The organism is Brevundimonas sp. (assembly GCF_046299535.1).
GTDB lineage: Bacteria > Pseudomonadota > Alphaproteobacteria > Caulobacterales > Caulobacteraceae > Brevundimonas.
In genome coordinates this window covers 1-54,117 of the sequence record NZ_JBKBIB010000001.1, presented here as the reverse complement: position 1 = coordinate 54,117, position 54,117 = coordinate 1, and the positions used below count along the sequence as shown (strand labels likewise).

Here is a 54,117-nt window from a genome sequence, read left to right as displayed (position 1 = left end):
TGGAGGATGCCCAAATCCCCACGGTGGACACCTACTGGCTGTTCACCATCGCCGAGGAGGTGGGCTCCGGGGCCTCGTCGGTGCTGGTGCCCGACGTGGCCTCCATGATCACCGTGGACAACGGCACCACCGCGCCGGGCCAGAACTCCGACGAGTTCGGCGTCACCATCGCCATGGCCGACCAGACCGGTCCCTTCGACTTCCATCTGACCCGCAAGCTGGTGAAGCTGGCGCGGGAGGAGGACATCCGTTTCCAGAAGGACGTGTTCCGCTACTACCGCTCGGATTCCGCCTCGGCGCTTGAGGCGGGCGCCGACATCCGCACCGCCCTGGTCACCTTCGGCGTCGACGCCAGCCACGGCTACGAGCGCATCCATGTGCACGCCCTGCGCTCGCTGGCCGAGCTGCTGACCGCCTATGTGCTCAGCCCGGTGGAGATCGAGCGGGACGCCAGCCCCATGGCCGGGGTCGAGGGTTTCACCCATCAGGACCACAAGGAAGCGCACGAACGGGCGGGCCGCGAAAAGCCGGCGCCCGCGCGGGATGATCTCAAACCCCGTTGACGGAACAGGGGCTTGCGCCGTCCGTTGCCCTTTCAGACCCTGAAAGGAGACCGACATGCTGGCATGGGAACTGATCTATCCGCTGGGCGCCCTGGCGCTGGGCGTCCTACTGGCCGTGATGCTGTGGCGAAACCATAACCGCAACAAGCGGGTGGACCCCGTCACCGAGGCTGCGACGAAGGAAGAATACGACCACCCGGATCGCTACGACAACAAGACTCACGATCAGTTCGAGGCCGAGGCCGAGCGTCGCAAATAGGTCCCGCCCTGCTATAGGGCGCGGATGAAGACGGAAGAATTCGATGTCCTGATCGTCGGCGCCGGCGCCGCGGGCATGATGTGCGCCATAGAGGCGGGCAAGCGCGGCCGTCGTGTGCTCGTGGCGGATCACGCCGCCGCACCAGGTGAGAAGATCCGCATCTCCGGCGGCGGGCGCTGCAACTTCACCAACCTGGGGACCGGTCCGGCCAATTTCCTGTCGGAGAACCCCCGCTTCGCCACCTCGGCCTTGCGGCGCTACACCCAGCACGACTTCATCGCCCTGATGAACCGTCACGGGATTGCGTGGCACGAGAAGACGCTGGGCCAGCTGTTCTGCGACGACAGCGCGAAACAGATCATCGCCATGCTGACGGCGGAGATGCGCCAGGCGGACGCGGTCCTGCGCCTGAACACCGGCGTTGAGACCGTGGAAGGCGGCGAAGACGGTTTCCTTTGCCGCCTGTCTGACGGCCGCACCGTGCGGGCCACATCTCTGGTGGCGGCGACGGGCGGCAAGTCGATCCCGAAGATGGGCGCCACCGGCTGGGCCTATGATCTGGCGGCGCAGTTCGGGGTTCGGGTGGTCCCGACGCGGCCTGCGCTGGTCCCGTTGACCTTCGAACCGGGCCTGCTGGAACAATTGAAACCTCTGGCGGGCATCTCCGTGGATGCGGTGGTGGCCCACGGCCGTACCCGTTTCGCCGAAGGGCTGCTGTTCACCCACCGGGGCCTGTCCGGCCCCTCCATCCTTCAGATCAGTTCGTACTGGCGCGAAGGCGACGCCATCACCATCGATATGGCTCCGGGGTCCTCGGTGTTCGAGGCGCTCAAGGCGTCGCGCGCCGAAAACGGGCGCCAGGCGGTCCATACCGCACTGGGGCGCCATATCCCCGCCCGCCTGGCCGAAAGCATCGCCCTGCGGGCAGGCGTCGCGGGCAATCTGGCTGACCAGTCCGACAGGACGCTGAAGCAGCTGGACGAGGCGGTCAACGCCTGGTCCGTCAAGCCGGTGGGCTCCGAGGGCTATCGCACCGCCGAGGTCACCCTGGGCGGGATCGACACCGCCGCCCTGGATCAGCGCACCATGGCGGTGAAGGCCGTGCCGGGCCTCTATTTCATCGGCGAGGCGGTGGACGTCACCGGCTGGCTGGGCGGCTATAATTTCCAGTGGGCCTGGTCGTCGGGCTGGTGCGCGGGGCAGGCCTGCTGACAGGGCCCGACTTGATCACGCGGCCAGCCCGGCCGCCTTCATCAGGGGATGCAACGGCGCCAGGGCGCCCGGCTCGGCTGACAGCGCCGCCCGCACGTCCGGGGCCTTGAACAGGCGTATGGCCTCGGCCCGGGCTCTTTCGGCGACAGGGCCCGGCGGCGCCGTGTCCCCGCTGGCCAGTCTGAGAAGCACGGACAGCTTCCGCACGGGCGACGCCGGGGAACGGACGAGTTGTGCGATCAGCCGGGCGTCCCTCTCCACCCGGTCGGCCGTCAGGCCGATCCGCTGACTGATCTCACGCTCGTCGGGCTCCCCCAGGGCCGCCGCGCAGACCTCTTTATGAAGGGCGGCCAGGGCCGCCAGACGCGAGGCCGCCTGGCTGGCCGGACCGCCTGACAGCTCGGTTTCGAACCTGAGAGCGCCGACGCATGCCGACAGCCAGCGGGCCGCCGCCCGCTTGTTCGCGGCCCCGGTCACATTCTCGCACAGCCTCACCAGGGCCGCCGCCTCATCCAGCGGCGAGGGCGCGCCCGCGGTGTAGGCCCCCACAAAATCCGCCGTGACGAGGGTTCTGGAGCGCTGCACGAAGGCGTCCTGAACCTCTTCCAGCGAGAGCAGGCGGCCGGTGGTGGCCGTCAGGGCCATGGCCAAGGTCCTGAGGATGTCGATCTCGCCGGCGGCGTCGCCCGGCCGCAACCGCCGCGACCCCTTCAGCTCGCGGATCACCTCGCGGGCCATGGCTGCGGCCAGCAGTCGGAACTCGCCCGCCGCCAGTCGTTCCGCCAGCCGCCGGGCCGGGCCGTCGACGGGGGGAACATCGGCTGCCAGACGCGGCTCTATCCGGATCAGCGCCTCCATCTCGTTCGGCGCCACCATGCGCACGATGGCGGCGAGATTGCCGCCCAGGTCCAGCGAGGGCCCCAGAATTTCCGCGCGCCGCGCCGTGGCGGCGAACAGTTCGCACAGGATCTGCTCCACGGCGACCAGCACCATGGCGCGGGGCGGGCCTTCGGCGGGCGCGGCGTCCAGCAGATCCATCATGCGGTCCAGCCGCGCGCGGCCGCCTCTGGCCCCCTTCAGCGCGCCGCAGACCGCGCCGCCCATGAGGAAGCCCCGGTCAGGGTCGCCCTGCAGCGTCTCGGCCAGGGCGCATACGCCGGCGCCGTCGGGGCCCAGATCGGCGAAGCGCCCTTTCCGTCCCGCGTCGATGACGCGTTCCGTCGCCGCCTGCGCCAGCTTCTGATAGTGCCGGATCAGGTCGTGTACCGACAGGCCGGTGGCCTGGCTCTCGGGAACCGAAACCTTCTGCACCGCGTGCAGAAGCTCGACCCCGGAGGCTTCGAGCACCTCGGCCAGATCCGGCCTGTGCAGCAATTCGAAGGGGGTCGCCTGATGACGCGCCAGCCAGTCCTCCAGAACCCGGCCGATCACCTCCCTGGCGTGAGGCGCATAGAGATCCTGCGGCGTCAGACAACTGGAGGTCTGCTCGTCCTGCCTCACGATGCGCCTCTGTTTCACCTCGGGGGCGCCCAGGGACAGGATCGTGATGCTCTGGAACTCCATGGTTTCCGGGTCCAGGGTCTCCTTGGTCACGCGCACGGCGACGGCGCGCTTGTCCGCGATCGTGTCTTCGGCCGTCTCCACCGCCTGCTTCCGGTTCTCCGTCGCCTGCAACAGCGCCCAGGAGTCCTGGAGCGACTTGCGGGTATAAATCTCGTAGTGGACGGGTCCGGCCATTCCAGCCTCGAAAAATGCGTTTCATCGCCATCATGCCGCCCAGCCTTTAAGGTGGCGTGAAACGGCGACGATGAAACAGGGAAATCTGCTCGAGAACGGTTACGCTTGTCGGGCGTTCAGGGGTGTCAAGTTTCGCCGCGCCGCACTATCTGTGATTATGTACGCGGACTTCGGGCCGCATGAGGAGACATCATGGCCAACATCACCCTGGTCGATGACGACGAGAACATCGTCGCGTCCGTTTCGATGGCGCTGGAAAGCCACGGCCACAAGGTGACCGCCTATCACGACGGCGCCTCGGGCCTCGAGGCCCTCGAATCCAGCCCGCCCGATCTGGCCATCCTGGATGTGAAGATGCCCCGCATGGACGGCATGGAGGTGCTGCGTCGTCTGCGCCAGACCTCCGCCCTGCCGGTCATCATCCTGACCTCCAAGGACGAGGAGATCGACGAGATCCTGGGTTTCAACCTGGGCGCCGACGATTACATCCACAAGCCGTTCAGCCAGCGCCTGCTGATCGAACGGGTGAAGGCTCTGCTGCGACGCTCCGGCGCCGAGAGTCTGGAGGCGGACAGCCCCGGCGACGTGGCCGGACGCGCCATAAAGCGCGGCAAGCTGAGCATGGACCCGGCCCGTCACGAGTGCACCTGGGAAGGTCGGCCGGTGAAGCTGACGGTGACCGAGTTCCTCCTGCTTCAGGCCCTGGCCCAGCGGCCGGGCTTCGTGAAGAGCCGGGACAACCTCATGGACGCCGCCTACGACGATCAGGTCTATGTGGATGACCGCACCATCGACAGCCACGTGAAGCGGATGCGAAAGAAGTTCCGCGTGGTCGATCCCGAGTTCGACGCAATCGAGACCCTGTATGGCGTCGGATATCGATACAGAGAAAGCTAGGGCCCCGGACAATCGGTCGAGGGGCTGGGCGCCGCGCTTCAGCGCCCTGCGTCGAAAGCTGGCGGGATCGCGCCTCGGCGGATTGATTCTGGCCCTCAATCTGCTGAGCCTGCTCATCCTGTTCGTGGGCGCCCTGCTCCTGAACGAATGGCGGCGCAATCTGGTCGATGCGCGGCTCGACTCCCTGACGTCCCAGGCGGAACTGCTGGCCAATGTGCTGGGCGAACTGGGCATCACCCAGGGCGAACCCAGCCCCTATCTGGACGCGCTCGCCGCATCCCAGTGGCTGCGGGACAACTTCATCCCCCAGGGGCAGCGGGTCCGTCTCTACGACCAGAACGGCCTGCTGATCATCGACAGCTACACGGTCACGGAACAGATTCCGGGAGAGGCCCTGCAACCCGCCCTGCCCGCGGACGTGCCCCCCCCGGCCCCGGCCGACCCCGAGCGGGAGGGCGTGCGGATCGAGGAGGCCCGCCAGGCCCTGAGCCGCGAAGTGGATCGCGCCCTGGGCGGCGAGCCCCAGACCAGCATCCGGCGCGCCGAGACCGGGGAGCGGGTGGTGTCGGTGTCCCTGCCTGTGCGCCATGTGCGCGACGTGCTCGGCGTTCTGACCCTCGAGGCCGGGGACGTGGACGAGACCCTGGCGGCCCAGAGGCGGGCCCTCATGCCTTTCGCCTTTGTGGCCCTGGCGGTGTCCCTGCTGACCGCCCTGTTGATTCACCTGTTCGTCGCCCGGCCGATCCTTCGCCTGTCGGCGGCCGCCGATCAGGTCCGGCTTCAGCGCGCCCGGGCCATCTCCCTGCCCGATCTTGAGGAACGCAAGGACGAGATCGGGGATCTGGCGCGGTCTCTGGAAACCATGACGGCGACCCTGTCCGATCGCATGGACGCCATCGAACGCTTCGCCGCCGATGTCAGCCACGAAATCAAGAACCCGCTGACCTCCATCCGCTCCGCGCTGGAGACGCTGGAACTGGTCAAGGCGCCGCAGGACAAGGCGCGGCTTACCGTCCTGCTGCAACAGGACGTCAGCCGCCTGGACCGCCTGATCACGGATATTTCCAACGCCTCCCGCCTGGATGCGGAACTGTCCAGAGACCGGCCGCGGCCGGTCAATCTGTCCAGATTGCTGGGCGACATCGTCAGCGTCTACGAAACCACGGCCAGACCTGACGACGTGGCGGTGCGCTATATCGATGGCGCCGAGGACTCCGGCCTGGTCCTGGGCCGGGAGGGGCCGCTGGGCCAGGTTTTCCGCAATCTCGTGGACAATGCCCGCTCCTTCAGCCCGGCGGGCGGCTGTGTGCGTGTTTCCCTGACCGGCGAAGGCGACAGGGTGCGGGTGGTGGTTGACGATGACGGGCCCGGCATACCCGGCGAGAATCTCGAAACCGTGTTCCAGAGATTCTACACCTCGCGGCCCAGGGGGGCGGCCTTCGGGGGGAATTCGGGCCTGGGGCTGTCCATCGCCCGACAGATCATCGAGGCCCATGGCGGCGCCATTCACGCCGAGAACCGCCTGGATTCCCGGGGCGCGGTCACGGGCGCCCGCTTTGTGGTCAGCCTGCCGCGGGTGCGGGCGGGCGCGCCCGCCAGGCCGGTGAAACCGGCCCGGACAAAGACCGATGACGCCGCCGGCTGAGTTGATCCACGCCAACGCCGTCGCCGTCAGGACAACCGGACCGGAGGGCGGCTGGAGGGGCGCCTTGCTGACCGGGCCGTCGGGGGCCGGCAAGAGCGATTTGTCCCTGCGGCTCATTCAGGCCGGCTGGCGGCTGGTCGCCGACGACTATGTGCGGGTGTGGGGCGTGGGCGGCCGTCTCTACGCCAGGCCGCCCGAAACCCTGGCCGGACGCATGGAGGTCCGGGGGCTGGGCGTCATGGGCGCCCCTCATCTGGAGATGGCGCGGATGGTTCTGGTGGCGCGCTGTGTCGGCCATCCTCCGGAGCGCCTGCCCGAGCCGGCTTTCGAGACCTTCGCCGGCGTCCGGCTGCCGCAGGTCGAGATCGAGGCGTTGCAGCCCGCGGCTCCCGCGCGGCTCGCCGCCGCGTTGAGGAGTCTTGGACAGGCCGGTCCTTTGGCCTATTGAAGCCGCTCTGGTCGATGGGCGCCGAGAACCCCGCGCCAGCGACAGCGGGCCCTGGGGCCCGACGGGGGCGTGGAGTCACATGAGGCGTTTCATGGCCAGGTCTGGCATCTCATCATCGGTCGCGGACGGATTCGCATGATCGGACTGGTGATCGTCACCCACGGGGGGCTGGCGACAGAGTTTCTTTCGGCCATGGAGCATGTGGTCGGGCCCCAGCGGGCAACCGCGGCCATCTGCATCGGCCCGGACGACGACATGGAGCGTCGGCGTCAGGACATTGTCGACGCCGCCGCCGCCGTGAACGAAGGCCAGGGGGTCATCCTGCTGACCGACATGTTCGGCGGAACCCCGTCGAATCTCGCCATTTCGGTGATGGAGCAGACCGGGGCGGAGGTGATCGCCGGCCTCAACCTGCCCATGCTCATAAAGCTGGCCGGCGTCCGCCAGCGCGAAGACCTTGAGGCCTGCGTGGCCCACGCCCAGGATGCGGGCCGCAAATACATCGCCGTGGCGTCCTGGGTTCTGGCGGGCGAGAAATGAGCGAGACGGCCAGCGTCACTGTCGACATCTGCAATGCGCGGGGCCTGCACGCCCGCGCCTCGGCCAAATTCGTCAAGCTGGCCTCCGGCTTCCAGTCCGAGGTCAGGGTGACCCGCGAGGGCGTCACCGTGGATGCGCGCTCCATCATGGGCCTTCTGATGCTGGGCGCGGGTCAGGGCTGCCCTATCGACATAACCGCCGAGGGCCCCGACGCCGTCGAGGCCGTCGCCGCCCTCAGCGATCTTGTCGGCTGCCGCTTCGAGGAAGAGCAGTAGCGATCAGTCGTCCAGATCGCGCCGCACGATCTCAAGCGTGCCCGGGCGCAGCTTCAGGTCATATTCGCGGCCGTCGCGGGTGACGGCGTCGTCCACTTCCCAAAGTCCGTCGTCGAGCTCGATGTCTTCCCAGCGCACGAACCCTTCGGCGCGCAGCTTCGCCTCGATGGCGGTGCGTTCTTCCGCCGTCGGCGGTCGGTCGTCATCGGCCATGGCGGGCGTGGCGAGGGCGGCGGTGAGGGAGAGGGCGGCGAGGAGCCTCAGGGCGGACATGGTCATCTCCGTAACGGTGAATGTTACGAAACCAACGCCGGCCCGGGCCGATCGTTTCCTTTAACGGAAGCCCTGACGTTTTCGGGAATGCGCCTGGTGGAGCCGAGGGGAGTCGAACCCCTGACCCAAAATCCAGCAATATCAACAACGGCTTGGACCAACCGGAGCAGCTACGCGATCCTATGCGTAGCAGGAGCGCGTAGCAACTCCGGGGCGGTGGTCAGCGTAGAATAGCGAGCGCGTCCCCTGCGATGCGCACCTTGCCATCGAGCGTTGCCTGGACGAGCTTCTGTTGACCACGTCGTCGTTCATGGTGCTGGTCCAGTTGCGCCATGAGGTCGTCCAGGCCGGTGTTGACGAACCACTCTTTCGCGTCCTCGAAGAAGTGACTGCGGAAGGGTTCATCCCAACTCGTCACCTCTTCCTCTTGGTCGAGGATGAGTTGGATCGGATCAGCTCCCAGCAGCTTGCAGGCCGACGCAATGGCTGCTGGGCTCACATGGGGCTCTTCGACGTAGCTTTCCGCATGGGCGATCAAGCGACGCTTCAGGAACTCACCAACTGGTTCTTTCTCACCCTTTTGGTGCGGGGCTTGGAAGGCAATCAGATCGTTGAGGGTGGCGGGGGTTTTCAAGTTGGATCTCCGTAATCGCGTCGAACGCCGCCGGAGATCATTCTGCCGGTCGACTGACGCGGCTATCCATATATATGGCTTTTTGTGAGCTGGTTCTGGCAAATGCACTCGGCACAACCCCATGGATAGGAAACAGAAAATGAAAACTATCCACAGGGCTGCAACCTTGACGGGCGCAAATGAGGGGTATTCGCGCAGCTCCCGGCCCTAGTTCCCTTCGCCCGTCGGCTGCCAGAGCAGCTTCGTCCCACCGTCATGCTCGACGATGTGCCAAGTGCCGACGGTTGTTCCCGTCCCGACCGTCAGCTCCTCCAGTGAACGATGGCCGTGGTCGATGACGTATCGGACGCCCAGCTTGGCGAGGAAGTTGGTTTCGCCCTTGGTCCGCTCCGCCAGCAACCCTTGGACGAAGGCGACGGCTTCGCCAGTGGTGGGGGCGGTTATGGGTTCATACGCGACGAGCCGCTCGCCCGACCATGTCGTCAAACTATATTTTTGCATCTGGTATTCTCCTTGTCGCTCATTGCGATATTGAAGAATACCAGCTTGAAAACGCTGAGGTTTCGGCTTTTGTCGCGGGAGTTCCGGGAAAGCGTCAGTCCGTCCTGAGACGGGTGACCAAGGCGTAACCGTCGTCACCGATCCGGCATTGTCCGGTAGACCTAAGCCCGCTGAAGTCGTCGCTGCTGGCTTCCCATGTCAGCCGCACGCTCCAGGACGTGTCGTTTCGATCCGCCGTTGCGGACACGGTCGTCAAAGTCGCTGGCCGGATGTCCTCGTTGAAGCGCCGTTCTAGAACCTGTCGACAAAGATCCTGGGCTGCCGCTTGGTCGGTGACCTCCCCCGGAGACGCCATCTGCCAACCGAAAAGGCACCGCTCCATCGGGCTCGATAGCCCAGTTGCACCTCTACATTCGCGATAGTCCGTGTCGAAGGCGCACTGCTCCACCTCCTGAATATATTGCATGGATGCGGGGATGCTGTTTCCAGCGGGGTCCAGGCTGACGATGCCCACTACGGATACGAACTTGATCGGTTCGCCATAACCCCCAAAGCCGTTCCTGCCCCGGACAATGCCGCATACCTTTTCGTTACGCACCTCGACATCCGAGAACTGTGCGGACGACGGGTCGCGCAGTTCTTGGGCCACGCTCGCCTGGGCCACCTCGATCATCGCGGCTTGATCCCGCCGCGCCTGCTCGGCTTCGCTCACACAACCACCGGCCCCGATCAGCACGGCCATCGGCACACAACGCAACGCTTTCACTAAGCACCCCATGAACCCGTTATGGGTTATCCCGAAACGGGTTCTAACCGGGTTGTCGCCTTTCGCAAGCGGCTTCCCGATGACTTCGACCCTCCATGATCCAGACTACCGGGTGTTCGTCTCGCACCTGATCGCCCTGCGTCGGGAAAAGGGGATCACTCAGGCGACGCTGGCGGCAAGGCTAGGAAGGCCACAGTCGTTCGTTTCGAAGAACGAGCGGTTCGAGCGGCGGATCGACCCGGCGGAGTTCCGGCAGATAACCGTGGCCCTCGGCTGCGATCCCGTCGAGCAGTTCGCCGCCATTGTGCGCAAGCTCGCATGAGTGTTTGCACCCTTCTCGCGTGACGCCATCCACACGATGTTCCTGCTATGTTCTTGTCAGCCCGCTGCGCCCGTCATAGGGGTCAAACGTCGGCTGGCGCAGGAGATGGAACATGAAGACGGACTGCGGGGACATCGAATTGGTGCGGCTGGTCGCCGGACTAGCCGTGGAAGGCGCTGACGGCAGGGCAGGACTGCGCACGCTGCTGCGAGAGGTCGAGGCCAAGTATCCTGGAGAGATCGAGCGCATGGCCGCCGCGCTCCAGCTCGACAAGTCCGGAGCCCGTTGTCCGCGACGCGCCTGATGGGTCGACGTAATCCAGATCGCTACAGCGATGAGGACTGGAGGCTTGCGGGTCCAACGGTGGGGGTGATCCTCTCCAATCGCTGGCCGGTCTACACCGAGTGCGACCTGTGTGAGCTACGGATCGAGGCGGATCTCAAGCGGGTCGCTCGGGAGCGTGGCCCCAATTACGTGCTTTGGGGTCGAACGGCTCGATGTCGCCGGATGGGCTGCCCAGGCAGGGTGACCTTCTGGTGCAGGCCGCACGGCGCACTCTCCGATGTCTGTATGACGGCCCGACGTTGAGGTGGATGGCAGGACTGGCGATGCCATCTGCACGATGCCTGGGGTGACAGGTGACGCCCCCGGTGTAGTCTCTCTCCATGTGCGGACGCTTCGACACCAGCCACCTGACCTGGCGTGACATCCATGATCAGCTGTCGAGGTTCGCGAATGTCTCGACCCCGCCCCTGAACATCGAGCCAAATGACGACGTTCGTCCCACCACCCGGCAGCTGACTGCTCGCCTCGTCGAAGGCAGCTGGGTGATCGAGAAGATGCGCTGGGGTCTGGTGCCCTTCTGGCGGTCAGGGAAGCCCCTCAAGGACACCGAGAAGGGCAAGGGCGACGGGTTCAAGCTGACCACCTTCAACGGTCGCTGCGAGACAGTTTCAACCTCAGCGGTATTCAAGAGGGCGTTCGCTGGACGCCGGTGCGTCGTCCCCGCGTCGGCCTGGTATGAGTGGACCGGGGAGAAGGGCGCGAAGGAAAAATGGCGCTTCAGTCGGACGGATGGAGCACCGGTATTCTTCGCCGGGATCTGGGATCAGGCTGAGACCACCGACGATGGCAAGGTGGACAGCTTCACTATCCTCACCATGCCCTCTGGAGGCCCGCTGGAGCGCTTTCACGACCGCGCCCCAGTCATTCTCGATCCGGAAGAGATCATGCCCTGGGTGACTCTCTCTGGGGCTCCTGAGGGGTTCTACGATCCAGATCGATGCGGACGGTTCCAGGTGGCGCGTGCGGCTTGAGCTTGTATGAGCCCGAGGATCGGTAAGGCCACGCTTGCCGGGCTGCCGTTCAGCTGTGCTATTCGAGGCTGCTTGGGGAGCAGCGCATGAACCACCAGTCCTTGTCGGCCTTCATCTGGTCGGTCGCCGACCTTCTGCGGGGAGACTACAAGCAGTCCGACTACGGCAAGGTGATCCTGCCGTTCACGGTGCTGCGGCGGCTGGATTGCGTGCTGGCGGCGACGAAACCGGCGGTGTTGGCGGAGTTCGAGAAGCGGTCGGGTGAGGGCCTGAACCCCGAGCCCTTCCTGCTGCGGGCGGCTGGGCATAGCTTCTACAACACGTCCAAAATGGACATGGGCAAGCTGATCGGGGACGCCGATCACATCGCCCAGAATTTGTATGCCTACATCCAGGCGTTCTCGCCCGCCGTGCGCGACATCTTCGAGCGGTTCGAGTTCATCGCCCAGGTGGACCGGCTGGCGAAGGCTGGCCTGCTGTATCAGGTGACCGAGAAGTTCGCCCGGATCGATCTGCACCCCGGCGAGGTGGACAACCACCAGATGGGACTGGCGTTCGAGGAGCTGATCCGCCGCTTCGCCGAACTGTCGAACGAGACGGCGGGGGAGCACTTCACCCCGCGCGAGGTCATCAAGCTGATGGTGTCGCTGCTGTTCGTCGAGGACGACGATCTGCTGTCGAAGCCCAGCGTGGTGCGGACCATTTATGACCCCACGGCGGGAACCGGTGGGATGTTGTCGGTCGCTGAGGATTATCTCGCCGGCCTCAACCCGACAGCGAGGCTCACCATGTTCGGTCAGGAACTGAACGACGAGTCCTATGCGATCTGCAAGGCGGACATGCTGATCAAGGGGCAGGATGTCGGCAACATCGTCGGCGGGAACACCCTGTCAGACGACGGCCATCCAGGCCAAAAGTTCGACTACATGCTCTCAAACCCGCCGTTCGGTGTGGAGTGGAAAAAGGTCGAGAAGGTCGTCCGCCAAGAGCATGAGCAACAGGGCTTCAACGGGCGGTTCGGGCCGGGGCTGCCCCGGGTATCCGACGGGTCCCTGCTGTTCCTGATGCACCTGTTGTCCAAAATGCGCCCGGCGTCAGAAGGCGGCTGCCGGTTCGGTATCGTTCTGAACGGCTCGCCGTTGTTCACCGGCGGAGCGGGGTCGGGGGAGAGCGAGATCAGGCGCTATCTGCTGGAGAGCGATCTGGTCGAGGCCATCGTCGCCCTGCCGACCGACATGTTCTACAACACCGGCATCTCGACCTATGTCTGGGTTGTATCGAACCGGAAGCCCGCGCATCGCAGGGGCAAGCTCCAGCTCATCGACGGCAGCGTATTCTGCCGGAAGATGCGCAAGAGTCTGGGGTCGAAGCGGCGCGAGATGTCGGACGACGACATCGGCACGGTGACGCGGCTTTTCGGAGCGTTCCAGGCGGCACAACTGGTGACCGTCACCGGGGCGGACGGCAAGGAGGTCGCCCGCGAGGTGGTCCTCGAAGGCGAGACGCCACCGGCTGCCCCGGAGGGAGGCAAGGTTCGGCGGCAGCCCCTGTCCCGCCTATTCGACAATGCCGACTTCGGCTACCACACGATCACTGTTGAACGTCCCCTGCTGGACGACGATGGGCGGCCCGTGATGGGTCAGAAAGGTAAGGCCAAGGGCAAGCCCATGGCCGACAGTGCTCTGCGCGACACCGAGAACGTGCCGCTGGTCGAGGATGTCGAGACCTACTTCAGGCGGGAGGTCCTGCCATACGCGCCGGACGCCTGGATTGACGAAACAAAGACGAAGGTCGGCTACGAAATCCCGTTCAACCGCCACTTTTATGTGTTCGAGCCGCCCCGTGATTTGGCCGAGATCGACGGGGATCTGCTGGCCGTCACCAACCGGATCAAGGCCATCATCGAAAGGCTGGCGGCGTGAAGGAAAGCGCCTACGACAGCTATCGAGAAAGTGGCGTGCAATGGTTGGGCGAGATCCCGACCCACTGGCATGTGACGCGCCTGAAGCACGTCGGTGAGGCAATCACTGGGCTGACCTATTCTCCGGAAGACGTGGTAGCGAACGATGTCCAAGGAACCCTGGTTCTCCGATCCTCAAATGTCCAAGGCGGTAGGATCGCCTTAGATGACTGCGTCTACGTCAAGTGCGACATACCGGACAAGCTCCGCACCCGCGCAGAGGATATTCTGATTTGCTCGCGAAACGGCAGTCGAGCTCTGATCGGCAAGAATGCCCTCGTTGGCCCGTCACTGACGGGGCAGACCTGGGGAGCCTTTATGACAGTCTTCCGAACCCCGGATGCACCGTTCCTTTATTGGATAATGAACTCGCCGATTTTCGCTTACCAAGCGGCGACGTTTCTGACGTCCACAATCAATCAACTTACTATCGGCGATTTAAATAACTTCGAAGTTCCCGCTCCTCCAGCCTCGGAACGCTCCGCCATCGCCGCCTTCCTCAATCGCGAGACCAGCAAGATCGATGCGCTAATTGAGGCGCAGCTGAGGCTAATCGATCTACTGAAGGAGAAGCGGCAGGCCGTTATTTCCCACGCCGTCACCAAGGGCCTCGACCCGACCACCCCGATGAAGGACTCGGGCGTCGAATGGCTGGGCGAGCTGCCTGCGCATTGGAAGGTGCTTCCCTTGAAGCGCGACCTGGCATTTCTGACCAGCGGTTCGCGAGGTTGGGCGGAGCACTATGCGGATGAGGGTGCGCTGTTCATCCGCATCGGCAATCTCACTCGAGACACTGTGGATTTGAACCTGGCAGACATCCAGCGAGTCGCGGTCCCGCCCGGGGCCGAAGGCGAGCGAACTCGAGTGAAACCTGGCGACGTGTTGTTTTCGATTACCGCATTTCTTGGATCAGTGGCGGTTGTCCCGAACGATGTGGAGGACGCATTCGTGAGCCAACATGTCGCTCTCGCCCGCCCAGCACAGGTCAGCCTTCTTCCACGTTGGATTGGCTACGTCACGCTGTCGCGGGTGGGAAAAACCCAACTCGAGATGGGCGGCTATGGTGGCACGAAGGTTCAACTGGCGCTGGGTGATGTGGGTGACCTCCTGATGACTGCCCCGCCACTTGAAGAGCAGGCGCTGATCCTCCGCGCGCTGGAGCATCAGCTGACGCTCTTCTCGGATCTGATGAGCGAGGCAGAGTCGGCAGTTAGGCTTCTGCATGAGCGCCGCAGCGCGCTAATTTCAGCCGCTGTCACCGGCAAGATCGATGTGCGCGGCCATGTTCCCGAACAGGTGGAGGCGGCATGACCGACATCGGTATAGGCAAGCTGGAGCGCGTTGCTCTGCGCGAGGTTTGGCGGCACGAAGCCTACGATTTCACCCGCTGGCTTCAGGAAAATATCGACGTCCTGAACAGCACCCTCAACCTCTCCCTGGTCAACGTCGAGCGCGAGCAGGCTGCCGGAGCCTTCAGCATCGATCTCGTCGCTGAGGTTGAAGGCGGCGGCAAGGTCATCATCGAAAATCAGCTGGAAAGGTCGAACCACGATCACTTGGGCAAGGTCCTAACCTATATGGTCGCGATGGAGGCTCAGACCTCCGTTTGGATCGTATCGGAGCCGCGCCCTGAGCATGTCTCGGTCATCGCCTGGCTGAACGAGTCCAGCAGTTCGGACTTTTACCTCGTCAAGGTCGAGGCTGTGCGGATCGGGGGGTCGCCGCCAGCGCCGCTGCTGACCCTGATCGTCGGTCCATCCGCCGAGACCGCAGCCGTTTCCCGAAGCAAGCGCGAATATGCGGAACGGCACGATTTGCGGCGCGGTTGGTGGACGCGCCTGATCGCCCGACCAGATGCAAGATCTCACAGCCACATCACCCCTGGCGAGGCGCTCTACATCGGCGTGAACACCGGGTGGCGTGGCCTGAGCTGGAACTACGTCATCACCCAGCATGACTGTGGGGCCGAACTCTACATCGACCGGGGCAAGGGGGCGGAAGAGGAAAACAAGGCCATCTTCGACCGGCTGTCGGAGAAGCGCAGCGAGATCGAGAGCGTCTTCGGTGGCACCTTATCTTGGGAGCGGCTCGATGACCGCCGGGCGTGCCGCGTGAAAGCGCGCGTGAACACGGGCGGCTATCGTGCGGCGGACGATCAGTGGGACGCCATCCAGTCAGTCCAGGTCAATGCCATGAACCGCCTGCGGCGGGCTTTGGAGCCGCATGTAAAGGCGTTGAAGCTCTCGTCGGAGGCGTCGCAGTGAACATCAAAAAACTGATCGCAAGTCTTCCGGCGCGGTCGGAGGCAGAGCGCAGCGACATGCGACTGAAGGCCGAGGCTTGGCTGGCGTCCGGAGACGTGGAAAAGGCGGCGCAAGCAGCTGAACTTCTCTCGGCGCTGAATGATATCGAGGCTGCCGCCATTGAGGTATTCGAGCGGACGCCGCTATCGAAGCGCGTTTATGAAGCCTTCCGGAGACGTCCCTGGTCTGACAATGAGCGCAAGCTGATCCAGTCGCTGCTCGATCATCCGGGCAGCACGACGACCGAGTTGAACAGACTGTCGGGATTGGGCGACAACATGGTCTGGCAGATGCACTTCGGAAACATGTGCAAGGCCCGGACAGATCTTCTCGGGCCGCCGCCGCTCGCAGAGAAGCGTGGAGCACCGTTCTGGAGCGGCCTCCTCGCCGATGCTGAGATGCCGAGCAACCGCTTCACCATGAAGCCAGAGGCCACCGAGGCGTTTGCGCGCCTCGGGCTGAAGGCCACCAAATGAGCGTCCACAAGGAGCTCAGTTTCGAAGACGAGATCTGCGAGCACTTGAGCGCCAATGGGTGGCTCTATGCGGTCGGTGACCACGCGGGACACGACCGGAGCCGGGCGCTGTTCTCCGCCGACCTAACGGCATGGATCCAGGACAGCCAGCCCGCCGCATGGGCCTCCCTTGAGAAAACCCATGGGGCCAGCGCCGGGACCATCCTCGCTGACAAGCTGAGGAAGGCGCTGGACGAACGCGGAACGCTATTTGTGCTGCGAAATGGTCTGGACGTCGTCGGGCTGAAGACAACACTAGCAATGGCACAGTTCAAGCCCGCCATGGGCATGAACCCCGACATCGCCGCCCGCTATGCGGCAAACCGGCTGAGGGTCGTGCGGCAGGTGCGCTACTCGACCTCGAACGAGAACGCCATTGATCTGGTCCTGTATCTGAACGGTCTGCCGGTCGCGACGTCGGAGCTGAAGACCGACTTCACCCAGAACATCCGCGATGCGGTCGATCAGTATCGCTTTGACCGTCACCCCAAGCCCAAGGGGCAACCGGCGGAGCCGCTGCTGACCTTCCCGGGCGGTGCGCTCGTCCATTTCGCGGTCAGCAACAGCGAGGTCGAAATGACGACCCGGCTGGACGGACCGGCGACGCGGTTCTTGCCCTTTAATCAGGGCGACCACGGGGGCAAGGGCAACCCCCTGAACCCATCGGGGCACCGCACGGCCTATCTGTGGGAGCAGGTGTGGCAGCGAGACAGCTGGCTGGAAATCCTGGGTCGTTATCTGGTCACCAAGCGGGACACCAAGAAGGCGATCACAGGCGTGATCTTCCCGCGCTATCACCAGTTGGACGCGACCAGGAAGCTGACGGCGAAGGTTCTGGAGGAAGGTCCTGGCGGACGTTTTCTGATCCAGCACTCGGCGGGGTCCGGCAAGACAAACTCCATCGCCTGGTCGGCGCACTTCCTGTCCGAGCTGCACGACCCCGCCGACAACAAGCTCTTCTCGAGCGTAATTGTCGTCTCCGACCGGAACGTCATCGACAGCCAGCTTCAGGACGCCCTGTTCGACTTTCAGCGGACCACCGGCGTGGTCGAGACCATCAAGAGCGACGGCGGTTCCAAGAGCGGCCAGTTGGCAAAGGCGCTGGCCGACGGCAAGAAGGTCATCGTCTGCACGATCCAGACCTTCCCGTTCGCCCTGGAGGCCGTGCAGGAGCTGGCCGCGACCGAGGGCAAGGCGTTCGCGGTCATCGCCGACGAAGCTCACAGCAGTCAGACCGGCGAGGCCGCGTCCAAGCTGAAGGAACTGCTGTCAGCCGCAGAGGTCGCCGAACTGGCGGACGGCGGCGAAGTGTCGAACGAGGACATTCTGGCAGCGAAGATGGCGGGGCGGGCCGACGACAAGGGCATTACCTACGTCGCCTTCACCGCGACGCCGAAGGCCAAGACGATGGAGCTGTTCGGTCGCAAGGGTGACGACGGCCTGCCCGCGCCGTTCCACGTCTATTCTATGCGGCAGGCCATCGAAGAGGAGTTCATCCTCGATGTCTTGAAAAACTACACCCCCTACAAGCTGGCCTTCCGTCTCGCCCACGACGGACGGGACTGGGAGGACGCTGAGGTCGAGAAATCGGCAGCCAATAAGGCGATCATGAAGTGGGTGCAGTTGCACCCCTGGAACATCAGCCAGAAGGTCCAGATCGTCGTCGAACACTACCGCGAAAACGTTCAGCCGCTGCTCGAAGGCAAGGGCAAGGCCATGGTGGTTCTGGGCAGCCGAGTCGAGGCGGTCCGGTGGCAGCTGGCGATCCAGAAATACATCGCCGACAAGGGCTACACGCTCGGGACGCTCGTCGCCTTTTCCGGTGAGGTGAATGACAAGGCGTCGGGCGAGGACCCGTTCACCGAGACCAGCGCGACGATGAACCCCGGCCTGAAGGGGCGGGACATCCGCGACGCCTTCGCGGGACCGGACTACCAGCTGCTGCTGGTCGCCAACAAGTTCCAGACCGGGTTCGACCAGCCGCTGCTGTGCGGCATGTATGTGGACCGCCGACTGGCGGGGATCCAAGCCGTTCAGACCCTGTCCAGATTGAACCGGGCGCATCCCGGCAAGGACACGACCTATATCCTGGACTTCGTGAACAGCTCTGAGGAGGTGCTGACCGCCTTCAAGATGTATTTCGAGACGGCAGAGCTGGAGGCGGCGACCGATCCCGACCTGATCTTCGCCCTGCGCTCCAAGCTCGACTCCGCCGGACACTACGATGACTTCGACGTGGACCGGGTGGCGCGGGTCGAGCTGGACCCGAAGGCAACCCAGGGCCAGTTGATCTCCGCCTTGGAGCCGGTGGCGGACCGGGTGCTGAAGGCGTTCAGCGGGGCGAAGCAAGCGCTGACGACTGCACTGGCGACCGGCAATGAGAAGGCCGCGTCGGACGCCCGCGACCACATGTCGGCGCTGGACCTCTTCAAAGGGGACATGGGCGCATACCTGCGCCTCTACAGCTTCCTGAGCCAGATCATCGACTACGGGAACACCGACATCGAGAAGCGGGCGATCTTTTACCGGCGGTTGCTGCCGCTGCTGGAGTTCGGGCGGGAGCGGGAAGGCGTTGACCTGACCGGCATCAAGCTGACCCACCACACTCTGAAGAACGAAGGCAAGCGCGACCTCGTCTACGGTGTTGGCGAGACGCCGAAACTGCCCGGCGTGTCAGAGGTTGGGTCAGGGGGCATCCACGAGAAGGAGAAGGCCCTCCTCGACGAGATCATCGCCCGCGTGAACGACCTGTTCGGAGCCGACACCACCGACGGCGATCAGCTCGTCTATGTGAACCAGGTGTTGAAGGGGAAGCTGCTGGAGTCCGACGAGCTGGCCCAGCAGGCGGCGAACAACACCAAGGCCCAGTTCGCCAGTTCGCCCACCCTCGGCAAGGAACTGCTGGACGCCATCATGGACGCCCTCGTCGCCCACAACAGCCTCAGCAAACAGGCGCTGGAGTCCTCGAAGATCCAGGAGGGGCTGAAGGACGCCCTTCTAGGGCCGGGTCAGTTGTATGAGGCGCTGCGAGCTCGGGGCGGCAAGTCGATCCTCGATTAACAAGGAGCCGTCGCACGCCTTACGCAGACCGGCCCCCCTATAAGGGCTCGGCAATATCTATCGTCGGCGGCAGGAGGCCGGACCGGTGTTTTGGGCGTTTCCGATGTGCACCCCGAACATCTTATACCCATGGGCCAACTCTCTCCGATCCTATCGTGGCCTGCACTGGCTCCTGGATCGCCCTTACATAAGACCCGGTTCCGGGCCGTTTGCCCTGGGTATCGCGAAAAGTGGTGCCCAGGTGTTGCATTGAAATGGTCAGCTGGGCCCATCCTTATAGAGGCCCTTTCAAGACGCCGGGATATAAGGGTTAGCCCAAGGCACGGTCGGCACTGAAGGGACCCTCATGGCGGAGGGCGAGCGGCTGGTAGGACTTCGTCTTTCCCCCCAGCCCCACGCATCACCCGACGCCCAGTCGCTGCTCCTGCTGCATGATCAGGCCCTGCAAACTCTCTACGAGGCCCTCCGGACAGCGGAGATAATGACGCGACCGGTCCCTGGGCAGCGCCAGCTCAATCAGGCCCCAACAACCCTTTTCGTGGAAGAGCCGCTCGATCTCGGCCTTGAGCCGCAGGCGGGTCATGGGGGCCACCTCCACTCCTGCCCGCTGCTCCCGGACATGCTCGTCGACAAGGACCTCGATGCACCGAGCGACCAGGCTGCGCGCCCGGGTTTGCTCGTCGAGTGTGCTGCGTAGCGCTCGAACCTGTTCGAACCTCCAGTCCGGTGTCAGCACCGTCCGGTCGTTCTCCTCGGTCAGATACCAATACGACCGGGAGAAGATGAACCGGATTGCCTTGCGACAGGCGTCCACCGACACGGGCTGGTCCAGGCCCACATATCGACGGGCGTGCCAGCGGGTATCCGGATCATCAAGCCCGGCGATCTCGACCTGGATCTTCCGCTCCCACTCGGGGATGGAGTCCTCGAAATGCGCGACGAGGTCATCAAGGACTGTGTCCCGGATCCGGCGTTCCAGGTTGCTGAGCAGGGCTTCGGCGACAGCGTCCTCGGGGGTGTCCGGAAGCTGGAGGGAAAAGCGGCGGATCGAGGTTTTATCCATCGACGCGGCCAACTGGACCACGCGCCCGCAAATCCATGCGCGGGCTTGGTCCCGGGCCTTCCAACTCTCTGCGGCGGCAAGGCTTTCAGAGAAGTCGTCGTCTTGCTCCACCGAGAGGGTGACCGGCGATAGCGCGACCAGCTTCAGACGCCAGTCCATCCCGCTGAAAACGTCATCGAACGCGCGCCAGGCCATCGTCGACGAAACGGTTTGAGGGAGCGTTTGCCAAGGACCTGGAGGTGTGGGACGGACTGGTCCCCCTGCGGACGCCGGAAGAGTATCGACAGGCATAATCATGCCTCCTCCACCCCGATCCGCCGTTCCTGTTGACGGACCAGATCCCAGATTTCCGAGGGCAATGCCGTTGGCAGCGTGAGACCTTCCATCACCCGATCACGCTGGATAACGGCGTCGATCAGGCCCCAGCTTCCATCCTTCACGACCCGTTCGCGCAGGTTGGCTTCCAGTGTCGACAGGAGGTTGTTCACGTCGCCTGTCGGACAAGAAGCCAGACTGGCCTCCAACGCGCGGAGGACGAGGTTCCTAGCCCGGGCCTTCAGATTGGGGTCGTTGCGGGCGGCCCTGGCCTCACGCATCTTCCTCTCCTGACCGACGAGGATCAGTCTCTCCTTATCGCGAACGATCTGTGGCTCAAGGGTCTGGAACACGTAGTTCAGCCCGGCCCTGATCTCCTTGGGATCGCGTTCCTGGTCGAGGCCGGAATATCGCGCAACCTGATTGCCCTGCTCCGACGGCAGCGTCGCGATTAGCGTCCTCAGTCGCTCTGCCCAGACGGTGGGACGAGCGTCGAACAACTTGGTCAGTTCCGAGCGTAGTCGCCCGACGACCGCATCCCGGATAACCTGCAACGTCTTCGCCCGAGTTGTGGCGCAGGAGCGAACCTCTTCGGTGGAATGACCGAGGACCCGGAGACGGTTTTCATCCAATGACGCCGCGATCTCCAGCACGCGCATCGCCATGTAGCCGCGCGCCTGCTTCTGGAAGTCAGAAGTGCCTGCGCCGTCCAGGCAGAGCTGAAAGCCGACGTCGTGGTCGACGTCCAGCGTCAGTGGATCGAAAGTTTCGAACCGGAGGGTCCAGGGCAGCTTCTGGACATGATCAAAGGCCGCCCAAGCGGCACCGTCGTTGATGGAGGCCGGAAGCGAGGCTCCGGTCGTTTCTTGTGACATGAAAATGGGAAAAGTTCGGAGGGAACTTGGGGCCGGGAGCAGCGAAGTGCAGCATCCTGGGTGAGGTGCTCGTGGGTCCGGAAGGACATCCGAAGAGCAAAGGAACTATAGCCGATCAATCAACCAATGTCGACCTCCGGCCCCCGAATGGGATGACCAGCGTCGGGGCGCTCGGAGCGCGCCGCAGGCGCAGCGGAGGCGTCTCGATGCTGGTCGCTGCCGTTGCCGAAGGCGACGGCTGACGCGGCGCTGTCTAAATATTATCGATTATCGTCTATGTAGATGAGTATTTTATAGTTCTTAAGAACGTGCGCCTGAGCCTGCGGGCGTGTGCGCGTTATTATAGACGAAATCGTCTAATAAGCAAGCCTGCCGGTGTAGGCATTTTGTTGCTGATCAGCAGATAACGACGATGCGCGAAAAACGCTCCAGGAGCGCCGGTTCGGGTCGGCTGGGGCCAGTGTGCCGAGAAGGTCAACCCTCCGACTCAGCGGTCCTCCTTGGGGCCTCGGGGGGCATATAGTCCTCGCCGGTAGGCCCGCAAGTTTCCGGCTGTGCTGTGACGCTTAGACCCGACGCATGACCCGCTCTGACCGGGAGGCGAGATACCTGCGCGGGTGACCACTCTCCGCCTCGTGGCGCAGCGATGCATCGGGCGTTCAACTCCCGGGCGATGCCGCGCCAGCTCGTGACTCCCGCGCGCCTGATGTCGTCAACAATAGCGAGGCACTCGACGGCACGAGCCGCAGCGCGGCCTCGACGAACCTCAAGAGAGCGGGTGCGTCCGCCCTCCGAGTGCCCCTCGATACGGAATGTCCCCCGCCGACCACCAAGGGTGACGCCACGTTCGCGGGCGGCGGCAAGCGCAACCTTCGTTCTCTGGGAGATCATCTCCCGTTCCTGTTCCGCCATGGCTGCCATGATGTGAAGCGTGAAGCGGTTGGCGGATGGCATGTCCACAGCGACAAAATCCGCTCCCTCCTCCATCAGCCGGGATATGAAGGACACGCTCCTGGAAAGGCGATCGAGCTTCGCGATCACCAGCGTCGCCCCCCGCAGTCGGCACTCTCGGAGCGCGGCGTCCAGTGCGGGGCGATCAGCACGGGTTCCGCTCTCCACCTCTTCGAACTCGGCGATCAGCGCGTTGTCCCCGATGAAGCGCTTCACGGCCTCCCGTTGCGCATCCAACCCCAAGCCGGACTGACCCTGCTTGCGGGTGCTGCACCGATAATATGCGACGTAGCGCTTGGACATTCGTTACATTTGCTTCAACGGTCGTTGAACCAAACGTAACCGGATGCGCAGCGGGTGCAACTGACGAGTCGTCGGCGTTTGTGCGACCGTGACGACACCGTGGCAGTGTATTTTTAGGGTTAGACCTGCAGCTGGGTCAGCTCACGACGCCTCGATCCAGGGCTGTGGGCTTCCGATGCGTCAGCTACCTCAACGTTGACTCGCGGTCTGCCGCTCCAAGTCACAGCTATTCGACCTCGTCGCCGTCTATCAGCTGTAGCCCCGCGCCAGACGACATCATCCGTTCGAAGCGTCTTATGCGGCGACTGATCTCCGGATCGCCCAGCCTCACCTCTGCGGCTTTCAACTCCTTTAGTGCAGTCTGCAGAACTTCGATCTCGCCGGTGAGCTTGTAATAGGCAACTCCAACATCGCAGTTCGCTGAGAGCACATTCTTGTTGTTTCGATACCGGCTAACTGCTGAGGCGGCGTAAGACCGAGCTTGCTCGATCATTACCACCCTATCTTCCGGGAGAACGCCCTTGGTGTGTAGCGCACGTTCGATCATCAGCGAGATCTTGTATCGGGCCATCGGTCCATCAGACCGGAAGTCGGACTCGAAGATCTTAATCTCCGTATCGGCTTTTTCGTATTCGCCCATGTCGATGAGGTTCCTCACGAGGCGGTGTCGGGGGACCCTCTCACTCGGAGCTACGGACATCATTCGCCTGAGCAGCCGATTTTGAACTCGTTTGTCTGGTATCCGGGACAGCCCCGACTGTAGGTTGCAAAGTTCACGAAGTGACCTTATCTCCACCTCGTAGGTAGCGGAAATGCTATCAATGACTCGCTCGAATAGCTCGACAAGCCTGTCAATGTCATTGAACTTGTATCTAGCAATAATGTCGACGATGACCGGATGGCGTCCTCTCCATCCATAAACGCTTTGCCTATCATCGATACTATACTCTGCCACAATATCCTCAAGAGCGTTGAGGATCCCGGCAATCGCGTTGACATCGATAGATAACAATCTGATGACGAGCTGCCGATGAACCCGGATGCCTGCGCTCTCCATCGCCGCCACCAGCCGATAGACTTCCTGCAGCGGCTCTGACAAAGCCGCATATTCACGCAGGATGATGTCGTCAAATCGCTCTGACGCGAATATATTCCGAAGGCATACGAAAGTTTCGGACTCGCACTTCACGGTCAATCGACGACGCCTCTCTACACTCGAAAACCCGCTGAAAGCATCTTCCATTAACGGCTTAAATGCCGGGTTCGTATCGACGAGATTGAGAAGTCTATCGATTTCCGCTCCGCTTAGCCGAGTGACCAAGAACTCTTTGCCACGTTTATACACATTGGGTGATTTGACCCTCGGTCCCCAGTGGTTTCGGCTAGAGGCCATTACGATTTTTAAGGCGTCGGTTGACTGCGCAGCTAGGTCGTCGATTAGCTGGTTCAGTTCGGAAAGGTGGTTGTGAGCCTCATCGACGAACAGCACTCCCTGCGCACCCTCGCGAGCCAGCGCTGCCGCCACGGCCACCCATGATTTCGGCTGGAGGGTATGGTCGCCCTTGTGTTCGAACGCCTGCCAGCCTTTCGAGCGCAGTCGGTAGAGTGCTTGGCGGGCAGCAGTTGTCTTCCCAAGACCGCTGGCTCCCAGCAATACCGCAAAGTCAAAATCTCCTTCGACGAGACCGTCGATGACTTTGTCGGTGACGCCCCTTTCAAAGGTGAGGTTCGCGGCGACATCGGCATAGGTAGCGGGCCACCCGTTGAACATCGCGCTAACGTCTGCGCCGAGCGCGGTAACTGCGTGCCCTACGTCGACGGTCGTTGGCCGCAAGATCGCTTCGCCATCCAATGGACTGCCGGTCGCCTGGTAAACGAGCGTGTGATCCGGAGCTACGGCTGCGAGTTCCGCAAAGAACTGATCAATGCCCCCGAAACAAACCCGGATATTGCGTTCTTCCCACAGTCGGGCGCGGTCCGGGTCTTCTTCAAAAAGGAGAAGCGAGATACGCCCCGTTCCACCGCCATTTGTATTAATGCGGGCACATTTATTGACCATGGCCCGGATGTGAGGGTCAGCTAATGAATGACCGATGATGACGAGATGTGAACCCGCAAGATCTGCGCCCAGCCGGTAGTATAACTGCTCCCTGTATTCCTCGGTGCGCTCATAATCGGCTTCTGTGATGATCAGGCGAGCGGCGTGGCCGTCGCTCACGTCCTTCTCTATAGTGCCGTGCAGCTTGAATAGCTTCGTCGTTTCTGGGACTTCATCCCCGGTGAAATCGAAGTTACTGGATACTACAGACAGGCTCCTTTGACGCCCCCCATAGGTCATCTCAACCAAGCGGTCGTAGTTCGTCGTATATATAGACTTCCAGTCGTAGCGAGGCAGGTTGATGAGGCCCCCGGTTGGCTTCACCTTCTCCAATCGTTTGCGCAACGTAGCAACGAACGGTCTGCGGGACTGGTCGCGGGCTTCAAGAATGCCCGTCAGCTCGCTGAGCGAATAGTCGCCGTGTTGATTGTGGGTTTGGCCCAAGAGCGCGATCAGCTCCTCGACGGACGGAGCGCCCGATGGAATAGACGAACCTGCCCCAAACAAAAGCACCGTTCTGCGCGGCACCACGGCTTCAGCCAAGGCTTTCATTGTGATCGGCATCTCACCCCCTCTCCGTCACGATACGACGGCCATTCTGCCCTCGTTGGTTTTCGCGGCGACGGGCCGTTCAGATGTCTTGCGTTTCAAGTCGGCGCGCAAGTGTCCATGCCTGCAACCTCCGATTATCTCGGCTTGCGGTCGTGGCAGGCTCTGCTCACCGATGCGGCAGCCGAGCAATGGTTTGCAGCACATCCTCGGGGGTCAGCAGGGACGTGGATCGGCATTTGATCGATCTACATCCATCCATCTGAATACAAAGGTGAACTTTCAGCTCGCGAGCTTCTGGTTTCCCTTCGCTTTAGAGCTTCGGCAACCGTAGCGCCCTTAGGTCTAACGTCGGCCACCCTACCGCCTGCACCGCCTCGTTAAGCCGGTCCATCGGCTCCGACCCGTAGGCTTCGTGGACCCCGCCATCCTCGTGCCCGACCAGCGCCGTCCGCACCTCACGCGGCACCCTTGCCTTCCTCAGGCCGGTAATGAAGGTGTGACGGAAGGAGTGAAATACGACCCCCTCCTGTTTCCCAAGCACCCGCTCGATGAACCGCCCGTAGAACTTGGACGGCTTATGCGAGAGGTATCCACGCGGTCCTGGCGTGAGGTCGGGAAACAGCCGCTCTCCGCCAGCTCGGCGAAGTCGATCCACCTCGACAAGCAGGCCCAGACCGACCAACTCTGCGTGAACTGGAACCACCCGCTTGGATGATGTGGTCTTTAGGCCCCGGTCGTCAGACGGCCTGACGTGGAAGAATGAAACGCCATCTTCTTCCTCGAAATCGTCGAGGCGCAGGCCGCAAAGCTCATTGAGGCGCGCACCGGAATAAAGCGCCATGATGGGCAGCCAGTAGCGCCAGTCGTCGACCCGCTCGGTTCCCGGCTGATATAGCCCGAAGCCCTGGTCCGACGCGGATCCTGTGAACAGTGGAGCGGAGAATAGCGCCCGCAGCTCTTCAATCCGGAAGTCTCGCCGTTCGTCGCCGCTGCCGCTCTTCGCTGTCGAGACGTTGATCCCGGTGAACGGGTTCGAGTGGACCCGTCCGGTCTTCTTCGCCCAGTCGAAGATGCCGCGAAGCGGATCGAGGTATTTCCCGTTCGCCGTTTCTGCGCTCAGCGTCGCGGTATCGGCAGTGTCTTTTGCCTTCGCGATCCGGTCTGTCACGGACAGCCCTTTATAGATCGCCCGCTTCGAGGCGTTCGTGGGATACGCAATCAGGTCCTCACGAAACCGGCCCGCGACAGCCGGGGTCACGTCGTCCAGGTCGAGATCCCCGCCCGCCCACTGGCAGAACAGCTCGGCGGCGCGTTCATACTCGATCAGCCTGCCCTCGCTCAGCTCGCCCAACCTGCGGGCTTCGGCGACCCTCAGCGCAACCGCCTGCTTCAACGTCGTGCCCGAAGCCGGTGAGGGAGGCTCAGCCGCAGCCCCGAGAAGCTCCGCTGGCGGGGCAGCAAGGCGGGAGAGGAGGAGACCGGCGGGATCTTCATCCAGGTCAGGTCGCCAACGTGCAACGTCACGGTGCTGAACGGCGAGTAGCAGATCCCGGTGGGCGCGGATCATCAGCCGGGTGGCGACCTCGAACGCCTCCGAAAAAGGAGTTGTGTCATAGCCCGCACGCCTGAAAACGTCGGCTACGTGGCGCTCTGCCAGCGCGCCGTCATTTTCCTGGTGCCGCTCGACCGCTCCCTCCAGGCCCCGTCTGAACGCAGCCTGACGGAGGTGTAGGTCGCACACGTCGGTTACAAGGTAGCCGCTCGGCCCGATGCGGGCCGCTCGCTCGTCTTCAGGAAGAGCGAACAGTTCGCGCAGTTCCGTGTCGCCGAGGACTTCGATGACCTCATCCTGAAGGCTCTCTGGATCACGCCTCAGAATGACGCCCTCGTGCCATTCGCCCTCCGGAGCTTTGCGAAGATAGGCGTCCTCGCTCAGTTCGGCGCGGAGCCAATGATCAATGAGGGACTGGAGTTCGTCAGAGGAGGGGACGTTACGCATATTCGACATAGCGCGCTCAAGATCGCGCCAGAGCGCCTCCGTCAAGAGGACCGCAATGGACGCTCTCTGACGCGCTTCACGCGCGTCTGTGGTCCGTAGCGACCTCCACAGCTCCTTGCGCTCCAGGAGCGCTCTGAAGCGCGCTGGAACGCGTGTCCGGAAGTAGTAGGAAGCACCGCGTCGAAAGACGTTGGTGACCAGGGACATTGGGCCTCGCGTAGCAAACGTGCGTAGCAACGCTGCTCCGGGAGACCTAAGTCATTGTGGGATATAGCCTGGTGGAGCCGAGGGGAGTCGAACCCCTGACCTCGTCATTGCGAACGACGCGCTCTACCAACTGAGCTACGGCCCCGTTGCCGGGGTTCCAGGCGAGGGCGCGACATAGGCGGGGCGGGCCTGCGGTGTCAATAGAATTGGAGGGCGGCCGCGCTTCGCTATTCTCGGGGTTTGGCGTCGGCGGCGAAGACCGCTAGAAGCGGCGCTGAACCTTCCTGGGAGACGAACACGGCATGGCCGGCTTCATCTGTTTCATTGTCGGCGCCCTGCTGACCCTGCTGTTCTGGGCGATCATCATCAGCGCGATCATGAGCTGGCTGTTCGCCTTCGATGTGATCAACTACCGCAACCGGTTCGTGGCCCAGATCGCGAGCTTCCTGGATCAGGTCACCGGGCCCTTGCTGGCGCCCCTGCGCCGGGTCATCCCGCCGCTGGGCGGCATCGATGTGACGCCGATCATCGTGCTGCTGGTCCTGCGCGGGGCGCAGCTCTACCTGCTGCCGCCGTTCTGCCGCCTGCTGTACGACGTCCTGCCCTTCTGATGACGCGCCTGGCGGTGCGGCTCACGCCGAAAGGCGGGGCCGACCGCATCGACGGCTGGGACGTGGATGCGCAGGGTCGTCCGCTGCTGAAGGCCCGGGTGCGCGCCGCGCCCGCAGACGGCAAGGCCAACGCCGCGCTTGTGGACCTGATCGCCCGTGTGCTGGGGGTCCCCCGGTCGGATGTGACGATCGCACGCGGCGCCGCCGCCCGCGTCAAGGCGCTCGAGATCGAAGGCCTTTCCGAAGCCGACGTGCGGGCGCGTCTGGATTTGCACCCCTGAAGCGGACTTTCGGGCTTTTCCTCGCCGCCGCATCGCGCTTTGATGGCCCTGCTTCCGGATCTGGAAACGCAAGGGGCTGAAATATCCATGATTTCCCATCGCTTGCGAGGCCGCAGTCTCGCACTGGCGGGCTGCGCGCTCGCCGCCATGACCCTGTCCGCCTGCGCCACAACCGGCGCCGCTGACACCCGCGAGGGCGCGGCCGCCGCCACCACCACCGAGCGGGCGGCGCTGCCGCGCGGGCTGGACGGCGCGGCCAATCCCGATCCGTTCCCCTCCACCTATCAGGCCATGCCCCGGCGCGACGCCGCCATCGTCGGAGCCACCGTGTTCACCGCCGCCGGCGACCGCATCGAGAACGGCGTGGTGATCATGACGGACGGCCGCGTGGCCGCGGTCGGCGGCGCCGACACCCCCGTGCCCCAGGGCCATCAGGTGATCGACGCGCGCGGCCGCTTCGTGACGCCGGGCCTGATCGACGTGCACAGCCACCTGGGCGTCTATCCGTCGCCCGGCGTCATAGGCATGTCCGACGGCAACGAGGCCACCAACCCGAACACCGCCTATGTCTGGTCCGAGCATTCCATCTGGCCCCAGGACCCCGGCTTCAACACGGCGCGGGCGGGCGGGGTCACCACCCTGACCATCCTTCCGGGCTCGGCCAACCTGTTCGGCGGCCGCTCGGTGACCCTGCGCAATGTGCCCTCGGTGACCATGCAGGGCATGAAGTTCCCGGGCGCCCCCTACGGCCTCAAGATGGCCTGCGGCGAGAACCCGTCGCGGGTCTACGGCTCGCGCAACCAGTCCCCGGCCACCGGCATGGGCAATGTGGCGGGCTACCGCACCGGCTTCATCGAGGCCCAGAATTACGCCCGGCGCTGGAACAACTGGCGCGAGAGCGGCACGGGCGAGCCGCCCAACCGCGACCTGCGGCTCGAGACCGTGGCCGGCGTCCTGTCCGGCGACATCCTGGTCCAGAACCACTGCTATCGCGCCGACGAGATGGCTGTGATGCTGGATATCGCGGAGGAGTTCGGCTTCTCCATCCGTACCTTCCACCACGCCACCGAGGCCTACAAGGTGGCCGACCTGCTGGCCGAGAACGGCGTCTGCGCCGCCATGTGGACCGGCTGGTGGGGCTTCAAGATGGAGGCCCTGGACGCCATCGAGGAGAACGTCGCCTTCGTCGACGCGCCGGCGAACAGCTGCGCCGTCATCCACTCCGACGACGACACCCTGATCCAGCGCCTCAACCAGGAGGCCGCCGCCGCCCTGTCCGCCGGCCGCCGCGCCGGGCTGGACCTCAGCGAGGAGGACGCCCTGCGCTGGATCACCATCAACGCCGCCCGCGCCATCGGCGTGGAGGACGAAACCGGCTCGCTGGAGCCCGGCAAGCGCGCCGACGTGGTGATCTGGGACGTGAACCCGTTCAGCGTCTACGCCCGGGCCCAGCAGGTCTTCATCGACGGCGCCCTGACCTGGGACCGCACGGACCCGGCCTATCAGCCCCGCACCGACTTCGAACTGGGCCAGCCCGGCCAGCCCAACACCGTGGGAGGCGCCCGATGATCCGCCGTCAAATGTTCGCCATGGCGGTCTGCGCCCTGGCTCTCGCCGCCGCGCCCGCCATGGCCCAGGACACGGTCGCCATCACCAATGGCCGCATCCTCACCGGCTCGGGCGAGATCGCCTCGGGCACGGTGGTCATCTCGGGCGGCCGCATCAGCGCCGTGGGCGCCAATGCGGCGGTCCCGGCCGGCGCCCGGGTCATCGACGCCGCGGGCCGGGTCATCACCCCCGGCATCGTGGCGGTGGACTCCGGCATCGGCGGCAGCGAGGTCTCCTCGGTGCAGGGCTCCAATGACCTGCGCCAGTCCAGCAACAGCCTCAGCGCGGCGTTCGATGTGTCCCGCGGCCTCGACCCCTGGTCCATCACCATTCCGGTGGCCCGTCTCGGCGGCGTCACCCGCGCGGTGGTCATGCCCCAGCATCCGGGCTCGTCCGGCGGCCATGTGCACGAGCACGAAACCGCCGGCGCCGGTCACGGCGGCTATCACACACCGGGCCTGTTCGCGGGTCAGGCGGCCGTGGTGCATCTGGCGCGCGGGACCGACATTCTTGTCCGCGCCAATGTGGCCATGATCGCCCCCTTCGGCGAGGCGGGCGCCTCCATCGCCGGCGGCGCGCGCGGGGCCGAGTTCACCCTGTTCCGCGAAACCCTGGCCGAGGTCCGCCTCTACGCCCGCAACCGGCAGGCCTATGAGCGCGCGGGCCTGCGGGACCTTTCCCTGTCCCGCGCGGATCTGGAGGCCCTGATCCCGGTGGCCGAAGGCCGCATGCCGCTGGTGGTCACCGTTCACCGCGCCGCCGATATCCTGCAGGTTCTGCGTCTGGGCCAGGAGGAGAACATCCGCCTGATCCTCGACGGCGCCGAGGAGGGCTGGCTCGTGGCGGACCAGATCGCGGCGGCCCGCACGCCGGTGCTGCTGAACCCCCTGGCCAACCTGCCGTCCAACTTCCAGGTGCGCGCGGCCCGGCAGGAGAACGCCGCCCGCCTTCACGCGGCCGGAGTGACCATCGCCATCAAGCCCGGCGGTTCCGCCCACCGGGCCCGCGACGCCCGCTACAACGCCGGCAACGCCGTGGCCAACGGCCTGCCGTTCGAGGCCGCCATCGCCGCCATCACCGTCAACCCCGCCCGCATCTTCGGTCAGGAGGGCTTCGGCGCCCTGGCGGTGGGCCAGGCGGCGGACGTGGTGGTGTGGTCCGGCGATCCGCTGGAGCCGCTCAGCCAGCCCGAGGCGGTGTTCATCGCCGGGGTCGAACAGCCGTTGCAGGCCCGCAATCTGGAACTGCGCGATCGCTATCACCCCGGCCGGGACCGCACCCGGCCCGAGGCCTACAGCCCGCGCTGATGAGGTCCTGAAACTGGAAAGGGCGGTCCTGCGGGGCCGCCCTTTCTGTTTGGGGCGGCTGCGAGAAAGCGCCGCAGCACCGCGTTAAGCCCTGAATAACCGCTTCGAGCGCAAGGATATGATCATTCTTGCTGCGGGGTCGAATCCGCTCTTATTTTTCAGGACGTTATTCGTGTCCGTCGATATTCTCTCCCAACGCATGGCCTTCATGCGTCTCGCGGAACCTTCCGCAGCCTATCGGGCCATGGAGCCCATTCTGCGCGCGGCCCTGCCCGGGGCTCTCGGCCATTTCTATGACCAGATCGAGCAGACGCCCGAGGTGCGGCGCTTCTTTTCGGACCCTGGCCACATGCAGGCCGCCCGCGCCGCCCAGGCCCGACACTGGGACGCCCTGATTCAGGGTCGGGCGGACACGGACTACGCCGCTTCCGTCCGCGTGATCGGCCAGGTCCACGCCCGCATCGGGCTGGAGCCGCGCTGGTACATCGGCGGCTACAGCGTGATCCTGGCCGAACTGGTCAAGGCCGTCGCCGCCCGCCCGCGAAAGAGGCTCGCCGGCGCCGCCCATGAGGCGCAGACCGCAGAGGCCGTGGCGGAGCTCACCCAGCGGGTCATGCTCGACATGGATCTGGCCATTTCCATCTATCTGGAGGCCCTCCAGGCCGAGCGGGATCGGGTCGCGGCCGAACAGCAGGAGGCCGAAGCCCGGCAGGCGCGCGTGGTGACGGCGCTGGGATCCGCCCTCAAGGCGCTGGCCGCCGGCGACCTGTCCGTGTCCATCGATCAACCTTTCCCGGACGAGTACAGCTCGCTGCGGGATGACTTCCATACCGCCGTAGGCGCGCTCGAAAGCGCCATGTCGGGGGTTGTGGAAAGCGCGGCCGCCCTGTCTTCGGCCTCGGCCCAGCTGGCCAGCGCGTCGGACGATCTGTCCCTGCGCACCGAACAGCAGGCCGCCCACCTGGAACGCACTGTGGCCACGGCCGACGAGATCGCCCGGGCCGTGTCCCAGACCGCTTCCGACGCGGTCCAGGCGGCGAGCGCGGCCGCCTCCACCCGCCGTGAGGTGGAGCAGGGGGTCGCCGTGGTGGCCCAGGCCCGCACGGCCATGGAGGCGATCCGCGCCTCCTCGGAAAACGTCGCCGGTTTCGTCAGCCTGATCGACGAGATCGCCTTCCAGACCAACCTGCTGGCTCTCAACGCGGGGGTCGAGGCCGCCCGCGCCGGTGACGCCGGTCGCGGCTTCGCCGTGGTGGCCTCGGAGGTGCGCGCCCTGGCCCAGAGGTCGGCCGAGGCGTCCGGAGAGATCAGGGACCTGATCCGTCGGTCCGGCGAACAGGTCAGCGATGGGGTGCAACTGGTGGAGCGCACCGGCCAGGCGCTGGAGCGCATCGACACCCAGGTGGCCAGCGTGGACGGTCTGGCCGAAGCCATGGCGTCCTCGGCCCGGCGGCAGGCGGACGATCTGGCGGAGGTGAAGTCCGCCTTCGCCCAGATGGACTCCATCACCCAGCAGAACGCCGCCATGACCGAGCAGGCCACCGCCGCCACGCGCCAGATGGCGGGCGAGGCCGACGGATTGAATCGCCAGATGGGCCGGTTCCGTCTGGGCGGCGCGAGAGGCGCGGTGGAAACCCTGCGTCTGGCGAGCTGACGATTGCGGGTTCATCCCCGGCCCGGGCGCTGCTAAGCCGCCGGTCCGAGGAGGCCCCCATGAACGCACCCGTCCGCATCCATGACCTGTCCGTCCCGCGCCATGACTGGACGCTGGATGAGGTGGAGGCCCTGTTCGCCCGGCCGTTCATGGAGCTGGTGTTCGACGCCGCCACCGTGCACCGGCGCGGGTTCGACCCCTCCGCTGTCCAGAAGTCCCAGCTGCTCTCGGTCAAGACCGGCGGCTGCGCCGAGAACTGCGGCTACTGCAGCCAGTCGGCCCACTTCAAGACGGGCCTCAAGGCCGAAAAGCTCATGGACCCGCAGGTGGTGATCGCCGAGGCCATGGCGGCCAAGGCGGGCGGCGCGGACCGCTTCTGCATGGGCGCGGCCTGGCGCGAGCTGAAGGACCGCGACCTGCCGAAACTGGCGGCCATGATCGGCGGGGTGAAGGCCCTGGGTCTGGAGACCTGCGCCACCCTCGGCATGCTGACCGCCGATCAGGCGAAGCAGCTGAAGGACGCCGGGCTCGACTACTACAACCACAACCTGGACACCGGCCCCGAATATTACGCTGAGGTTGTCACCACCCGCACCTATCAGGAGCGGCTGGATACGCTGGAGCATGTCCGCAACGCCGGCATGGCCACCTGCTGCGGCGGCATCGTCGGCATGGGCGAAAGCCGCCGGGACCGGGCCAGCCTGCTGCACGCCCTGGCCACCCTGCCCGAACACCCCGACAGCCTGCCGGTCAATGCGCTGGTCCCGGTCACGGGCACGCCCCTTGGCGAGCGTGTGATGCGCGAAGGCGAGATCGATCCCATCGAGTTCGTGCGCACCGTGGCCGTGGCCCGCATCGTCTGCCCCAAATCCATGGTCCGCCTCTCGGCCGGACGCGAGGGCATGAGCCCCGAGATGCAGGCGCTGTGCTTCCTCGCCGGCGCGAACTCCATCTTCGTGGGGGGCAAGCTGCTGACCACCCCCAACCCGGAGGAGGACGAGGACGCCCGCCTGTTCGCCCTGCTGGACCTGAAACCCTACCTTTCCGCGGCGAGCTGAGTTCTCCCTCCCCGAACGGGGAGGGCGGTCGGCGCGCAGCGACGGCCGGGTGGGGAGGGCTCGGCGACCCATCCGCGCTGTTTGGCCTTAGCCGCCCCCACCCGCTTCGCCTTCGGCTCAGCGCCCTCCCCGAACGGGGAGGGAGACATGGTAACGGGTCTTCAACAGCATTCGTGCATGCTGCGCCCATGGATCGCCGCGCCCTCATCGGACTGGCTCTCGTCGCCGCCTCGGCCGGATCGGCTGCGGCCGCCGCGCCCCCGTCGGACAGCGGCGGCGCCCCGGCCAGCAGCTACATCAATCTGAACAGCATCAACGGCTCGGTCACCCGCGCCAACGGCCGGCTGGGCGTGCTGACCGTGGAGGCCGGCATCGACGTGCCGGACATGGATCTGCGCGCCATCGCCGCCGCCTCCGGGCCGCGCCTGCGGTCTGAAATGGCCCAGGTGGTCCAGCGCGCCGCCGCCGGGCTGCGGCCCGGCGCGCCGCCGGATGTGCGCCAGCTCTCGCGCGACCTGCAGTTCGCGGTCAATCAGGCCCTGGGCCGTCGCGGCGCCCGGGTTCTGCTGGGCACGGTGATGGTGGTCTGAGCGGCAAGCGATCAGGCTCTATTGCGCCGACATGCCTCCGTCGATCTTGAACTCGGCCCCGGTGATGAACTTGCTCTCGTCCGAGGCCAGATAGACCACGCACCAGGCCACGTCGTCCGGCTCGCCGATGCGCTTCAGGGGAATGCCTCGCGCCAGCTTCTCGTGAGCCAGCGCCTCGTCGCCCCCGGCCATGGCCGTGAAGGGGTCCAGGATGCCGGTCTTGATGAACACCGGATGCACCGAGTTGGACCGCACCCCGTTGCCCGCCTTGGCGCACTCCAGCGCCACGGTCTTGGAAAACAGCCAGACCGCCGCCTTGGACGCATTGTAGGGGCCCATGCCCGGCGCCGCCGTCAGCCCGGCGATGGACGAGATGTTGACGATGGACCCCCGCCCGGCCTTCGCCAGATGGGGAATGGCGTGCTTGCAGCCCAGCATGACGGACTCGACATTGATCGCCTGCATCCGCCGCCAGGCGTCCAGGTCGCAGTCCACCACCGGCTTCAGCTCGCCGCCGATGCCCGCATTGTTGACCAGCACCGACAGCCCGCCCAGATCGCTCACCGCCCGGTCGATCACATCGATCCACTGCCTCTCGTTGGTAACGTCGTGGGCATAGGCGAAGGCCGCGCCCGGATGGTCGGCGTTGACGGCGTCCGCCAGCGCCCGCGCCCCGGCCTCGTCGATGTCGGTCAGGGCCAGCCGCGCGCCTTCCTCGGCCATGCGCCGCGCCATGGCCTGTCCCAGACCCCCCGCCGCCCCGGTGATCAGGGCGATCTTGCCTTCAAGCCGCCCGCTCATTTCCCGCCCAGCCCCACGGCCACGCCGTCCATGAACCCGGCCATCTCCACGTCCAGCCCCGTGACCCCGTCCGCGTCATGGGTGGTCAGCAGCACTTCGACCCGGTTGTAGACATTGGACCACTCCGGATGGTGATCCATTTTATCCGCCTTCAGGGCGACGCGGGTCATGAAGCCGAAGGCCGCGTTGAAGTCCTCGAACACGAACTTGCGCACGATGGCGTCCCGCTCGCCGGGCGCCCGGGCCCAGCCCGGCAGTCCTTGCAGAGCCTTTTCAGCCCCCATGCGTTCAGCGGCCATGTCCGTCTCCTTTGACAATCCTGTCACCGGCCTATCGCGCACCGCCCCCTGCGGCAAGCGGATGCGGCCACGTGCGGCGGTGACGGCGCGCCCCGCACCCGCTAAAGCGATGCCATGACCGAGCCTGCGCAAAAGACCTCACCCTTCGGCTTCCGCGACGTGGACGCGCGCGAGAAGGTCCAGCTGGTGCGCGGGGTGTTCGATTCCGTGGCCTCCAGCTACGACCTGATGAACGACCTGATGAGCGGGGGCGTGCACCGGCTGTGGAAGGACGCGGCGGCGGCCAAACTCAATCCCCGCCCCGGCGAGCGCATCCTCGACGTGGCGGGCGGCACCGGCGACATGGCCCGCCGCTATGCGAAGATGGCCCGCCGGGCGCAGCAGCGTCTGGGCGGCGCCGACGCCGAGGTGGTGGTGCTGGACTACAACGCCGAGATGATCCTCGCCGGCGTCCAGAAGGGCGGCGAGCCCGAGATGACCTGGACCGTCGGCGACGCCATGAATCTTCCAATGCCCGACGCCAGCGTGGACGCCTATTCCATCAGTTTCGGCATCCGCAATGTGGCCGACATCCCCCAGGCCCTAAGCGAAGCCCGCCGCGTCCTGAAACCCGGCGGCCGCTTCCTGTGTCTGGAGTTCTCGCGCCCCACCGCCGAGCCGATCCGCAAGGCCTATGACCTGTGGTCCTTCAACGCCATTCCCGCCATCGGCGGCTGGGTGGCGAAGGACCGCGACAGCTATCAGTATCTGGTCGAAAGCATCCGCCGCTTCCCCGACCAGAACACGTTCAAGGCCATGATCGAGGACGCCGGGTTCAGCCGGGTCACCGTCACCAACCTGTCGGGCGGGGTCGCCGCCATCCATCACGGCTGGGCGATCTGACCGTGCCCTTCGATCCGTCGCCCGGGACCGCCGCCCCCCTGCCCAGCGTGCGCGTGCGCGACCCGGTCGGGTCGTTCCTCAGGCTGCAGGGCTGGCTGTGGGTGCTGATCCGCCACGACGCCCTCGTCCCGCGCGAGATCACCCCCCTGCTGCCCGCCTGGACCCGGCCCATCGCCCGCGTCCTGCACCTGTTCTCGGGGCCCCAGGGCCGCGCCGGTCGCCCCGGCCAGCGTCTGGGCGCCGCCTTCGAGCATCTGGGCCCCGTGGCCATCAAGCTGGGCCAGGTGCTGGCCACCCGCGCCGACATCTTCGGGACCGAGTTCGCCCGCGATCTGGGCCGGCTCAAGGACCGCCTGCCGCCGTTCCCCATCGATCAGGCCCGCCGCGAGGTCCAGCGCTCGCTGGGCCGCCCGGTGGAGGCCCTGTTCACCGATTTCCAGCCCGCCATCGCCGCCGCCTCGCTGGCGCAGGCCCACCCGGCGTATCTGGCCGACGGCCGCAAGGTGGCGGTCAAGGTGCTGCGCCCGGGCGTGGAGCGCCGCGTGGCCCTGGGTCTGGACGCCATGCGGCTGGGCGCGAAACTCACCCGCCGCTTCGTGCCCCTGCTGCGCCGTCTGGAGCCGGAGGCCTTCGTCGAGACCATCGCCCGCGCGCTTCAACTGGAACTGGACATGCGGCTCGAGGCCGCCGCCGCCAGCGAGCTGGGCGAGATCATGTCCCGCGACGGCCACATGACCGCCCCCGCGGTGATCTGGGACGGGGTCGGCAAGCGGGTCCTGACGCTGGAGTGGGCCAACGGCATGCCCATGACCGACCCCGCCGCCGCCGAGCAGCCGGGGCTGGACAAGAACCAGCTTGCCGACAACATCGTGCGCGCCTTCCTGTCCCAGGCCCTGGACCACGGCGTTTTCCACGCCGACCTGCACGAGGGCAATCTGTTCTGCTCGGCCCCGGCCCAGGCCGTGGCGGTGGACTTCGGCATCGTCGGGCGCCTCGGCCCCGGCGAGCGCCGCTACCTGGCCGAGATCCTGTGGGGCTTCCTGACCCGCGACTATCCCCGCATCGCCCGGGTCCATTTCGAGGCCGGCTATGTGCCCCCGGTCCATTCGGTGGAGACCTTCGCCCAGGCCCTGCGCGCGGTGGGCGAGCCGGTCATCGGCAAACAGGCGTCCCAGGTCTCCATGGGCCGCCTGCTGGGCCAGCTGTTCGAGATCACCGACCTGTTCGACATGCACCTGCGCCCCGAACTGATCCTGCTGCAGAAGACCATGGTCTCGGTGGAGGGCGTGGCCCGCCGCCTCAACCCCGATCACGACCTGTGGGAGGCCGCCAAGCCGGTGGTCGAACAATGGATCCAGCGCGAGCTGGGCCCCAAAGCCAAGGCCCGCGACGTCTTTCAGGAGGGCATGGACACATTGCGCGCCCTGTCGAAATGGGCCCAGGCCCCCCACGCGCCCCAGACCATCGTCATCGAGCGCCGGGTCGCCGCCCGCTGGCCCGCCGTGCTATCCATCATCGCCGCCGCCGGGGCCGCCGTCGCCCTGATCCTGTCCACGGGCGTCCTGTAAGCCCAGCCGGAGCACCGCCATGAAGCCGATCCTGTTCGCCGCCGCCTTGACCCTCGTTCCCGCCGCCGCCCTGGCGCAAGACCCTCACGCGGGCCACAGCGACCACGCCGCCCATGCGCAGGCCGAGGTCTCCGCCGAGGAGACCATGCTGCGCACCACCATCGCCGCCCTTCAGGCCGGAACCCCCAACTACGACGACATGGTCAGCGAGCTGTCCGACGCCGTCCGCGCCGGCGAAGCCTCCATCATCCCCATGATCCAGGCCTTCGGCGCCATCCAGACCCTCGACCATCAAGGCGAGGTCCAGGGCGCCCAGCACTTCCGCGTCGCCTTCGAAAACGCGGAGACGGACTGGTTCATCGCCCTCGGCGACGACGGCAAGATCGCGGGTCTGGTGTTCCGCCCGGCGGGGTAGGGGGGCAGAGAGAGAATGGCCCCGTGGCAATGCGGATTCAGAATGGAATGTCGTCGTTCAAGTCGTAGCTCTCGGGCGGATTTCTGAAGCGGGTCGGCTTCGCTTCGTCGTAGGTCGGGCCAGTGATCGCCTTTTGGTCCGGAGCTGGCAGAAGCGCGGCCTTTAGTTCGTTTTCAACTGCTTTCGCCTCTCCGAGCGCTTGGATGACGTTTGTAGTCAGCTTCGCGACGACATCGCTGGAGGCCCAGAGGCCCCCTGGCACCGCCAATATTTCCATCGCCAACAGGGTCACCCGCAGAATATTTATCCGCTTGCCCCCATCCAGTTCATCCTCGAACTCTTTGAGCTTCTTGTGGAGGGCCGACTTCTTGGCATCGCTAATATTGGCCGCATCCACGGCCTCTCGGAGGCGGGAAACATATGTCCGAACGTTCTGGGCCGGCTTCCCTTCTAACTTGACGCTCAATTGGCGATTTCGCAGAGCGGAACGGGCAGTGTGTTGGGCAAGGAAGTGGTTGAGGTCTGACGTGAAGCGACGAAAATAGTCGTTGTCGAAGTCTCCCGGTGCCGGGAGATGATAGTCTTCGAATGCCGACACCTCGAGCCCCTTAGCCACGCCGATCAGGCTCGACATGAATCCGTACTGGGCGTCTTGAAGGGCTGTGTAGTCGGGTCGATCGCTGTCGAATTCTTCTGCGACGCGACGTAGCTCACGGAACCGGCCATCCGCGCGACCTAGTGCCAAGTTCAAAATCATCGAGAAGGCTGCGTCAGGTTCTTCCGGGATTGTCTCCCAAACAGCTTCTTCGATTAGGTCATGGATGTTCATATGCTGATGATGGCGCCAAGCTCTGTTGGGGTCGAGAGCGATGCACGGATCTCAGTTCGCCCCCAAGATCCGTTTCAACTGGTTTTTCACTTCGTGCAGACCTGAGGCTCCGAGAGGCTATGGACCATCAAATGTTGGCGGCGACTCAGCAAGCGGCCATAGCCGCCCAATCGGCCGCCGATGCCGCTTGGTGGGCATTGGTAGTGAATGGCTCTGTCGTTCTCGTTGCGATTGGCACGACGTTTTTCCAAGAGTGGCGGGTACAGCGTCGAATAGAGCTTGGAGAGAGGGCCCTTCATCAAGGGGCTGTCGATACAGTTAGGCAGGGCTGGATCGCGGTAGATGAAGCAAGTCTGACGTTTCGCGCCGCCGGATTAGTCGATGTGCCGCGCTTGCAGAGACGGCTGGAGCAGGTGCGACGCGCTCGTCGACTCCTCGCACTGTTCACGGCGCGAGAGGTTGATCCCAAAATTCTTATCGGCTTATTGGCGATGGACGACCAACTAGCCGTGGCTGAAAATGTTCTAGCCCATGCGGCTAACCGTCAAGGCGCTGCGGCCCGCGAAAACGCCGAATACAACGGTGAGCTTAACGAGGCGGCGTCCGCGGCCGAACGGATATTCATCAGTCTTGTTTGATGAGTAGTTGAAACCGCTCCTCAACCTAAATGCTCGGCCGTGCCCGCCAACCTCGGCTGAAGCCGCCGTTCCTTTGGAGTCTTGGCCCGCACTGTGCGGATGCCTTTTACGGCCGCCAAGCGGCCCTTTTCGATCAGGGCGTTCAGCCGCTCCGCCGCCTCGTCGCGTTGCCCCGCCCCCACCCCCTCACATCCCGCTTGGATAATCCCGTTCTTGGCCGTAAGACTCCGGCCGGGTCGGGGGACAATCCATGAGCTTCAGTGTCGTCGCGCTGTCTGCGCTCGTGCTGTATTCGCTGTGTTCGGTGGCTTACGTCTATCGCTGGCGCGGCCGCACCCGCTGGGCCGGGCCGACCCAGTATCTGCGCAAGTCCTGGCCCATCTTCGCGCCCCTGAACTGCATCCTGTACATGACCACCCGCCCCTGGGCGCGCGGCCCCGTGACCGCGGCGGCGCGGATGCCCAACCTGGCCCTGCTGCGGGACAACTGGCAGGTGATCCGCGACGAGGCCCTGGCCCTGCAGGCCGGCGGCGCCTTCGAGGCGGCCAAGGCCGAGGGCTCGGCGGGCTCCTACGACCTGGGCTTCCGCACCTTCTTCAAGCGGGGCTGGAGCAAATTCTATCTCACCTGGTACGGGACCACCCACCGCTCGGCCCGGCGCACCTGTCCGCGCACCGTGGCCCTGCTGAACCAGATCCCCGAGGTGAAGGGCGCCATGTTCACCATCCTGCCCGCCGGGTCTGAACTGACCCTGCACGCCGACCCGCTGGCCTGTTCGCTGCGCTATCATCTGGGATTGCAGACGCCCAACGCGGACGCGTGCCTGATCGAGGTGGACGGGACGCCCGTGTCGTGGCGCGACGGCCAGGACTTCATCTTCGACGAGACCTATCCCCATCAGGCCCGCAACGACACGGGCGACAGCCGCCTGATCCTCATGTGCGACGTGGCCCGGCCCCTCAATGTCTTCGGCCGGGTGTTCAACGCCGGCTACCGCCGTCTGGCCGCCGGAACCCTGGTGCCCAATACGGCGGAGGACCAGCGCGGTTTCGTCAGCGCCCTGTTCGCCTCCCTGGCCCCCATCAGCGCCCGGATCCGGGCCCTGAAACAGACCGACGTCCGCCGCTACAAACTGATCAAGCACACGGTCAACGCCACCCTGCTGCTCGTGGTCATGGCCGGGGCCTACGGCCTGTTCGAGCTGGCCGAGGTCGCCGTCGACGCCCTGATCTGAGCGCACGGCGCGGGACCCCAAAAAATCCGTCATCCTCGGGCTTGTCCCGAGGACCCATTGCGGCCTCAGGCACAGCTTGCGGTCCGTTTCACCGATCAGTGACGACCTGCTGACGTTCGCGGCGCCGCCCCCATGGGCCCTCGGGACAAGCCCGAGGGTGACGGGGTGTGGGAGGCCGCGCCTCAGTCGGACAGGCCCGGCCGTCCCCGCGCCGCCTTGATCTTCGACCGCCCCGCCTTGGCCTGAAGCCGCCGTTCCTTGGACCCCTTGGTGGGCTTGGTGCGGATGCGCTTGATCGGCGCCACCCGGGCCTTTTCGATCAGGGCGTTGAGCCGCTCCACCGCGTCGTCGCGGTTGCGCTCCTGGGTGCGGAAGCGCGTGGCCGTGATCTGGATCACGCCCTCATTGGTCAGGCGCGAGCCCGCCGCCTTCATCAGCCGCGTGCGCACCGCCTCGTCCAGCGACGGCGAGTTGGCCGCGTCGAAGCGCATATGCACGGCGGTGGACACCTTGTTGACGTTCTGCCCGCCCGGCCCGCCCGCGCGGAAATAGCGGAACTCCAGCTCGTCCTCGGGCACGAGGGGTTCGGTCATGTCATCCTCCACCGCTCACCCCGGCGAATGCCGGGGCCCCGATCATAAGGCGCTGACGACAGGGTCAGCGAGCCCGCGCCATCGCCCCCGCCGGCGCCCGCCATCTGGACCCCGGCATTCGCCGGGGCGAGCGGACAAGAGAGATAAACATATAAAGACATCCTTATATGTTTGTTGCCCCGGACGGTCTGGACCGCTATAGCGCGGCCTACACTTCAAGACACGTCAGGAACGAACATGGTCGACTACATCGTCCGCGATATCTCCCTCGCCGACTGGGGCAACAAGGAGATCGAGATCGCCGAAACCGAAATGCCGGGTCTGATGGCCCTGCGTGACGAGTACGGCAAGGCCCAGCCCCTCAAGGGCGCGCGCATCGCCGGCTCGCTGCACATGACGATCCAGACCGCTGTGCTGATCCAGACGCTGGAAGCCCTGGGCGCCGACGTGCGCTGGGCCTCGTGCAACATCTATTCGACCCAGGACCACGCCGCCGCCGCCATCGCCGCGTCCGGCACCCCGGTGTTCGCCACCAAGGGCGAGACCCTGGAAGAGTACTGGGACTACGCCCACAAGATCTTCGAATGGTCCGACGGCGGCTACCCCAACCTGATCCTGGACGACGGCGGCGACGCCACCCTGCTGACCGTGCTGGGCCCCAAGGCCGAGAAGGACGCCTCGGTTCTGGACAACCCCCAGAACGAGGAAGAGGAAGCCCTGTTCGGCGTCATGAAGCGGTACCTGAAGGAGAAGCCCGGCTTCTATTCGGCCATCCGCGACGCCATCAAGGGCGTGTCCGAGGAAACCACCACCGGCGTTCACCGCCTGTACGAGCTGGCCAAGAAGGGCGAGCTTCCCTACCCGGCCATCAACGTCAACGACAGCGTCACCAAGTCCAAGTTCGACAACCTGTACGGCTGTCGCGAGTCGCTGGTGGACGCCATCCGCCGCGGCACCGACGTGATGCTGTCGGGCAAGGTGGCCGTGGTCTGCGGCTACGGCGACGTGGGCAAGGGCTCGGCCGCCTCGCTGCGCCAGGGCGGCGCCCGGGTCATCGTCACCGAGATCGACCCCATCTGCGCCCTGCAGGCGGCCATGGAAGGCTATGACGTCCAGACCCTGGACGACGTGTGCGACAAGGCCGACATCTTCGTCACCGCCACGGGCAACAAGGACGTGATCACCGTCGATCACATGCGCCGGATGCGTCACAACGCCATCGTCTGCAACATCGGCCACTTCGATTCCGAGATTCAGGTCGCGGGCCTGAAGAACATGAAGTGGGACGAGATCAAGCCGCAGGTGGATCACATCGAGTTCCCCGGCGGCAACAAGATCATCCTGCTGTCCAAGGGCCGTCTGGTGAACCTGGGCAACGCCACGGGCCACCCGTCCTTCGTCATGTCGGCGTCCTTCACCAACCAGACCCTGGCCCAGATCGAGCTGCACACCAATCTGTCGGCCTACGAGAACCAGGTCTACGTCCTGCCCAAGCATCTGGACGAGAAGGTCGCGGCCCTGCACCTGGACAAGCTGGGCGCCAAGCTGACCGTTCTGAACAAGGAGCAGTCCGAGTACATCGGCGTGCCCGCGAACGGCCCGTTCAAGCCGGACCACTACCGCTACTGATCGATGCGATAGATTTTGCAAAAGGCCCGCCTCAGAAAAGGGGCGGGCCTTTTTTCTATGGGGCCGGGCCGGCCTATTGCGGCCGGGCGTGGACCACGATCACCGTGCGCCGGCGCAGGGGCTCGGCCAGGCCGCTGTCGGTGACGGCGCCCGTGTCGCCCGCCGCCGACAGGGTGAACTGCGGCGTCGGCCAGCCGGCGTCCGTCAGCGCCTGGGCCACCGCCCGCGCCCGCTGTTCAGACAGGGCCTGGTTGCTGGCGGAATCGCCCGTGGCGCTGGCCAGGCCGATGACCTCCACCCCGTCGACCCGGCAGCCCTGCAGCCGTTCGCCCGTCATGGTGATCAGCTCCCGCGCCGGCTCCGCGATGGTCGCCTGGCCCTCGTTGAAATAGATGTCCAGCCGCTGCTCGGCGCAGCCGGCCGTGTCCGCGATCAGCTCTGACCGGTCCCACAGCCCGTTCGCGCCGCAGCCCGACACCGCCATGGCCGCCAGCGCGGCCGTCGCAACCTTGAAACGCATTGTCTGTCCCCTCCCAATCCTGCGGCCGGCCATTCCGGCGCACGAAAAAGGGCGGCCCGCGTCGGGACCGCCCTTCATCCGTCTCACCCGAAGGGTTGAAACGCCTACCAGCGGACGCGCGTGCCATCTTCCCAATAGCACTCGGTCTGCCGATTGTCGTAGCAGTAGTAGTACTGGCCGTTGGCGGCGCGATAGCGTTGCTGGTTGGTGCGGTCCTGGGACGAACCCCGGATAGCGCCGACAGCGCCGCCGATGGCGGCCCCGGCCACGGTGGCTTCCGTGTTGCCGCCGAGAACCTGTCCGGCGGCGGCGCCGATAGCGGCGCCGATGGCGCCTTGGCGAACGGTCTGATTGGTGTTGCCGTACGGGTCGCTGGCGCAGGCGCTGGCCAGCAGTCCGGCGCCGGCGATGGCGATCATGATCTTTTTCATTGGATGTCCCTTCGGTCCGAGTAAGTCGCCCCCGAGGCGAGAACGCTGGATTACGGCTGCGGTTCCGCGACTATGATTGTGGTTAAGGTTGCGTTAAACATTTCAGAGGGGCCGTGCGGGGCGGTCCGGGATGTTCTGCGGCGCGGAGACGCGGCGTTTTGAATAGGGGGCTTTCATGCGTTTCTCAGAACCTGTCCGTATGGCCGATGACGACGTCGGGCCCGTGTGGGCCCGCAGCAAGCGTCGCCGGGGCGGTCCGCCGATCGTAGGCTTTATCGTCACCCTGCTGGCGCTCTTCGGCGCACTGACGGCGGTTCTGGGCATCAAGGAGCGGTCGGTGGGCGAGGGGGGCGCGATCATCGACGGCTGGATCTCGACCGGCTGGCAAAAGGCCAGGGAGATCACCGGCCAGGCCGGCGAGGCGACTGATCAGGCCGTGTCCGAAACCGCCGACGCCGTTGACCGCGCCGGCGCAGCTCTTGGCGAAGGCGCGGGGAACGCCGCCCCGGAACTTCAATCCGAATAGCTCGTCTCCGGGTGAGATACGGCCGCTTGCGGTCAGGCCTGGAACGCGGCGGCGCCTCGAACGTTCGGCCCGGATGACAGACACTCTGGGCGCGCCGCCCGAAAAACACCTGCCGGGCGACTCCGGGGCGTCCGAGGCGCGCCGTCCCATGACCTGCCATGCGCCGATCACGCGCGTGGTGGTTCTGGTCAATCCCATGTCGGGCGGCGTCGGCGCCAATGCCGCAGCCGAGGCCGGGGAATTGCTGGCCGGTTTCGCCTGTGAGGCCGAAGTCATCCTCCTGGAGGGTGACGACATGGCCGCGACCATCGACCAGGCGTTGGCCAGCGGCGCGGATCTGGTTGTGGTGCTGGCCGGGGACGGTACAGCCCGCGCTGTGGCCTCGCGCGCCGGCCCGGACGGGCCCTTGGTGGCGCCGTTGCCTGGCGGAACGATGAACATGCTGCCCAAGGCCCTCTACGGCACGACCGACTGGAAGAAGGCCCTCACCGTTATCCTTGAGGACGGCGAGCCCCAGTACGTGTCTGGAGGGGAGGTTGACGGCCACGCCTTCTACTGCGCGGCCATCCTGGGCGCGCCGGCCCTGTGGGCGCCGGCCCGCGAAGCCTTGCGAGGTGGAAAGCTGAAACTGGCAATTGCTCATGCCCGCCGTGCGTGGCGCCGCGCATTCTCTGGCCGTATACGCTTTGATCTGGATGGAGGCCCTCGCCAGCGGGCCGAGGCTCTGGTGCTGATCAGTCCCATGATTTCGCGCGCGCTTGAGGAGCCGGTGGGGCTTGAGGCGGCGGCGATGAATCCTCACGACGCATCGGACGCTTTCCGGCTGGCGGCTCACGCGCTGTTTGACGACTGGCGTCACGACCCGGCCGTGACCACCAGGCCGGCCCGCCGGATACGCGTGTCAGCCCGCTCACGGGTGCCGGCGGTTCTGGACGGCGAGCCCCTTTTGCTACCGGCCGAGAGCACGGTGCGGTTTCTGCCCAAGGCGTTCAGGGCCCTGGCTCCACGTCCGGCCGCCGCCGAGGATTCAGTTTGATGACGCGACGCATGGCGACCCGCGCCTGATGGGCCGTGTCCTTCAATTTTCTGATGTTCACTTCGGCCGTGAGCACGCGGATGCCGCTGCTGCGGCGGTGGATTATGCCAATGCCACGCCCAATGACCTGGTCCTGATCACCGGGGACATCACCCAGAACGGCTATACGGCGGAGTTTGAAGCGGCTGCGCGCTGGATAAAGGCCATGCCCGATCCCGTCTTCGTTACGGTCGGCAATCACGACGTGCCTTACTGGAATGTGCTGGACCGCCTGTTCTGGCCCTGGCGGCGGTTCGAACGGGCTACAGGTCACCCGGCCCATGATCATGAATTCCGGCGCGAGGGCCTCATGGTCCGCGGCGTGACCACCGCCCGCGGCTGGCAAGCTCGCCTCAATTGGTCCAAGGGCGTCATAGATCTGGACCAGACCCGCCGGGCCGCGGAGGCCTTGATGAACGCGCCGGCAGGTGCGTTGCGCATTCTCGCCTGCCACCACCCCCTGGTGGAAATGATCGGCACGCCCATGACCGGCGACGTGATCCGAGGTCGGGAGGCGGCGCGTCTGTTCACCCAGGCGGGTGTCGACCTGATCACCACGGGCCATACGCATCAGCCTTTCGCCCTGCCCTTGGAGGTGGGCGACTCATGTTCCTACGCCGTGGGCTGCGGAACCCTGTCCCACCGCGAAAGGGGCGCGCCGCCCAGCTTCAACCAGATCGACTGGACCTCCGATGAAATAGTGGTCACGGCCATGGCATGGGAAAGGGGCGGTTTCGTCTCGAATCGCAGCTGGACCCTTCCCCGCCGCCGCCATGCGACAGCATGAGGGACAACAAAAAACCGCGGGATCGAAATCCCGCGGTTTTGAGAATGGATTTGAGCCTGATCTAGACTCTCGGCCCTCGTCCTCGCAGTCCTCCCGCCACCAGGGCGATGACAAACAGGATGATGGCGATGACGGCGATGAACTTGGCGATCTCGAACGAGAAGTTCGCGATGCCGCCGAAACCCAGCACTGCGGCGATCAAGGCGATCACCAGGAAAATAATGGCCCAGCGAATCATGGGGCGCGCCTCCGAAGCGGTTGAAACCAACGGTCGCGACCTAGCGCCGGACCTGTGTTCTCAACGCTCCGGTGGGGTTACCGTTCCGCTTCAATAGCGTCGGCGACCGCGCGTCTTTTCCGTGAAAGCCGCCGCGACCATGGTGGCCAAGGCAGGGTTTCTAAGAAAGATCCAGCCTCCCGCCAAGGCGGCGACGGTGGCCAGCATCGGCCGACTGCGGAACAGGATAAACGCCCGCTCGCCAAGCCCCACGTCCTCTTCGTCGTCATCAGGCTGTCCGCCCCTGGCCTTGGTCAGGAACATCATGACGACCACAAGGGCGGCAACGGCCGCGACCGCAGCGGTGATGGCCGCCGCCGCTGCGGCGGGAACCACCATGAGCAGGACATAGAAGAGCGTCGCGCCCAGCGCCACGACGGCAACGAAAGCAAAGGCGGCGGCAATCGCCGCCGCCACCAGCCTATCGACCAGCCCCTTGCCCGGCATCAGCGACGACGGCCAGCCAGCAGGAGCCCCAGAACGACGCCGACGCCCAGCGCGATCGCGGTGGACTGCATGGGCCGCTCCTGAACACGCTCGACAAGGGCCCGTTGCGCCTCGTCGAACCGCTCGGTCGCCTCGTCATAATATTCACGTCCGCGGACACGCGCCTGGTCATAGTAGTCGCGGGCGCGCTCACGCACCTCGTCGGACTTGGCGCGCACACGGGCTTCTGTTTCGGCGGCGATCTCACGCAGGCGGGCGCTTTCCTCGCGCGCGCCGACCTTCAGGTCCTCCTTGAGGGTCTTCAGGTCGTTCTTGATGTCTTCCCGGGCCTTGGTGGTGGCCATGATGCGCTCTCCGGCTAGCTTGGCGGTAAAATGAGAATAGGTACCCCGTCATGGCAACGCCAGAGGGGATGAGGGGTTCCGTGACAGGATCGGGCGACGTAAGGACGCAGCCATGACCTGGCTGTTCAATCCCCCCGCCCCCGTCGCCCTGTCGATCATCGGCAGGCAGGCCCTGTTCCCTGTCCGCCGCATCCTTTGCGTGGGGCAAAACTACGCCGCCCATGCCCGAGAGATGGGCGCCGACCCCACGCGCGAGGCGCCGTTCTTCTTCGCCAAGCCGTGCGACGCCCTGACAACGGAGGCCGAGGTTCCCTTCCCGTCCGCGACGGAAAATCTGCACCATGAGGTGGAACTGGTCTGCGCCATCGGCGGCGAGGGGGCGGATCTTTCGCCCGCAGCCGCAGGGAATCTCATCATCGGTTGGGCCGTGGGCGTGGACCTGACCCGACGCGACATTCAGGCCGAGGCCAAGTCCCGGGGACGGCCCTGGGACGCGTCCAAGGGCTTCGACCATTCCGCGCCCTGCGGCCCGCTGACCCTCGGCGCCTTGCCGAACCCCGGCGGGGCCATCGCCCTGGCTGTCAATGGAGAGATGCGTCAGTCCGCTCGACTGGATCAGATGATCTGGAGCCCCGCCGAGGTCGTGGCCCAGGCCTCTCGCCTGTGGCGGCTGATGCCCGGCGACCTGATCTTCACCGGCACGCCCGAGGGCGTCGGTCCCGTCGTGCGTGGCGACCGGATCGAGGCGGCCATCGCCGGGCTGGCGCCCCTGACCTTCACACTGACCTGAAAGGAGAGGTCATGATCCTGCACGGCTACTGGCGGTCCGGCACATCCTACCGCACCCGCATCGCCCTGAACCTCAAGGGGCTGGCCTATGATCAGGCGGGCGTGGATCTTCGCCTCGGCGTCCAGAAGAGTGACGCCTATATTTCGATGAATCCTCAGGGGCTGGTCCCTGCGCTGGAGACGGATGGGTCTGTGTTGACCCAGAGCCCGGCGATCCTCGAATGGCTGGAGGAGGTGCATCCCGAACCACCCCTGTTGCCCGGGGACGCCGTGGCGCGCGCGCAGGTCCGGGCCATGGCCGCCCTGGTCGCCTGCGACATCCACCCCCTGAACAATCTTCGGGTGCTCAAGGCCCTGCGCGAGAGTTTCGGGGCTGATCAGGCCGCCACGGACGCATGGGCCGCGCGCTGGATCACCGCAGGCTTCGAAGCGCTGGAGGCCCTGATCCTCCGGCACGGCGACGGCTGGTGCTTCGGCCATGCGCCGACCCTGGCCGACTGCTGCCTGATCCCCCAGGTCTATTCCGCCCGCCGGTTCAACACGCCGCTGGACGCCTTCCCCCGCATTCTGGCCATTGAGCAGAAGGCGGCGCAGCATCCCGCTTTCATGGCCGCCCATCCAGACCGCCAACCCGACGCTGACGTCTCGTAAACCCTGTCTGGTAAGGCTTTGTAAAACTTCCGATCAGCGCTCCTTAAGCTTTGTGGGCGCATGGTCCACGTCGTGACTTTTCAGGCTGAAACTCGGACCGGCGCCGGACCGGCGTCCAGGCTCGCCATCAATGTGATGGCGCCGCCTGCGCATGCGCAGGGCCTGGCCTCTCGCGAAGAAATGGTGCGGGCCATGTTGCGCACTGCGGCCGACGGCGGCGTCGGCGTTGTGGCCACCCGTCCCTTCAGCGACATGGAGCGTCTGCTGGGCCAGTGCTGGCCTTTTCCCAGTCCGTTCCGGGTGACTGTGCGCACTGTATCGGCGGCGGAAGGGCTGGACCGGGTTGAGGCCCGCGCCCGTCGCTCGCTGGAGCGCATGGGCCTGCCGCGCGGCGAGGCGATCATGGTGTCGTCCGCCACGGACCTGGCCGGCGCCGAAGGCCGCGCCCTCTGGGACCGGTTGGAGCGTCTCAGGGACATGGGCCTGTTTCGCCGCATCGGCGTCTGCGCCCGGGTCGAGGATGGCCCCGAGTTGCTGGCGCGCCGCTTCCGCCCCGACCTCGTGGAACTGCCGTGCAATCTGCTGGATCAGCGGGCGGCCGTGTCTGGCCTGATCGAGGGACTGGCCGGCCATGGGATTTCGGTGCAACTGCGCTCGATTTTCGCCGGGGGGGTGCTGTTCGCCCCGCGCGAGGATCTGCCCGCTCACCTGGTGCGCGCGGGCTCCGGGGTGTCGCGCGCGAGACGCAGCCTGGCCGAGAGCCGCGCGGATCCCATGCAGGCGGCCCTGGCCTATGGCATGATGTTGCCGGGGGTCGAAACCGTATCCGTGGGCGTGCCGTCCGCCGCCGAACTGCGCGCCGTCCTGGCCGCCGCCCATGCCCCGGCGCCGGATCTGGACTGGGCGGCCCTGGCCCTGAATGACCCGGCGACGCTGGGCGCCGCCGGGTCTTCCGCGGTCAGTAGCGCAGCCTGATCCCCACATAGCCGCTGCGGCCGGGTTCGCCGTAGCCGCGCACCTGCTGATAGTGCGTGTCGGCGAGGTTCTCGATCCGCGCCGTCAGGCTGATGCGGTCGCTCAGCGCAAAGGCGCCGTTCAGGTTTGCGGTGACGAAGCTGTCGCGCACCCCGCCGGAATCCTCCTGATCGCCTTCACCCCGCACGGTCAGGGCGCCCGACAGGCGCTCGCCCGCCCAGCCCAGCGTCACTGAACCGGAATGCTCCGGCACGCGCAGCAGCCGCGAGCCGTCCGTCACGTCCACGGCGTCGGTCCAGGCGTAGGCCACAGCCAGATCAAACCCGGCAGGCAGGACCGCGCGGCCCTCGACCTCCACGCCGTCGGTGCGGGTCTCGTCCACATTGGCGTAGAAGCTGTTGCCGCCGGGCGCGTTGAACCAGACGATCTGGTCCTCGATCTCCAGGCGATAGACGGTGATGCGACCCTCGATCCGCCGGTCAGCCGAACGCCAGCCCAGCGCCGCTTCATAGCCGTCGGCGTGCTCGGGGCGCAGGTCCGGGTAGGGGATGGACGACCAGCAGTAGTCGCACACCGCCTGGCTGATGGTCGGCGCCTTGAAACCCGTGCCCCAGGCCCCGGACAGGATGAAGCCCCCGCCCAACTCATAGGCCGCCGCCAGACGTCCCGTGGTGGCGTCGCCGAAGTCATCGGTGTCATCGTGGCGCATGCCGCCGGTCACGCTGAACCGGTGCGACAGGTCGATTCGGGCCGTGGCGAACACAGAGCTCGTGGACAGATCCTCAGCGACCCCGCTGGACAGGGCGCCGCTGCTCTCCTCATGCTCGACCCCCAAGGCGTAGGTGACCCGGCCCTGGGCCGAATCGCCGGACGCCTGCCAGCGATAGACCTGGCGCTCCGCCTCGAACACCGACGGAAAGGCGCTGAACGTGCGGCGCGTCAGGTCCGAGGCCGAAACGCTGAACTGGTGTTCCAGCCCTGCGGCCTCCACCGTCAGGCGCGCGAAGCCGGACAGCTGCTCGCGCGAGATGCTGTCGTCGGTGTCGGCCAGGACGTAGGTCGGGGCGGGGAAGCCGTCGACGTCGGCGTCGGTCTCGTTGTAACGGACGCGGCCCTCCAGGGTCACGGCCGGGCTGAAGCTGTAGCGGGCGTTGGCGCCCAGGGTGGTGATGGTCGCCCCGTCCGCCTCGGTGTTGCCGTCCGCCTCATCGGCCGCGGAAATGCCGCTGGTGTCGAAGTGGGAGACGAAGGCGCCCAGGGCGTAACGGTCATTGGCCACGCCGCCCGCCAGGCGGGCCCGGATGGTGTCGAAAGACCCCGCCTCCGCCTCGGCGCGCACGCCGTCCAGTTCGCGGGTGGTGAAGGCAATCACCCCGCCGATGGCCGATGATCCCCACAGGGAGGACTGCGGTCCGGACAGAACCTCGATGCGCTCAACATCGCCCAGGTCGAAGCCTGTGAAGTCGAAGGCGCCGTCGATGTCGGCCACGTCATTGACCACCGCGCCGTCCACCAGAACCAGCGTCTTGCCGGGGTGCGCGCCCCGGATGCGCACATTGGCCGGCCCGCTGAAGGCTCCCGAACGGGTGACGCTCAGCCCGGGCACGTCGGCCAGGATGTCGGCGGCGAACACGGCGCCCTGCCGGGCGATGGCGTCCTCGTCGATAACGCGGGCGCCGGGCGTGTGGGCGACGATGGCGGGGATGCGGGTGGCGGTGATGATGACCTCGTCCACATCCGTAGCGTCGTCTGCGGATGCAGGCAGGGCGAAGAGGGCCGCGGATGCGGCCGAACACAGGATAAGGGAACGCCTCATGGGGCGATGCTCCGTCTAAAAGCCCCTGCGCGGCGCGCGCGGCGGCGTTCAAAGCGACCAATCCGCCCCCTCGCACGGAAAGGGCGGCGCCGGATCGGGTCGCTTCGACGGACTTAAGTCCCCGCGCCTCTGTCTGGTCCCGGACAGCGGACGAGCGACGTCGGCGGCCAGGTCTCCTGGCTTGCGGATCATCAACCCTCGTCCTCGCCTTCCCGGATCGCTCCAGTGGCGCCCTGCCCGAAGGCAGGGAGCGGACGACGGTCTAACCGCCTACAGTTGCGGGCACAGCCGCGGTGTCTGACCGCGTTCCCTTAACCGCCTGCCGCGCTTGTGACAGGCGTCCCGACCTTGCGCAAGAACCGTCAGCAGCTAGGGTTCGGGTCATGTCCTCCCCAGTACCCGACCGCCATACGCGTGAGTTCCGAAACGTCACCGCCGAGACCTTTCGAACCGACATCCTTCCCGCCGCAAAGCCCGCGATCCTCCGCGGTCTTGTCGGCGACTGGCCCGCAGTTCAGGCCGGCCTGACGTCTCCAGAAGCGCTGACCGACCATATCCGCGGCTTCGACACTGGCGCGCCGGTGCGCTTCGCCGAAGCGCCGCCCGAGGTCGAGGGCCGCTTCTTCTACAACGACGGCATGACCGGGGTGAACTTCACCCAGCGCGAGTCGACGGTCGGGGCGGTTCTGGATCGGCTGCTGGCGCTCAGGGGGCAGGACGCCCCGCCCGCCGTGGCCATGCAGTCTGTCCCCGAGCCACAGGCCCTGCCCGGTTTCGCCCGCGCCAATCCTTCCCCCCTGCTGGGCGACGACGTTTTTCCGCGCTTGTGGATCGGCAATGCGGCCACGGTCCACACCCATCACGACATGAATGACAACATCGCCTGCGCCGTGGCGGGCCGCCGCCGATTCATCCTGTTTCCGCCCGACCAGACGCAAAACCTCTACATCGGCCCGTTCGAGCGCACTCCGGCCGGCCCGCCGGTCAGCATGGTGTCGGTGATCGAGCCCGATCTGGACCGCCACCCCCGTTTCGCCGCCGCCTGGGCCGCTGCTGAGGTCGCGGATCTGGAGCCCGGCGACGCCCTTTTCATTCCCTATATGTGGTGGCACCACGTCCAGTCGCTGGACCGGTTCAGCGTGCTGGTGAACTACTGGTGGAACGACGCGCAGATGCAGGCCGGGCCGCTGGAAGCCATGATCCATGCCATACTGGGAATCCGCGATCTTCCGCCCTCCCAGCGCGAGACATGGCGGGCCATGTTCGACGCCTTCGTGTTTGAGGCCGATGATCCGCCGGGGGGCCACCTGCCGGAGGACATGCGCGGCGTTCAGGGTCGCCTGTCGCCCACCGCAGCAGCCCGGGCGCGACAGATTCTGGCCCGGACGCTGGCCAACTGACCCCGTCCCGGGATTCGTCCACGATCCCGTGGCGGACAGAGCGTCGTCAGCCTTGAGCGCGCCCCCGCGATCCTTCACCCTGCGCGCTTCATGAACGCCCCCGTCAAACAGCCGACCGACGCCCGCCCGATCACGCCCGACCCGGGCGTGACCCCGGTCATGGCCCAGTTCCTGGACGCCAAGGCGCGGCACCCGGACTCCCTGCTGTTCTTCCGCATGGGCGATTTCTACGAACTGTTCTTCGAGGACGCGCAGAAGGCGGCGGCGGCGCTCGGCATCACCCTGACCAAGCGCGGCCTGCACAAGGGGGAGGACATCCCCATGGCGGGGGTGCCGTTCCACGCCGCCGAGGGCTACATCGCTCGCCTGATCCGCCAAGGGTTCAAGGTCGCCGTCTGCGAACAACTGGAGGACCCGGCCGAGGCCCGGAAGCGCGGCTCCAAGGCGGTGGTGCGTCGCGACGTGGTGCGGGTCATCACCCCGGGCACCCTGAC

At 65.6% G+C, this 54,117-nt stretch carries 55 protein-coding genes, 1 tRNA gene, 3 pseudogenes and 1 riboswitch (1 of these 60 only partly in view); of the genes and pseudogenes, 37 read left to right on the top strand and 22 right to left on the bottom strand.

Annotated elements, in window-relative coordinates:
* The 3 genes in view from ACK4FB_RS00295 to ACK4FB_RS00285 are tightly spaced (at most 55 nt apart) and all read left to right on the top strand, a layout consistent with a single transcriptional unit that may run on beyond the window.
* Positions 1-563: the end of an osmoprotectant NAGGN system M42 family peptidase gene (locus ACK4FB_RS00295; RefSeq protein ID WP_409746490.1), read on the top strand. Its footprint begins 727 nt before the window's first position; 563 of the gene's 1,290 nt are visible here — the last part of the coding sequence; the start codon falls outside the window, past its left edge; the stop codon is at positions 561-563.
* Positions 564-618: 55 nt separating this feature from the next.
* On the top strand, positions 619-822 hold the full coding sequence (locus ACK4FB_RS00290) for a hypothetical protein (RefSeq protein ID WP_409746488.1): 204 nt from the start codon (positions 619-621) through the stop codon (positions 820-822).
* Positions 823-846: 24 nt separating this feature from the next.
* The gene (locus ACK4FB_RS00285) at positions 847-2,034 is read left to right on the top strand and encodes an NAD(P)/FAD-dependent oxidoreductase (protein WP_409746486.1); all 1,188 of its coding nucleotides are present in this window, start codon (positions 847-849) and stop codon (positions 2,032-2,034) included.
* Between the two features lie 15 nt (positions 2,035-2,049).
* Here ACK4FB_RS00285 and ACK4FB_RS00280 read toward each other — a convergent pair whose 3' ends face one another.
* On the bottom strand, positions 2,050-3,771 hold the full coding sequence (locus tag ACK4FB_RS00280; protein WP_409746484.1) for a hypothetical protein: 1,722 nt from the start codon (positions 3,769-3,771) through the stop codon (positions 2,050-2,052).
* A 192-nt stretch (positions 3,772-3,963) separates the two neighbouring features.
* Here ACK4FB_RS00280 and ACK4FB_RS00275 point away from each other — a divergent pair, with 192 nt between their 5' ends.
* From ACK4FB_RS00275 to ACK4FB_RS00255, 5 genes are all read left to right on the top strand, one after another.
* Complete coding sequence (locus ACK4FB_RS00275; protein ID WP_409746482.1) at positions 3,964-4,668, top strand: response regulator transcription factor; 705 nt, start codon at positions 3,964-3,966, stop codon at positions 4,666-4,668.
* Positions 4,637-6,313, top strand: coding sequence for an ATP-binding protein (locus ACK4FB_RS00270; RefSeq protein ID WP_409746480.1), 1,677 nt, complete (start codon positions 4,637-4,639; stop codon positions 6,311-6,313). Before ACK4FB_RS00275 ends, ACK4FB_RS00270 begins: the two co-directional genes overlap by 32 nt.
* Positions 6,297-6,761 carry an HPr kinase/phosphorylase gene (locus ACK4FB_RS00265; protein ID WP_409746478.1) on the top strand — a complete coding sequence of 155 codons (465 nt, stop codon included), beginning with the start codon at positions 6,297-6,299 and terminating at the stop codon, positions 6,759-6,761. The genes ACK4FB_RS00270 and ACK4FB_RS00265 overlap by 17 nt, the downstream gene beginning before the upstream one ends.
* Positions 6,762-6,896: 135 nt before the next feature.
* Positions 6,897-7,301: a PTS sugar transporter subunit IIA gene (locus ACK4FB_RS00260; RefSeq protein ID WP_409746476.1), complete on the top strand. Its 405-nt coding sequence runs from the start codon at positions 6,897-6,899 to the stop codon at positions 7,299-7,301.
* The gene (locus tag ACK4FB_RS00255) at positions 7,298-7,576 is read left to right on the top strand and encodes an HPr family phosphocarrier protein (protein WP_409746474.1); all 279 of its coding nucleotides are present in this window, start codon (positions 7,298-7,300) and stop codon (positions 7,574-7,576) included. The genes ACK4FB_RS00260 and ACK4FB_RS00255 overlap by 4 nt, the downstream gene beginning before the upstream one ends.
* Before the next feature lie 3 nt (positions 7,577-7,579).
* Here ACK4FB_RS00255 and ACK4FB_RS00250 read toward each other — a convergent pair whose 3' ends face one another.
* The 4 genes from ACK4FB_RS00250 to ACK4FB_RS00235 all read right to left on the bottom strand — a co-directional run bounded on the left by ACK4FB_RS00250 (position 7,580) and on the right by ACK4FB_RS00235 (position 9,726).
* Entirely contained in the window at positions 7,580-7,849 is a 270-nt protein-coding gene (locus ACK4FB_RS00250; RefSeq protein WP_409746472.1) for a PepSY domain-containing protein, read from the bottom strand.
* A 220-nt stretch (positions 7,850-8,069) separates the two neighbouring features.
* Positions 8,070-8,483, bottom strand: coding sequence for a hypothetical protein (locus ACK4FB_RS00245; protein WP_409746470.1), 414 nt, complete (start codon positions 8,481-8,483; stop codon positions 8,070-8,072).
* A gap of 207 nt (positions 8,484-8,690) precedes the next feature.
* Complete coding sequence (locus ACK4FB_RS00240) at positions 8,691-8,984, bottom strand: hypothetical protein (RefSeq protein ID WP_409746468.1); 294 nt, start codon at positions 8,982-8,984, stop codon at positions 8,691-8,693.
* 94 nt (positions 8,985-9,078) lie between these two features.
* Positions 9,079-9,726 carry a hypothetical protein gene (locus tag ACK4FB_RS00235; RefSeq protein WP_409746466.1) on the bottom strand — a complete coding sequence of 216 codons (648 nt, stop codon included), beginning with the start codon at positions 9,724-9,726 and terminating at the stop codon, positions 9,079-9,081.
* A 103-nt stretch (positions 9,727-9,829) separates the two neighbouring features.
* Here ACK4FB_RS00235 and ACK4FB_RS00230 point away from each other — a divergent pair, with 103 nt between their 5' ends.
* The 8 genes and pseudogenes from ACK4FB_RS00230 to ACK4FB_RS00195 form a co-directional block, all read left to right on the top strand.
* A complete protein-coding gene (locus ACK4FB_RS00230; RefSeq protein ID WP_409746464.1) occupies positions 9,830-10,072 on the top strand; it encodes a helix-turn-helix domain-containing protein in 243 nt (80 codons plus the stop codon).
* 112 nt (positions 10,073-10,184) lie between these two features.
* On the top strand, positions 10,185-10,376 hold the full coding sequence (locus ACK4FB_RS00225; RefSeq protein WP_409746462.1) for a hypothetical protein: 192 nt from the start codon (positions 10,185-10,187) through the stop codon (positions 10,374-10,376).
* A gap of 361 nt (positions 10,377-10,737) precedes the next feature.
* Entirely contained in the window at positions 10,738-11,388 is a 651-nt protein-coding gene (locus tag ACK4FB_RS00220) for an SOS response-associated peptidase (protein WP_409746460.1), read from the top strand.
* Positions 11,389-11,474: 86 nt separating this feature from the next.
* Positions 11,475-13,310, top strand: a complete 1,836-nt coding sequence (locus tag ACK4FB_RS00215; protein ID WP_409746458.1) for an N-6 DNA methylase — start codon at positions 11,475-11,477, stop codon at positions 13,308-13,310.
* Positions 13,307-14,659, top strand: a complete 1,353-nt coding sequence (locus ACK4FB_RS00210) for a hypothetical protein (RefSeq protein ID WP_409746456.1) — start codon at positions 13,307-13,309, stop codon at positions 14,657-14,659. The genes ACK4FB_RS00215 and ACK4FB_RS00210 overlap by 4 nt, the downstream gene beginning before the upstream one ends.
* Entirely contained in the window at positions 14,656-15,612 is a 957-nt protein-coding gene (locus tag ACK4FB_RS00205; RefSeq protein WP_409746454.1) for a DUF4268 domain-containing protein, read from the top strand. Before ACK4FB_RS00210 ends, ACK4FB_RS00205 begins: the two co-directional genes overlap by 4 nt.
* Positions 15,609-16,127 (top strand): hypothetical protein, encoded by a 519-nt coding sequence (locus ACK4FB_RS00200; protein ID WP_409746452.1) that lies wholly within the window; start codon positions 15,609-15,611, stop codon positions 16,125-16,127. The genes ACK4FB_RS00205 and ACK4FB_RS00200 overlap by 4 nt, the downstream gene beginning before the upstream one ends.
* Positions 16,124-18,937 (top strand): annotated as a pseudogene (locus ACK4FB_RS00195) (type I restriction endonuclease subunit R); the annotation flags it as partial. The gene ACK4FB_RS00200 and the pseudogene ACK4FB_RS00195, both read left to right, overlap by 4 nt.
* Positions 18,938-19,625: 688 nt before the next feature.
* Here the strand turns inward: ACK4FB_RS00195 and ACK4FB_RS00190 are convergent.
* The 7 genes and pseudogenes from ACK4FB_RS00190 to ACK4FB_RS00160 form a co-directional block, all read right to left on the bottom strand.
* Entirely contained in the window at positions 19,626-20,447 is an 822-nt protein-coding gene (locus ACK4FB_RS00190) for a hypothetical protein (RefSeq protein WP_409746450.1), read from the bottom strand.
* A gap of 134 nt (positions 20,448-20,581) precedes the next feature.
* On the bottom strand, positions 20,582-21,478 hold the full coding sequence (locus ACK4FB_RS00185) for a hypothetical protein (protein ID WP_409746448.1): 897 nt from the start codon (positions 21,476-21,478) through the stop codon (positions 20,582-20,584).
* 474 nt (positions 21,479-21,952) lie between these two features.
* Positions 21,953-22,732 (bottom strand): recombinase family protein, encoded by a 780-nt coding sequence (locus tag ACK4FB_RS00180; RefSeq protein ID WP_409746446.1) that lies wholly within the window; start codon positions 22,730-22,732, stop codon positions 21,953-21,955.
* Between the two features lie 226 nt (positions 22,733-22,958).
* A complete protein-coding gene (locus tag ACK4FB_RS00175) occupies positions 22,959-25,394 on the bottom strand; it encodes an SIR2 family protein (RefSeq protein ID WP_409746444.1) in 2,436 nt (811 codons plus the stop codon).
* Between the two features lie 298 nt (positions 25,395-25,692).
* Positions 25,693-27,390, bottom strand: a complete 1,698-nt coding sequence (locus ACK4FB_RS00170) for a site-specific integrase (protein ID WP_409747059.1) — start codon at positions 27,388-27,390, stop codon at positions 25,693-25,695.
* 18 nt (positions 27,391-27,408) lie between these two features.
* Positions 27,409-27,588, bottom strand: a pseudogene (locus ACK4FB_RS00165) (DUF6538 domain-containing protein); the annotation flags it as partial.
* A gap of 69 nt (positions 27,589-27,657) precedes the next feature.
* Positions 27,658-27,733 (bottom strand) — tRNA-Ala (locus ACK4FB_RS00160).
* A 157-nt stretch (positions 27,734-27,890) separates the two neighbouring features.
* Here ACK4FB_RS00160 and ACK4FB_RS00155 point away from each other — a divergent pair.
* The 7 genes from ACK4FB_RS00155 to ACK4FB_RS00125 all read left to right on the top strand — a co-directional run bounded on the left by ACK4FB_RS00155 (position 27,891) and on the right by ACK4FB_RS00125 (position 34,697).
* Positions 27,891-28,199: a YggT family protein gene (locus ACK4FB_RS00155; protein WP_292105842.1), complete on the top strand. Its 309-nt coding sequence runs from the start codon at positions 27,891-27,893 to the stop codon at positions 28,197-28,199.
* Entirely contained in the window at positions 28,199-28,480 is a 282-nt protein-coding gene (locus ACK4FB_RS00150; protein ID WP_409746442.1) for a DUF167 family protein, read from the top strand. Before ACK4FB_RS00155 ends, ACK4FB_RS00150 begins: the two co-directional genes overlap by 1 nt.
* A gap of 87 nt (positions 28,481-28,567) precedes the next feature.
* On the top strand, positions 28,568-30,049 hold the full coding sequence (locus ACK4FB_RS00145; protein ID WP_409746440.1) for an amidohydrolase: 1,482 nt from the start codon (positions 28,568-28,570) through the stop codon (positions 30,047-30,049).
* Positions 30,046-31,395: an amidohydrolase family protein gene (locus tag ACK4FB_RS00140; protein WP_409746438.1), complete on the top strand. Its 1,350-nt coding sequence runs from the start codon at positions 30,046-30,048 to the stop codon at positions 31,393-31,395. Before ACK4FB_RS00145 ends, ACK4FB_RS00140 begins: the two co-directional genes overlap by 4 nt.
* Before the next feature lie 172 nt (positions 31,396-31,567).
* Positions 31,568-33,049: a globin-coupled sensor protein gene (locus ACK4FB_RS00135; RefSeq protein ID WP_409746436.1), complete on the top strand. Its 1,482-nt coding sequence runs from the start codon at positions 31,568-31,570 to the stop codon at positions 33,047-33,049.
* Positions 33,050-33,108: 59 nt separating this feature from the next.
* Positions 33,109-34,107 carry a biotin synthase BioB gene (bioB, locus tag ACK4FB_RS00130; protein ID WP_409746434.1) on the top strand — a complete coding sequence of 333 codons (999 nt, stop codon included), beginning with the start codon at positions 33,109-33,111 and terminating at the stop codon, positions 34,105-34,107.
* Positions 34,108-34,295: 188 nt separating this feature from the next.
* A complete protein-coding gene (locus ACK4FB_RS00125) occupies positions 34,296-34,697 on the top strand; it encodes a Tat pathway signal protein (RefSeq protein ID WP_409746432.1) in 402 nt (133 codons plus the stop codon).
* 18 nt (positions 34,698-34,715) lie between these two features.
* Here the strand turns inward: ACK4FB_RS00125 and ACK4FB_RS00120 are convergent, their stop codons facing one another.
* The gene (locus tag ACK4FB_RS00120) at positions 34,716-35,498 is read right to left on the bottom strand and encodes an SDR family oxidoreductase (protein WP_409746430.1); all 783 of its coding nucleotides are present in this window, start codon (positions 35,496-35,498) and stop codon (positions 34,716-34,718) included.
* The gene (locus ACK4FB_RS00115; protein WP_409746428.1) at positions 35,495-35,797 is read right to left on the bottom strand and encodes a 4a-hydroxytetrahydrobiopterin dehydratase; all 303 of its coding nucleotides are present in this window, start codon (positions 35,795-35,797) and stop codon (positions 35,495-35,497) included. Before ACK4FB_RS00115 ends, ACK4FB_RS00120 begins: the two co-directional genes overlap by 4 nt.
* A gap of 114 nt (positions 35,798-35,911) precedes the next feature.
* Between ACK4FB_RS00115 and ubiE the strand changes: the two genes are divergently transcribed.
* From ubiE to ACK4FB_RS00100, 3 genes are read left to right on the top strand one after another with little or no spacing between them, the layout of a single operon-like run.
* Positions 35,912-36,679, top strand: a complete 768-nt coding sequence (gene ubiE, locus ACK4FB_RS00110) for a bifunctional demethylmenaquinone methyltransferase/2-methoxy-6-polyprenyl-1,4-benzoquinol methylase UbiE (protein ID WP_409746426.1) — start codon at positions 35,912-35,914, stop codon at positions 36,677-36,679.
* A 47-nt stretch (positions 36,680-36,726) separates the two neighbouring features.
* Positions 36,727-38,247 carry a 2-polyprenylphenol 6-hydroxylase gene (gene ubiB, locus ACK4FB_RS00105; protein ID WP_409747056.1) on the top strand — a complete coding sequence of 507 codons (1,521 nt, stop codon included), beginning with the start codon at positions 36,727-36,729 and terminating at the stop codon, positions 38,245-38,247.
* A 19-nt stretch (positions 38,248-38,266) separates the two neighbouring features.
* Positions 38,267-38,662 carry a hypothetical protein gene (locus tag ACK4FB_RS00100; protein WP_409746424.1) on the top strand — a complete coding sequence of 132 codons (396 nt, stop codon included), beginning with the start codon at positions 38,267-38,269 and terminating at the stop codon, positions 38,660-38,662.
* 37 nt (positions 38,663-38,699) lie between these two features.
* On the opposite strand, the gene ACK4FB_RS00095 is transcribed toward ACK4FB_RS00100, so the two are convergent.
* Complete coding sequence (locus ACK4FB_RS00095) at positions 38,700-39,491, bottom strand: hypothetical protein (protein WP_409746422.1); 792 nt, start codon at positions 39,489-39,491, stop codon at positions 38,700-38,702.
* A gap of 119 nt (positions 39,492-39,610) precedes the next feature.
* Between ACK4FB_RS00095 and ACK4FB_RS00090 the strand changes: the two genes are divergently transcribed.
* Together ACK4FB_RS00090 and ACK4FB_RS00085 are read left to right on the top strand one after the other, a co-directional pair.
* The gene (locus ACK4FB_RS00090) at positions 39,611-40,129 is read left to right on the top strand and encodes a hypothetical protein (RefSeq protein ID WP_409746420.1); all 519 of its coding nucleotides are present in this window, start codon (positions 39,611-39,613) and stop codon (positions 40,127-40,129) included.
* Between the two features lie 250 nt (positions 40,130-40,379).
* Positions 40,380-41,363, top strand: coding sequence for an aspartyl/asparaginyl beta-hydroxylase domain-containing protein (locus tag ACK4FB_RS00085; RefSeq protein WP_409746418.1), 984 nt, complete (start codon positions 40,380-40,382; stop codon positions 41,361-41,363).
* Between the two features lie 182 nt (positions 41,364-41,545).
* On the opposite strand, the gene arfB is transcribed toward ACK4FB_RS00085, so the two are convergent.
* Positions 41,546-41,956, bottom strand: a complete 411-nt coding sequence (gene arfB, locus ACK4FB_RS00080) for an alternative ribosome rescue aminoacyl-tRNA hydrolase ArfB (protein ID WP_409746416.1) — start codon at positions 41,954-41,956, stop codon at positions 41,546-41,548.
* Positions 41,957-42,193: 237 nt separating this feature from the next.
* Between arfB and ahcY the strand changes: the two genes are divergently transcribed.
* Positions 42,194-43,585, top strand: coding sequence for an adenosylhomocysteinase (gene ahcY / locus ACK4FB_RS00075; protein WP_409746414.1), 1,392 nt, complete (start codon positions 42,194-42,196; stop codon positions 43,583-43,585).
* A gap of 73 nt (positions 43,586-43,658) precedes the next feature.
* On the opposite strand, the gene ACK4FB_RS00070 is transcribed toward ahcY, so the two are convergent.
* Both ACK4FB_RS00070 and ACK4FB_RS00065 read right to left on the bottom strand, forming a co-directional pair.
* Complete coding sequence (locus ACK4FB_RS00070; protein WP_409746412.1) at positions 43,659-44,105, bottom strand: OmpA family protein; 447 nt, start codon at positions 44,103-44,105, stop codon at positions 43,659-43,661.
* Positions 44,106-44,209: 104 nt separating this feature from the next.
* Positions 44,210-44,536: a YMGG-like glycine zipper-containing protein gene (locus ACK4FB_RS00065; RefSeq protein ID WP_409746410.1), complete on the bottom strand. Its 327-nt coding sequence runs from the start codon at positions 44,534-44,536 to the stop codon at positions 44,210-44,212.
* Between the two features lie 175 nt (positions 44,537-44,711).
* Between ACK4FB_RS00065 and ACK4FB_RS00060 the strand changes: the two genes are divergently transcribed.
* The 3 genes from ACK4FB_RS00060 to ACK4FB_RS00050 all read left to right on the top strand — a co-directional run bounded on the left by ACK4FB_RS00060 (position 44,712) and on the right by ACK4FB_RS00050 (position 46,924).
* Positions 44,712-45,062, top strand: a complete 351-nt coding sequence (locus tag ACK4FB_RS00060; protein WP_409746408.1) for a hypothetical protein — start codon at positions 44,712-44,714, stop codon at positions 45,060-45,062.
* Positions 45,063-45,135: 73 nt separating this feature from the next.
* On the top strand, positions 45,136-46,098 hold the full coding sequence (locus tag ACK4FB_RS00055) for a diacylglycerol/lipid kinase family protein (RefSeq protein ID WP_409746406.1): 963 nt from the start codon (positions 45,136-45,138) through the stop codon (positions 46,096-46,098).
* Between the two features lie 28 nt (positions 46,099-46,126).
* Entirely contained in the window at positions 46,127-46,924 is a 798-nt protein-coding gene (locus tag ACK4FB_RS00050; protein WP_409746404.1) for a metallophosphoesterase family protein, read from the top strand.
* A gap of 61 nt (positions 46,925-46,985) precedes the next feature.
* Here ACK4FB_RS00050 and ACK4FB_RS00045 read toward each other — a convergent pair whose 3' ends face one another.
* The 3 genes from ACK4FB_RS00045 to ACK4FB_RS00035 all read right to left on the bottom strand — a co-directional run bounded on the left by ACK4FB_RS00045 (position 46,986) and on the right by ACK4FB_RS00035 (position 47,992).
* On the bottom strand, positions 46,986-47,162 hold the full coding sequence (locus ACK4FB_RS00045; protein ID WP_045318738.1) for a DUF1328 domain-containing protein: 177 nt from the start codon (positions 47,160-47,162) through the stop codon (positions 46,986-46,988).
* 90 nt (positions 47,163-47,252) lie between these two features.
* Positions 47,253-47,648 (bottom strand): hypothetical protein, encoded by a 396-nt coding sequence (locus ACK4FB_RS00040; RefSeq protein ID WP_409746402.1) that lies wholly within the window; start codon positions 47,646-47,648, stop codon positions 47,253-47,255.
* Positions 47,648-47,992 carry a glycine zipper domain-containing protein gene (locus ACK4FB_RS00035; RefSeq protein WP_409746400.1) on the bottom strand — a complete coding sequence of 115 codons (345 nt, stop codon included), beginning with the start codon at positions 47,990-47,992 and terminating at the stop codon, positions 47,648-47,650. Before ACK4FB_RS00035 ends, ACK4FB_RS00040 begins: the two co-directional genes overlap by 1 nt.
* 112 nt (positions 47,993-48,104) lie before the next feature.
* Here ACK4FB_RS00035 and ACK4FB_RS00030 point away from each other — a divergent pair, with 112 nt between their 5' ends.
* Genes ACK4FB_RS00030 through ACK4FB_RS00020 form a run of 3 tightly spaced genes read left to right on the top strand, consistent with a single transcriptional unit; the run spans position 48,105 to position 50,407 of the window.
* Positions 48,105-48,782: a fumarylacetoacetate hydrolase family protein gene (locus ACK4FB_RS00030; protein WP_409746398.1), complete on the top strand. Its 678-nt coding sequence runs from the start codon at positions 48,105-48,107 to the stop codon at positions 48,780-48,782.
* 11 nt (positions 48,783-48,793) lie between these two features.
* A complete protein-coding gene (maiA, locus tag ACK4FB_RS00025) occupies positions 48,794-49,432 on the top strand; it encodes a maleylacetoacetate isomerase (protein WP_409746396.1) in 639 nt (212 codons plus the stop codon).
* A 60-nt stretch (positions 49,433-49,492) separates the two neighbouring features.
* Positions 49,493-50,407: an aldo/keto reductase gene (locus ACK4FB_RS00020; protein WP_409746394.1), complete on the top strand. Its 915-nt coding sequence runs from the start codon at positions 49,493-49,495 to the stop codon at positions 50,405-50,407.
* Here ACK4FB_RS00020 and ACK4FB_RS00015 read toward each other — a convergent pair.
* On the bottom strand, positions 50,391-52,223 hold the full coding sequence (locus tag ACK4FB_RS00015) for a TonB-dependent receptor plug domain-containing protein (RefSeq protein WP_409746392.1): 1,833 nt from the start codon (positions 52,221-52,223) through the stop codon (positions 50,391-50,393). The genes ACK4FB_RS00020 and ACK4FB_RS00015 overlap by 17 nt on opposite strands.
* A gap of 169 nt (positions 52,224-52,392) precedes the next feature.
* A riboswitch (cobalamin riboswitch) is annotated at positions 52,393-52,536 on the bottom strand.
* 70 nt (positions 52,537-52,606) lie between these two features.
* Between ACK4FB_RS00015 and ACK4FB_RS00010 the strand changes: the two genes are divergently transcribed.
* Both ACK4FB_RS00010 and ACK4FB_RS00005 read left to right on the top strand, forming a co-directional pair.
* The gene (locus ACK4FB_RS00010; RefSeq protein ID WP_409746390.1) at positions 52,607-53,623 is read left to right on the top strand and encodes a cupin-like domain-containing protein; all 1,017 of its coding nucleotides are present in this window, start codon (positions 52,607-52,609) and stop codon (positions 53,621-53,623) included.
* Positions 53,624-53,713: 90 nt separating this feature from the next.
* A pseudogene (locus ACK4FB_RS00005) lies at positions 53,714-54,117 on the top strand (DNA mismatch repair protein MutS); the annotation flags it as partial.

What these genes read in the sequence shown, in the direction of transcription:
- ACK4FB_RS00015 (WP_409746392.1), bottom strand. Translation starts at nt 52,223, where the DNA reads ATGAGGCGTTCCCTTATCCTGTGTTCGGCCGCATCCGCGGCCCTCTTC.
- maiA (WP_409746396.1), top strand. Translation starts at nt 48,794, where the DNA reads ATGATCCTGCACGGCTACTGGCGGTCCGGCACATCCTACCGCACCCGC.
- ACK4FB_RS00140 (WP_409746438.1), top strand. Translation starts at nt 30,046, where the DNA reads ATGATCCGCCGTCAAATGTTCGCCATGGCGGTCTGCGCCCTGGCTCTC.
- ACK4FB_RS00280 (WP_409746484.1), bottom strand. Translation starts at nt 3,771, where the DNA reads ATGGCCGGACCCGTCCACTACGAGATTTATACCCGCAAGTCGCTCCAG.
- ACK4FB_RS00020 (WP_409746394.1), top strand. Translation starts at nt 49,493, where the DNA reads ATGGTCCACGTCGTGACTTTTCAGGCTGAAACTCGGACCGGCGCCGGA.
- ACK4FB_RS00230 (WP_409746464.1), top strand. Translation starts at nt 9,830, where the DNA reads ATGACTTCGACCCTCCATGATCCAGACTACCGGGTGTTCGTCTCGCAC.
- ACK4FB_RS00180 (WP_409746446.1), bottom strand. Translation starts at nt 22,732, where the DNA reads ATGTCCAAGCGCTACGTCGCATATTATCGGTGCAGCACCCGCAAGCAG.
- ACK4FB_RS00290 (WP_409746488.1), top strand. Translation starts at nt 619, where the DNA reads ATGCTGGCATGGGAACTGATCTATCCGCTGGGCGCCCTGGCGCTGGGC.
- ACK4FB_RS00185 (WP_409746448.1), bottom strand. Translation starts at nt 21,478, where the DNA reads ATGTCACAAGAAACGACCGGAGCCTCGCTTCCGGCCTCCATCAACGAC.
- ACK4FB_RS00030 (WP_409746398.1), top strand. Translation starts at nt 48,105, where the DNA reads ATGACCTGGCTGTTCAATCCCCCCGCCCCCGTCGCCCTGTCGATCATC.
- ACK4FB_RS00240 (WP_409746468.1), bottom strand. Translation starts at nt 8,984, where the DNA reads ATGCAAAAATATAGTTTGACGACATGGTCGGGCGAGCGGCTCGTCGCG.
- ACK4FB_RS00125 (WP_409746432.1), top strand. Translation starts at nt 34,296, where the DNA reads ATGGATCGCCGCGCCCTCATCGGACTGGCTCTCGTCGCCGCCTCGGCC.
- ACK4FB_RS00045 (WP_045318738.1), bottom strand. Translation starts at nt 47,162, where the DNA reads ATGATTCGCTGGGCCATTATTTTCCTGGTGATCGCCTTGATCGCCGCA.
- bioB (WP_409746434.1), top strand. Translation starts at nt 33,109, where the DNA reads ATGAACGCACCCGTCCGCATCCATGACCTGTCCGTCCCGCGCCATGAC.
- ACK4FB_RS00085 (WP_409746418.1), top strand. Translation starts at nt 40,380, where the DNA reads ATGAGCTTCAGTGTCGTCGCGCTGTCTGCGCTCGTGCTGTATTCGCTG.
- ACK4FB_RS00235 (WP_409746466.1), bottom strand. Translation starts at nt 9,726, where the DNA reads ATGGCCGTGCTGATCGGGGCCGGTGGTTGTGTGAGCGAAGCCGAGCAG.
- ACK4FB_RS00010 (WP_409746390.1), top strand. Translation starts at nt 52,607, where the DNA reads ATGTCCTCCCCAGTACCCGACCGCCATACGCGTGAGTTCCGAAACGTC.
- ACK4FB_RS00035 (WP_409746400.1), bottom strand. Translation starts at nt 47,992, where the DNA reads ATGGCCACCACCAAGGCCCGGGAAGACATCAAGAACGACCTGAAGACC.
- ACK4FB_RS00145 (WP_409746440.1), top strand. Translation starts at nt 28,568, where the DNA reads ATGATTTCCCATCGCTTGCGAGGCCGCAGTCTCGCACTGGCGGGCTGC.
- ACK4FB_RS00260 (WP_409746476.1), top strand. Translation starts at nt 6,897, where the DNA reads ATGATCGGACTGGTGATCGTCACCCACGGGGGGCTGGCGACAGAGTTT.
- ACK4FB_RS00215 (WP_409746458.1), top strand. Translation starts at nt 11,475, where the DNA reads ATGAACCACCAGTCCTTGTCGGCCTTCATCTGGTCGGTCGCCGACCTT.
- ACK4FB_RS00275 (WP_409746482.1), top strand. Translation starts at nt 3,964, where the DNA reads ATGGCCAACATCACCCTGGTCGATGACGACGAGAACATCGTCGCGTCC.
- ACK4FB_RS00070 (WP_409746412.1), bottom strand. Translation starts at nt 44,105, where the DNA reads ATGCGTTTCAAGGTTGCGACGGCCGCGCTGGCGGCCATGGCGGTGTCG.
- ACK4FB_RS00270 (WP_409746480.1), top strand. Translation starts at nt 4,637, where the DNA reads ATGGCGTCGGATATCGATACAGAGAAAGCTAGGGCCCCGGACAATCGG.
- ahcY (WP_409746414.1), top strand. Translation starts at nt 42,194, where the DNA reads ATGGTCGACTACATCGTCCGCGATATCTCCCTCGCCGACTGGGGCAAC.
- ACK4FB_RS00150 (WP_409746442.1), top strand. Translation starts at nt 28,199, where the DNA reads ATGACGCGCCTGGCGGTGCGGCTCACGCCGAAAGGCGGGGCCGACCGC.
- ACK4FB_RS00155 (WP_292105842.1), top strand. Translation starts at nt 27,891, where the DNA reads ATGGCCGGCTTCATCTGTTTCATTGTCGGCGCCCTGCTGACCCTGCTG.
- ACK4FB_RS00255 (WP_409746474.1), top strand. Translation starts at nt 7,298, where the DNA reads ATGAGCGAGACGGCCAGCGTCACTGTCGACATCTGCAATGCGCGGGGC.
- arfB (WP_409746416.1), bottom strand. Translation starts at nt 41,956, where the DNA reads ATGACCGAACCCCTCGTGCCCGAGGACGAGCTGGAGTTCCGCTATTTC.
- ACK4FB_RS00205 (WP_409746454.1), top strand. Translation starts at nt 14,656, where the DNA reads ATGACCGACATCGGTATAGGCAAGCTGGAGCGCGTTGCTCTGCGCGAG.
- ACK4FB_RS00190 (WP_409746450.1), bottom strand. Translation starts at nt 20,447, where the DNA reads ATGGACTGGCGTCTGAAGCTGGTCGCGCTATCGCCGGTCACCCTCTCG.
- ACK4FB_RS00170 (WP_409747059.1), bottom strand. Translation starts at nt 27,390, where the DNA reads ATGTCGAATATGCGTAACGTCCCCTCCTCTGACGAACTCCAGTCCCTC.
- ACK4FB_RS00250 (WP_409746472.1), bottom strand. Translation starts at nt 7,849, where the DNA reads ATGTCCGCCCTGAGGCTCCTCGCCGCCCTCTCCCTCACCGCCGCCCTC.
- ACK4FB_RS00065 (WP_409746410.1), bottom strand. Translation starts at nt 44,536, where the DNA reads ATGAAAAAGATCATGATCGCCATCGCCGGCGCCGGACTGCTGGCCAGC.
- ACK4FB_RS00220 (WP_409746460.1), top strand. Translation starts at nt 10,738, where the DNA reads ATGTGCGGACGCTTCGACACCAGCCACCTGACCTGGCGTGACATCCAT.
- ACK4FB_RS00225 (WP_409746462.1), top strand. Translation starts at nt 10,185, where the DNA reads ATGAAGACGGACTGCGGGGACATCGAATTGGTGCGGCTGGTCGCCGGA.
- ACK4FB_RS00040 (WP_409746402.1), bottom strand. Translation starts at nt 47,648, where the DNA reads ATGCCGGGCAAGGGGCTGGTCGATAGGCTGGTGGCGGCGGCGATTGCC.
- ACK4FB_RS00285 (WP_409746486.1), top strand. Translation starts at nt 847, where the DNA reads ATGAAGACGGAAGAATTCGATGTCCTGATCGTCGGCGCCGGCGCCGCG.
- ACK4FB_RS00120 (WP_409746430.1), bottom strand. Translation starts at nt 35,498, where the DNA reads ATGAGCGGGCGGCTTGAAGGCAAGATCGCCCTGATCACCGGGGCGGCG.
- ubiE (WP_409746426.1), top strand. Translation starts at nt 35,912, where the DNA reads ATGACCGAGCCTGCGCAAAAGACCTCACCCTTCGGCTTCCGCGACGTG.
- ACK4FB_RS00050 (WP_409746404.1), top strand. Translation starts at nt 46,127, where the DNA reads ATGGGCCGTGTCCTTCAATTTTCTGATGTTCACTTCGGCCGTGAGCAC.
- ACK4FB_RS00095 (WP_409746422.1), bottom strand. Translation starts at nt 39,491, where the DNA reads ATGAACATCCATGACCTAATCGAAGAAGCTGTTTGGGAGACAATCCCG.
- ACK4FB_RS00115 (WP_409746428.1), bottom strand. Translation starts at nt 35,797, where the DNA reads ATGGCCGCTGAACGCATGGGGGCTGAAAAGGCTCTGCAAGGACTGCCG.
- ACK4FB_RS00060 (WP_409746408.1), top strand. Translation starts at nt 44,712, where the DNA reads ATGCGTTTCTCAGAACCTGTCCGTATGGCCGATGACGACGTCGGGCCC.
- ACK4FB_RS00055 (WP_409746406.1), top strand. Translation starts at nt 45,136, where the DNA reads ATGACAGACACTCTGGGCGCGCCGCCCGAAAAACACCTGCCGGGCGAC.
- ACK4FB_RS00175 (WP_409746444.1), bottom strand. Translation starts at nt 25,394, where the DNA reads ATGCCGATCACAATGAAAGCCTTGGCTGAAGCCGTGGTGCCGCGCAGA.
- ACK4FB_RS00090 (WP_409746420.1), top strand. Translation starts at nt 39,611, where the DNA reads ATGGACCATCAAATGTTGGCGGCGACTCAGCAAGCGGCCATAGCCGCC.
- ACK4FB_RS00100 (WP_409746424.1), top strand. Translation starts at nt 38,267, where the DNA reads ATGAAGCCGATCCTGTTCGCCGCCGCCTTGACCCTCGTTCCCGCCGCC.
- ACK4FB_RS00265 (WP_409746478.1), top strand. Translation starts at nt 6,297, where the DNA reads ATGACGCCGCCGGCTGAGTTGATCCACGCCAACGCCGTCGCCGTCAGG.